The sequence below is a fragment of the Streptomyces sp. NPDC028635 genome (assembly GCF_040637635.1).
Lineage (GTDB): Bacteria > Actinomycetota > Actinomycetes > Streptomycetales > Streptomycetaceae > Streptomyces.
In genome coordinates, this window is sequence record NZ_JBEZWX010000034.1 from 1 (window position 1) to 54,743 (window position 54,743).

Annotated in this window: 56 protein-coding genes (1 of these 56 running past the window's edge); 25 read left to right on the forward strand and 31 right to left on the reverse strand. The window is 72.7% G+C overall.

Going from position 1 to position 54,743, the window contains the following annotated elements:
• Positions 1–142 precede the first annotated feature (142 nt).
• From AB0E88_RS27900 to AB0E88_RS27910, 3 genes are all read left to right on the forward strand, one after another.
• A complete protein-coding gene (locus tag AB0E88_RS27900; RefSeq protein WP_361635973.1) occupies positions 143–955 on the forward strand; it encodes a class I SAM-dependent methyltransferase in 813 nt (270 codons plus the stop codon).
• Between the two features lie 249 nt (positions 956–1,204).
• On the forward strand, positions 1,205–2,278 hold the full coding sequence (locus AB0E88_RS27905; RefSeq protein WP_361635976.1) for an NlpC/P60 family protein: 1,074 nt from the start codon (positions 1,205–1,207) through the stop codon (positions 2,276–2,278).
• 947 nt (positions 2,279–3,225) lie between these two features.
• Positions 3,226–4,548 carry a SpoIIE family protein phosphatase gene (locus AB0E88_RS27910; protein WP_361635978.1) on the forward strand — a complete coding sequence of 441 codons (1,323 nt, stop codon included), beginning with the start codon at positions 3,226–3,228 and terminating at the stop codon, positions 4,546–4,548.
• 45 nt (positions 4,549–4,593) lie between these two features.
• On the opposite strand, the gene AB0E88_RS27915 is transcribed toward AB0E88_RS27910, so the two are convergent.
• The 4 genes from AB0E88_RS27915 to AB0E88_RS27930 all read right to left on the reverse strand — a co-directional run bounded on the left by AB0E88_RS27915 (position 4,594) and on the right by AB0E88_RS27930 (position 6,690).
• Positions 4,594–4,926, reverse strand: a complete 333-nt coding sequence (locus AB0E88_RS27915; protein ID WP_361636171.1) for a DUF2516 family protein — start codon at positions 4,924–4,926, stop codon at positions 4,594–4,596.
• Between the two features lie 108 nt (positions 4,927–5,034).
• The gene (locus AB0E88_RS27920; protein WP_361635981.1) at positions 5,035–5,631 is read right to left on the reverse strand and encodes a hypothetical protein; all 597 of its coding nucleotides are present in this window, start codon (positions 5,629–5,631) and stop codon (positions 5,035–5,037) included.
• 78 nt (positions 5,632–5,709) lie between these two features.
• A complete protein-coding gene (locus AB0E88_RS27925; RefSeq protein ID WP_361635984.1) occupies positions 5,710–6,162 on the reverse strand; it encodes a helix-turn-helix transcriptional regulator in 453 nt (150 codons plus the stop codon).
• A 183-nt stretch (positions 6,163–6,345) separates the two neighbouring features.
• Positions 6,346–6,690 (reverse strand): helix-turn-helix domain-containing protein, encoded by a 345-nt coding sequence (locus AB0E88_RS27930; RefSeq protein ID WP_361635987.1) that lies wholly within the window; start codon positions 6,688–6,690, stop codon positions 6,346–6,348.
• 48 nt (positions 6,691–6,738) lie between these two features.
• Here AB0E88_RS27930 and AB0E88_RS27935 point away from each other — a divergent pair, with 48 nt between their 5' ends.
• Entirely contained in the window at positions 6,739–7,635 is an 897-nt protein-coding gene (locus tag AB0E88_RS27935; protein WP_361635989.1) for an NAD(P)-binding domain-containing protein, read from the forward strand.
• A gap of 112 nt (positions 7,636–7,747) precedes the next feature.
• Here the strand turns inward: AB0E88_RS27935 and AB0E88_RS27940 are convergent, their stop codons facing one another.
• The 3 genes from AB0E88_RS27940 to AB0E88_RS27950 form a co-directional block, all read right to left on the reverse strand.
• Positions 7,748–8,839 (reverse strand): aminoglycoside phosphotransferase family protein, encoded by a 1,092-nt coding sequence (locus AB0E88_RS27940; protein WP_361635991.1) that lies wholly within the window; start codon positions 8,837–8,839, stop codon positions 7,748–7,750.
• Positions 8,840–8,906: 67 nt separating this feature from the next.
• Complete coding sequence (locus AB0E88_RS27945) at positions 8,907–9,656, reverse strand: HAD family hydrolase (protein ID WP_361635994.1); 750 nt, start codon at positions 9,654–9,656, stop codon at positions 8,907–8,909.
• Positions 9,653–10,528, reverse strand: coding sequence for a GntR family transcriptional regulator (locus tag AB0E88_RS27950; RefSeq protein WP_361635997.1), 876 nt, complete (start codon positions 10,526–10,528; stop codon positions 9,653–9,655). Before AB0E88_RS27950 ends, AB0E88_RS27945 begins: the two co-directional genes overlap by 4 nt.
• Before the next feature lie 154 nt (positions 10,529–10,682).
• On the opposite strand from AB0E88_RS27950, the gene AB0E88_RS27955 reads away from it, so the two are divergent.
• Positions 10,683–10,877 carry a hypothetical protein gene (locus AB0E88_RS27955; protein ID WP_361636000.1) on the forward strand — a complete coding sequence of 65 codons (195 nt, stop codon included), beginning with the start codon at positions 10,683–10,685 and terminating at the stop codon, positions 10,875–10,877.
• A gap of 356 nt (positions 10,878–11,233) precedes the next feature.
• Here AB0E88_RS27955 and AB0E88_RS27960 read toward each other — a convergent pair whose 3' ends face one another.
• Positions 11,234–12,490, reverse strand: coding sequence for a GNAT family N-acetyltransferase (locus AB0E88_RS27960; RefSeq protein WP_361636003.1), 1,257 nt, complete (start codon positions 12,488–12,490; stop codon positions 11,234–11,236).
• Positions 12,491–12,733: 243 nt separating this feature from the next.
• Positions 12,734–13,387: an aerial mycelium formation protein gene (locus AB0E88_RS27965; protein ID WP_361636006.1), complete on the reverse strand. Its 654-nt coding sequence runs from the start codon at positions 13,385–13,387 to the stop codon at positions 12,734–12,736.
• Positions 13,388–13,565: 178 nt separating this feature from the next.
• Here AB0E88_RS27965 and dtd point away from each other — a divergent pair, with 178 nt between their 5' ends.
• On the forward strand, positions 13,566–13,991 hold the full coding sequence (gene dtd, locus AB0E88_RS27970) for a D-aminoacyl-tRNA deacylase (RefSeq protein ID WP_361636009.1): 426 nt from the start codon (positions 13,566–13,568) through the stop codon (positions 13,989–13,991).
• 7 nt (positions 13,992–13,998) lie between these two features.
• Here dtd and AB0E88_RS27975 read toward each other — a convergent pair whose 3' ends face one another.
• The 6 genes from AB0E88_RS27975 to AB0E88_RS28000 all read right to left on the reverse strand — a co-directional run bounded on the left by AB0E88_RS27975 (position 13,999) and on the right by AB0E88_RS28000 (position 18,770).
• Positions 13,999–14,964: a folate-binding protein gene (locus tag AB0E88_RS27975; RefSeq protein WP_361636013.1), complete on the reverse strand. Its 966-nt coding sequence runs from the start codon at positions 14,962–14,964 to the stop codon at positions 13,999–14,001.
• Positions 14,965–14,980: 16 nt separating this feature from the next.
• Complete coding sequence (locus AB0E88_RS27980) at positions 14,981–15,424, reverse strand: Fur family transcriptional regulator (protein WP_361636016.1); 444 nt, start codon at positions 15,422–15,424, stop codon at positions 14,981–14,983.
• A gap of 43 nt (positions 15,425–15,467) precedes the next feature.
• A complete protein-coding gene (locus AB0E88_RS27985) occupies positions 15,468–16,043 on the reverse strand; it encodes an FABP family protein (RefSeq protein WP_361636019.1) in 576 nt (191 codons plus the stop codon).
• A 305-nt stretch (positions 16,044–16,348) separates the two neighbouring features.
• A complete protein-coding gene (locus tag AB0E88_RS27990) occupies positions 16,349–17,227 on the reverse strand; it encodes a hypothetical protein (protein WP_361636022.1) in 879 nt (292 codons plus the stop codon).
• Positions 17,224–18,036 (reverse strand): hypothetical protein, encoded by an 813-nt coding sequence (locus AB0E88_RS27995; protein ID WP_361636025.1) that lies wholly within the window; start codon positions 18,034–18,036, stop codon positions 17,224–17,226. The genes AB0E88_RS27990 and AB0E88_RS27995 overlap by 4 nt, the downstream gene beginning before the upstream one ends.
• Complete coding sequence (locus tag AB0E88_RS28000; protein ID WP_361636028.1) at positions 18,033–18,770, reverse strand: hypothetical protein; 738 nt, start codon at positions 18,768–18,770, stop codon at positions 18,033–18,035. The genes AB0E88_RS27995 and AB0E88_RS28000 overlap by 4 nt, the downstream gene beginning before the upstream one ends.
• A 103-nt stretch (positions 18,771–18,873) precedes the next feature.
• On the opposite strand from AB0E88_RS28000, the gene AB0E88_RS28005 reads away from it, so the two are divergent.
• A complete protein-coding gene (locus tag AB0E88_RS28005; RefSeq protein ID WP_361636030.1) occupies positions 18,874–19,236 on the forward strand; it encodes a DsrE family protein in 363 nt (120 codons plus the stop codon).
• Between the two features lie 28 nt (positions 19,237–19,264).
• Here AB0E88_RS28005 and AB0E88_RS28010 read toward each other — a convergent pair whose 3' ends face one another.
• From AB0E88_RS28010 to AB0E88_RS28040, 7 genes are all read right to left on the reverse strand, one after another.
• The gene (locus tag AB0E88_RS28010) at positions 19,265–19,537 is read right to left on the reverse strand and encodes a DUF3099 domain-containing protein (protein WP_361636034.1); all 273 of its coding nucleotides are present in this window, start codon (positions 19,535–19,537) and stop codon (positions 19,265–19,267) included.
• Between the two features lie 156 nt (positions 19,538–19,693).
• Positions 19,694–19,981 (reverse strand): DUF1416 domain-containing protein, encoded by a 288-nt coding sequence (locus AB0E88_RS28015; protein WP_361636037.1) that lies wholly within the window; start codon positions 19,979–19,981, stop codon positions 19,694–19,696.
• A gap of 47 nt (positions 19,982–20,028) precedes the next feature.
• Positions 20,029–20,874, reverse strand: coding sequence for a sulfurtransferase (locus AB0E88_RS28020; RefSeq protein WP_361636040.1), 846 nt, complete (start codon positions 20,872–20,874; stop codon positions 20,029–20,031).
• A 417-nt stretch (positions 20,875–21,291) separates the two neighbouring features.
• The gene (locus AB0E88_RS28025; protein WP_361636043.1) at positions 21,292–22,032 is read right to left on the reverse strand and encodes a DUF2993 domain-containing protein; all 741 of its coding nucleotides are present in this window, start codon (positions 22,030–22,032) and stop codon (positions 21,292–21,294) included.
• 459 nt (positions 22,033–22,491) lie between these two features.
• On the reverse strand, positions 22,492–23,931 hold the full coding sequence (locus tag AB0E88_RS28030; protein ID WP_361636046.1) for a hypothetical protein: 1,440 nt from the start codon (positions 23,929–23,931) through the stop codon (positions 22,492–22,494).
• An 8-nt stretch (positions 23,932–23,939) separates the two neighbouring features.
• On the reverse strand, positions 23,940–24,194 hold the full coding sequence (locus AB0E88_RS28035; RefSeq protein WP_361636049.1) for a MoaD/ThiS family protein: 255 nt from the start codon (positions 24,192–24,194) through the stop codon (positions 23,940–23,942).
• A gap of 51 nt (positions 24,195–24,245) precedes the next feature.
• Positions 24,246–25,082, reverse strand: coding sequence for an alpha/beta fold hydrolase (locus tag AB0E88_RS28040; protein WP_361636052.1), 837 nt, complete (start codon positions 25,080–25,082; stop codon positions 24,246–24,248).
• 289 nt (positions 25,083–25,371) lie between these two features.
• Between AB0E88_RS28040 and AB0E88_RS28045 the strand changes: the two genes are divergently transcribed.
• From AB0E88_RS28045 to AB0E88_RS28070, 6 genes are all read left to right on the forward strand, one after another.
• Positions 25,372–26,151 carry a response regulator transcription factor gene (locus AB0E88_RS28045; RefSeq protein ID WP_361636055.1) on the forward strand — a complete coding sequence of 260 codons (780 nt, stop codon included), beginning with the start codon at positions 25,372–25,374 and terminating at the stop codon, positions 26,149–26,151.
• A gap of 107 nt (positions 26,152–26,258) precedes the next feature.
• A complete protein-coding gene (locus AB0E88_RS28050) occupies positions 26,259–27,281 on the forward strand; it encodes a LacI family DNA-binding transcriptional regulator (protein WP_361636058.1) in 1,023 nt (340 codons plus the stop codon).
• A 122-nt stretch (positions 27,282–27,403) separates the two neighbouring features.
• Positions 27,404–28,666, forward strand: a complete 1,263-nt coding sequence (locus AB0E88_RS28055; RefSeq protein WP_361636061.1) for a trypsin-like peptidase domain-containing protein — start codon at positions 27,404–27,406, stop codon at positions 28,664–28,666.
• Positions 28,667–28,703: 37 nt separating this feature from the next.
• Positions 28,704–28,934, forward strand: a complete 231-nt coding sequence (locus tag AB0E88_RS28060) for a hypothetical protein (protein WP_361636064.1) — start codon at positions 28,704–28,706, stop codon at positions 28,932–28,934.
• An 87-nt stretch (positions 28,935–29,021) separates the two neighbouring features.
• A complete protein-coding gene (locus tag AB0E88_RS28065; protein ID WP_361636066.1) occupies positions 29,022–29,759 on the forward strand; it encodes a response regulator transcription factor in 738 nt (245 codons plus the stop codon).
• Entirely contained in the window at positions 29,756–31,189 is a 1,434-nt protein-coding gene (locus AB0E88_RS28070) for a HAMP domain-containing sensor histidine kinase (protein WP_361636068.1), read from the forward strand. The genes AB0E88_RS28065 and AB0E88_RS28070 overlap by 4 nt, the downstream gene beginning before the upstream one ends.
• Before the next feature lie 139 nt (positions 31,190–31,328).
• Here AB0E88_RS28070 and AB0E88_RS28075 read toward each other — a convergent pair whose 3' ends face one another.
• Positions 31,329–32,258, reverse strand: coding sequence for a hypothetical protein (locus tag AB0E88_RS28075; RefSeq protein ID WP_361636071.1), 930 nt, complete (start codon positions 32,256–32,258; stop codon positions 31,329–31,331).
• A gap of 394 nt (positions 32,259–32,652) precedes the next feature.
• Entirely contained in the window at positions 32,653–34,476 is a 1,824-nt protein-coding gene (locus AB0E88_RS28080; RefSeq protein WP_361636074.1) for a bifunctional metallophosphatase/5'-nucleotidase, read from the reverse strand.
• A 183-nt stretch (positions 34,477–34,659) separates the two neighbouring features.
• On the opposite strand from AB0E88_RS28080, the gene mshD reads away from it, so the two are divergent.
• Positions 34,660–35,619 carry a mycothiol synthase gene (mshD, locus tag AB0E88_RS28085; protein WP_361636077.1) on the forward strand — a complete coding sequence of 320 codons (960 nt, stop codon included), beginning with the start codon at positions 34,660–34,662 and terminating at the stop codon, positions 35,617–35,619.
• A 164-nt stretch (positions 35,620–35,783) separates the two neighbouring features.
• Here the strand turns inward: mshD and AB0E88_RS28090 are convergent, their stop codons facing one another.
• Genes AB0E88_RS28090 through AB0E88_RS28110 form a run of 5 tightly spaced genes read right to left on the reverse strand, consistent with a single transcriptional unit; the run spans position 35,784 to position 40,269 of the window.
• Complete coding sequence (locus tag AB0E88_RS28090; RefSeq protein WP_361636080.1) at positions 35,784–36,497, reverse strand: ABC transporter; 714 nt, start codon at positions 36,495–36,497, stop codon at positions 35,784–35,786.
• The gene (locus tag AB0E88_RS28095) at positions 36,478–38,034 is read right to left on the reverse strand and encodes an ABC transporter permease (protein ID WP_361636083.1); all 1,557 of its coding nucleotides are present in this window, start codon (positions 38,032–38,034) and stop codon (positions 36,478–36,480) included. Before AB0E88_RS28095 ends, AB0E88_RS28090 begins: the two co-directional genes overlap by 20 nt.
• The gene (locus AB0E88_RS28100; RefSeq protein WP_361636086.1) at positions 38,031–38,891 is read right to left on the reverse strand and encodes an ABC transporter ATP-binding protein; all 861 of its coding nucleotides are present in this window, start codon (positions 38,889–38,891) and stop codon (positions 38,031–38,033) included. Before AB0E88_RS28100 ends, AB0E88_RS28095 begins: the two co-directional genes overlap by 4 nt.
• A complete protein-coding gene (locus AB0E88_RS28105) occupies positions 38,888–39,730 on the reverse strand; it encodes a zf-HC2 domain-containing protein (protein WP_361636089.1) in 843 nt (280 codons plus the stop codon). Before AB0E88_RS28105 ends, AB0E88_RS28100 begins: the two co-directional genes overlap by 4 nt.
• Positions 39,727–40,269 carry an RNA polymerase sigma factor gene (locus tag AB0E88_RS28110; protein ID WP_361636092.1) on the reverse strand — a complete coding sequence of 181 codons (543 nt, stop codon included), beginning with the start codon at positions 40,267–40,269 and terminating at the stop codon, positions 39,727–39,729. The genes AB0E88_RS28105 and AB0E88_RS28110 overlap by 4 nt, the downstream gene beginning before the upstream one ends.
• A gap of 308 nt (positions 40,270–40,577) precedes the next feature.
• Between AB0E88_RS28110 and AB0E88_RS28115 the strand changes: the two genes are divergently transcribed.
• The 11 genes from AB0E88_RS28115 to pstB all read left to right on the forward strand — a co-directional run bounded on the left by AB0E88_RS28115 (position 40,578) and on the right by pstB (position 53,123).
• Positions 40,578–40,973, forward strand: coding sequence for a GntR family transcriptional regulator (locus AB0E88_RS28115; protein ID WP_361636174.1), 396 nt, complete (start codon positions 40,578–40,580; stop codon positions 40,971–40,973).
• Positions 40,970–41,857 carry an ABC transporter ATP-binding protein gene (locus tag AB0E88_RS28120; RefSeq protein ID WP_361636095.1) on the forward strand — a complete coding sequence of 296 codons (888 nt, stop codon included), beginning with the start codon at positions 40,970–40,972 and terminating at the stop codon, positions 41,855–41,857. Before AB0E88_RS28115 ends, AB0E88_RS28120 begins: the two co-directional genes overlap by 4 nt.
• Positions 41,854–42,858 (forward strand): ABC transporter permease, encoded by a 1,005-nt coding sequence (locus AB0E88_RS28125; protein ID WP_361636098.1) that lies wholly within the window; start codon positions 41,854–41,856, stop codon positions 42,856–42,858. The genes AB0E88_RS28120 and AB0E88_RS28125 overlap by 4 nt, the downstream gene beginning before the upstream one ends.
• Positions 42,855–43,679, forward strand: coding sequence for a hypothetical protein (locus AB0E88_RS28130; RefSeq protein ID WP_361636101.1), 825 nt, complete (start codon positions 42,855–42,857; stop codon positions 43,677–43,679). Before AB0E88_RS28125 ends, AB0E88_RS28130 begins: the two co-directional genes overlap by 4 nt.
• A 692-nt stretch (positions 43,680–44,371) precedes the next feature.
• Entirely contained in the window at positions 44,372–46,708 is a 2,337-nt protein-coding gene (locus AB0E88_RS28135) for an RNA degradosome polyphosphate kinase (RefSeq protein WP_361636103.1), read from the forward strand.
• Positions 46,689–47,870: a CHAD domain-containing protein gene (locus AB0E88_RS28140; protein WP_361636105.1), complete on the forward strand. Its 1,182-nt coding sequence runs from the start codon at positions 46,689–46,691 to the stop codon at positions 47,868–47,870. Before AB0E88_RS28135 ends, AB0E88_RS28140 begins: the two co-directional genes overlap by 20 nt.
• A 14-nt stretch (positions 47,871–47,884) precedes the next feature.
• On the forward strand, positions 47,885–48,352 hold the full coding sequence (locus AB0E88_RS28145; RefSeq protein ID WP_361636108.1) for an NUDIX hydrolase: 468 nt from the start codon (positions 47,885–47,887) through the stop codon (positions 48,350–48,352).
• A gap of 624 nt (positions 48,353–48,976) precedes the next feature.
• Positions 48,977–50,107 (forward strand): phosphate ABC transporter substrate-binding protein PstS, encoded by a 1,131-nt coding sequence (gene pstS / locus AB0E88_RS28150; RefSeq protein WP_361636111.1) that lies wholly within the window; start codon positions 48,977–48,979, stop codon positions 50,105–50,107.
• Between the two features lie 130 nt (positions 50,108–50,237).
• On the forward strand, positions 50,238–51,245 hold the full coding sequence (gene pstC / locus AB0E88_RS28155) for a phosphate ABC transporter permease subunit PstC (RefSeq protein ID WP_361636113.1): 1,008 nt from the start codon (positions 50,238–50,240) through the stop codon (positions 51,243–51,245).
• Positions 51,242–52,306 (forward strand): phosphate ABC transporter permease PstA, encoded by a 1,065-nt coding sequence (gene pstA, locus AB0E88_RS28160; RefSeq protein WP_361636115.1) that lies wholly within the window; start codon positions 51,242–51,244, stop codon positions 52,304–52,306. Before pstC ends, pstA begins: the two co-directional genes overlap by 4 nt.
• A gap of 40 nt (positions 52,307–52,346) precedes the next feature.
• Positions 52,347–53,123: a phosphate ABC transporter ATP-binding protein PstB gene (pstB, locus tag AB0E88_RS28165; RefSeq protein WP_361636118.1), complete on the forward strand. Its 777-nt coding sequence runs from the start codon at positions 52,347–52,349 to the stop codon at positions 53,121–53,123.
• Between the two features lie 281 nt (positions 53,124–53,404).
• Here the strand turns inward: pstB and AB0E88_RS28170 are convergent, their stop codons facing one another.
• Positions 53,405–54,403 (reverse strand): inorganic phosphate transporter, encoded by a 999-nt coding sequence (locus AB0E88_RS28170; RefSeq protein WP_361636121.1) that lies wholly within the window; start codon positions 54,401–54,403, stop codon positions 53,405–53,407.
• 7 nt (positions 54,404–54,410) lie between these two features.
• A protein-coding gene (locus AB0E88_RS28175) for a DUF47 family protein (RefSeq protein ID WP_103782764.1) crosses the window boundary here: on the reverse strand, positions 54,411–54,743 show its 3' portion. 288 nt of this gene lie beyond the right edge of the window; 333 of the gene's 621 nt are visible here — the last part of the coding sequence; the start codon falls outside the window, past its right edge — the gene reads right to left on this strand; its stop codon occupies positions 54,411–54,413.

The window sequence follows — 54,743 nt, forward strand, 5'->3', positions numbered from 1 at the left end:
CCGTCCTCGGTCCGGCCGGCCGTTCCCCGGTACGGCGCCCTGTGCCGGTGCCGGACGCTGCGGGCGGACACCCCCCACCCCGGCCCCTTGCCGCCGTACGCGCGTGCGGCTGCGCCGTGGTGCTCCGCATACCCTCGTGCGTATGAGTTCCCGTGCGTCGACCCGTCCCGTGGGATCCGTCACGCGGGGGACCACCAATCCGAATCGGTTGCGGCGGATGGATCGGTGGATCGCGGCCGTGCAGGGGGCCGAGCTGCGGCGGGCCGCGGAGCCCGTGGCGGTCGACCTGGGGTACGGGGCCGCGCCCTGGACGGCCGTGGAGCTGCTGACACGGCTGCGGACGGTCGCGCCACGCGTGCGTGTCGTCGGTGTGGAGATCGAGCCCGCCCGGGTCGCGGCGGCGCTGCCGTACGAGCGGGAGGGGCTGGTCTTCCGGCACGGCGGCTTCGAGGTGCCGGTGCCGGGGCGTCCCGCGCTGATCCGTGCCGCCAACGTGCTGCGGCAGTACGACGAGGGTGAGGTCGCCGGCGTGTGGCAGCGGCTGTGCGCGCGGCTCGCGCCGGCCGAGGGCGGCTTCGGCGGCGGGCTGCTGGTGGAGGGGACCTGCGACGAGATCGGACGCCGCCACGTGTGGGTCGCGCTCGGGCCGGAGGGGCCGCGCACGGTCACCTTCGCGACCCGGCTGGGCTCCCTGGAGCGTCCGTCGGATCTCGCGGAACGGCTGCCGAAGGCGCTCATCCACCGCAACGTTCCCGGTGAGCCGGTGCACGCCTTCCTGCGGGACTTCGACAGGGCCTGGGCGGCCGCCGCGCCCTACGCCTCCTACGGCGCCCGGCAGCGCTGGATCCGTGCGGTGCGCGACCTCACGGCCGACTGGCCGGTCGTGGACGGGCCGGTGCGGTGGCGGCAGGGCGAAGTCACCGTGACCTGGGCGGCCTTGGCCCCTCGCCACTGATGCAGCGTCTTCGACCAGCGGTTTCCTTGGGACGTGTCACTTGATCGGGTGAGTGTGGCGGTGGGTGGAACGATCTCCGGGGGCCGTACGTCGAACGGGCAGAGAGATCGTCTCGGACGGCTGGGGGGCCGGGCCGGGCGGGAGCGGGGGGCCGGGAAGCACTGCCTCTGTCGCTTTTCGCACGGGCATGGCACGATCCCTCCGGCACCGATAAGTTACTGACGGTAAATCAGGTATGGGGGATGAGGTATGGCAGCGGGCAAGCGCAGCCTGATCGCGGCGGCAGTGACCGTGGTCTGCGCCGTCACCGTGCTGGCGGCACCGGGCATGGCCTTCGCGGCCCCCTCCCCCACCCCGACACCCTCCACGTCGCCGGTCGTTCCCGCGAACAAGGACCTGGAGGCCGTCCGCCAGCGGCTCGAGAAGCTCTACCACGACGCGGCCGTCGCCACCGACGCCTACAACGCCGCGGAGGAGAAGTCGCAGCAGCAGTCCGCGCAGATCGTCGAGCTCACCAAGCAGATCGCCCAAGGGCAGCAGCGCCTCGACCGGTTGAAGGACCGCGCCGGCGCAGCCGCCCGCGCCCAGTACCGCACGGGCGGGCTGCCGACCGAGGCCCAGCTGGTGCTCAGCGACGACCCGCAGCAGTTCCTCGACGGCACCGGGCTGCTTCTCCAGGGCCAGCGGGCCACCAAGGGCCTGCTCGGAGAACTGGCCCGTACGCAGGAGGACTTGAAGCAGTACACCGCAGACGCCTCCGAACGCTGGCGCCAGCTGGAGGCGAACCGGAAGGCCAAGGAGACGGCCAAGCAGAAGATCACCCAGCAGATCGCCGAGGCCGAGAAGCTCGAGTCCCAGCTGGAGGCGAAGGAGAAGGCGCGCCTGGCCGAGCTGGAGCGGCAGGCCGCGGCCAAGGCGCAGACCGCCTGGCTGGACACCGGGATACTCAAGGACGTCAAGGCCGACGCGAGTGAGCGGGGCCGGCAGGCCGTGGCCTTCGCGACGGCCCAGATCGGCAAGCCTTACGAATGGGGCGCCGAGGGCCCGCGGACCTTCGACTGCTCCGGGCTGACGTCGCAGGCCTGGGCACACGCCGGGCAGCCCATCCCGCGGACCTCGCAGGAGCAGTGGGCCCAGCTGAAGCATGTCGACATCAAGGACATGCGGCCCGGCGACCTCATCATCTACTTCGACGACGCCAGCCATGTCGGGATGTACGTCGGCGACGGCACGATCGTGCACGCCCCGCGCCCGGGGCGCACGGTGACCCTCACCGGCGCGGGGACGATGCCCATCCTGGGCGTCGTGCGGCCAGACATGTAGGCGTCTCGTGGGGCACGCCGCCGTGGACACGGGGAACGCCGCCCGTGCGGCCGCCTCGCGCTCGAGCGCGCGAGCGTCGGGCCGGGCCCGTCGGGCGGTTGACGCCCGGGCGGGCGAGCGTGGCGGGAGGTCCGTGGGTGGTTGACGCCGGGCGGGCGAGCGTGGGGGAAGGGCCGTGGGGCGGCTGACGCCCGGCCCGGCGCGCGTGGCGCAAGGGTCGTGGGTGGTTGACTCCCCGGCGGCGCGCGTGGCGCAAGAGTCGTGGGGCGGCTGACGCCCGGGCCGGCGCGCGTGGCGCAAGGGTCGTGGGGCGGCTGACGCCCGGGCCGGCGCGCGCGTGCGCAGGGCCACCGGGAGGCCGAGGCGTGCGGGTGTGGCGGCGCAGGACCCCCTCAGTGGCTGACGCCCGGGGCCGCGAGCGTGCGCAGGGCTGCCCGGGCGTCGAGGCCCGCGGGCGTGGCGGCGCAGCCCCGGGGCCGCGACACCGGGGCGCCCGAGCGGGACGCCGCCCCCGGGCGATGGGCTCGCAGGCTCCTGCGCAGGAACCCCCGAGCCCCTGCGCAGCGGGCCGGGGGCAGGGCCCCCGGACAGCCGGCTTCCGGTCGCGGCGGCGCGTTCCGCGTCTCGTCGGGTGGGCTCGGTCAACGCCCCTCGCTCGTCTGCGTGACCCACCGCACGGGCGCCCAACACCCCTGTAAGGCACGTCACGTGAGCCACGGCACGTGGATCAAGGGGCCTGGGCGCCGCCGACGTGACGTTCGTCATCCCCTTTGCGCGTCCCGCCTGTCCAACTGCGGTACGGAACGCGGCATATGACGGTGGTCTTCGGCCGAGCGACGTGCCTCACACCATTCCTTTACCGCGCTCCCACCCGCTATGGTCCCCGTCGGTGGATCGAGGACCCTCGCCCCACCATGCCCTCGGGGGGAGGGAAGGAACCCAAGACAATGCCCGTACCCGTACCGCGGCCCAGGGCGATCCCGGCCGTGGAGAGTGGTCAGGCGCCGGCCGTCCGTCGAGGCGGCCCCTCCAAGGAAGAGACCCCGCGCAAGGAAGCCACGGTCGTCGACAACGCCGCCACCACCCACCACAACCTCACACTGCTGCTGATCGAGGACGATCCCGGCGGTTCGCCGATCGTGCCCGATCTGATCGACTCGGCCGGCAAGCCGATCCGCGTGCGCACCGCCCGCAACCTCACCGAGGCCGAGCGGCTGCTCACCGACGACGTCCACTGCATCCTGCTGGACCTCGCCCTGCCGGCGCCCGGCAGGACCGCCGACGCCGGCGGTGACCACGACGAGCTCGCCGTGCTCAAGCACGTGCTGGAGCTCGCGCCCCGGCACGCCGTGCTCGCGCTGACCTCCTCCAGCGACGCCGAGCGCGGCGCCGAGGCCGTGCGCGTCGGCGCGCAGGACTACCTGTTCCGCGACGAGCTGGACGGGCGGCTGCTGAGCCGCGCGATCCGCTACGCCGTCGAGCGCAAGCGGTCCGACACGGCCGAGCGCAAGCTCGCCGAGGGAAGGCTGCGCGCCCAGGAGAACCGCCGGCTGGAGCGGGGCCTGCTGCCCACGCCGCTGCTGGACGGCTCCTCGCTGCGCTTCGCCGCCCGCTACCGCCCCGGCCGCTCGCGCGCGCTGCTCGGCGGGGACTTCTACGACACCGTCCGCACCCCGGACGGCACCGTGCACGCGATGATCGGCGACGTCTGCGGGCACGGCCCGGACGAGGCGGCGCTCGGCGTGGAGCTGCGCATCGCCTGGCGGGCGCTGACCCTGGCCGGGCTGTGCGGTGACGAGCTGCTCGGCACGCTGCAGGAGGTGCTGGAGCACGAGCGCGGCGACGACGAGATCTTCGCCACGCTGTGCACGGTGGACATCACCCCGGACGGCCGCCGCGCCGGCCTCTGCCTGGCCGGCCACCCGTCCCCGCTGCTGCTGCGCCCCGGCGCCCGGCCGCGGCTCCTGCCGTACGACAACAACGGGCCCGCGCTCGGTCTGCTGCCGGGTGCGCGCTGGCCCCGGATGCATGTGGACCTGGGCGCCGAGTGGAGCCTGATGCTCTACACCGACGGCCTGATCGAGGGCCGTATCGGCGAGGGCCGGGAGCGGCTCGGCCAGGACGGCATGGTCGACATGGTCGCCCGCCGCTACGCCGAGGGCCTGCGTGGTGAGGACCTGATCCAGAGGGCGGTCACGGAGGCCCGGGAACTGAACGGCGGCGAGCTGACCGACGACGTGGCGGTGGTCCTGCTGGACCGCCTCTCCTGAGGCAGCCCCGCCCGCGCTCCCGGGCCACCGCCCCCGGCGCGGGGGCTACCGCCCGCCGTTCCACGGGCCGTACGGGCCGTCGCTGCTGGAGCCGCGGCCCCGGCGGCGGGGGCTGACCTGCGCGAGGGCGGGGCGCACGTCGACGAAGAAGACGATGGACGCGACGAGCCCGGCGAGCTGGAGGAACAGCATCGGGACCAGCAGGTTCACCGCGACGGCCACGCCGAGGATGATCAGCCAGAAGCCCTTGTTCTGCTTGTCGGCGGCGCGGTAGGCGTCCTCACGGAACAGCGCGGCCATCACGAAGGCCACGACAGCCATCGCCAGCATCGCGAGGTACAGCAACCACATGAACCCCGCGAAACCCTGCATCAGCACAACGTCCACCACCCGACTCGGCTCGTCGATACGCGGTCACCGTACCCGTAGAACGGGCCGGACACCCCCAGGGTGCCCGGCCCGCGGAACTGCCGCCCGTGACGCCGCTTACTCGGCGGCGGGGGTCGTCTTCTTCGTGGTGGTGGTCTTCTTGGCGGGCGGGGCCTTGCGGACCGCCGCCTTCTTCGCGCCCGGCTCCTCGGCCGGCGAGGCGACCGGCGTCTCGGCCGGCTTGACCTCGACCGGCTCGGGGTTCGGCTCGACGGCCACGGCGAGGTCCACGACCTCGTCGGCGGCCTGGCCGCGCCAGGTCCGCACGGCCTGCTCGCCGTGCTCGGCGACCTTCTCGTAGGCCTCGCGGGCCTTCACGGCGTACTCGGCGGCCACGCCGACGCCGCGCAGGGCGAAGTCCTGGGCGCTCTCGCCGATCTTCTTCAGGTCGCCGTCGAGGGAGCCGATGAACTCGGTGACCTTGGTCTGGAGGGTCTCCTGCGTCTCCTTGACCCGGGCGGTGGCCCGCTCCTGGACGACCTTGGGGTCGGTGTTGCGGACGGCCTCGAAGCGGGCCGGCGCCTGCTCGCGCAGCTGCTCGACCAGGGCCGGCACCTTCTTGGCCTGCTGCAGCGCCAGGTCGGCGGTGCCGGCGGCGAAGTAGAGCGGGGTCGGGTCGCTGAGGGTCTTGCGCAGGTCGTCGGTGATGGCCATGGTGAGGGTCCTCCCGGAATTCTTTCGGATGAGGGTCTGTGGGGTCCGCAGCCGGCGGCCGGGTGTTCCCTGGTCCGGTCAACCGGCCGTCTGCTGCGGTCCCGCGTCGTGTCCGCCGACCGTGCGGGGGTCGTGTACGGCGGCGTCGCCCTGGTCGGCCTGCTCGGCGCCGTCGGGGCCGCCGAACCCGTTCTCCTTGCGGAACGACTCGTAGATCTGCAGCAGCACCTGCTTCTGCTTCTCGTTGAGCGAGGGGTCGGCGAGGAGGACCGCGCGGGTCTCGACCTCGTCCCGGTCCCGTTCCGCGTCGAGGATGCCGGCGCGCACGTACAGCGTCTCGGCGGAGATCCGCAGGGCCTTGGCGACCTGCTGGAGCACCTCCGCGCTGGGCTTGCGCAGCCCGCGCTCGATCTGGCTCAGGTACGGATTGGACACCCCGGCGGCCTCCGCGAGCTGCCTGAGCGACAGCTGCGCGGTGCGCCGCTGTTCGCGCAGGTACTCACCGAGATTGCCGACGTTGAGCGATGCCATGCCTCCACCATGCCGCACCGCGCTAACTATTGCAAGCAACTGCTTGCAAGCGTGTAACGCGCGTCGGGGCCGCGGAGCCGTGCCGCGCGGGTACCCACGGGAGGGCGCGGCGTGGAGCGCGACACCCACTTTTTTGTGGGGACTTGGCAGCACGGCCCGCTCCCCCGAGGCTGAACGACGTGATCAGCGGGCCTCCGCGAGCCGGTCCAGGCGGCGGTGGCCCCAGGTGGAGAGGGGGGTCAGCGCCTCGGCGAGCTCACGGCCGGCGGCGGTCAGGACGTACTCGGTCTTCGGCGGCAGGACGTCGTGGACCTCGCGGTGGACAAGACCGTCCTCCGTCATCTCGCGCAGCGCCTGGGTCAGCACCTTCTCGGTCAGGCCCGGCAGCCGGCGCCGCAGCTCTCCGGGACGCCGCGGGCCGGACTCCAGCAACCACAGCAGCGACGACTTCCACTTGCCGTCGATCACGGCGAGCGCGGCGTTCACTCCGCAGGACTGCTGCTGCGGCACCGTCCGTTTGCTGGTCATCTTCCCCCCTTGTCATGAAGTACCCATTGTCGATCAGGGAGTTGAGCCATGTCCACGCACGCCCGGCACCACCAGCCGGCCACCGTCACCGTCCTCGGCCTGGGACCGATGGGGCAGGCGCTCGCCGGCGCCTTCCTCGACGCCGGCATCGCCACCACCGTGTGGAACCGCACCCCCGGCCGCGAGGCCGGACTGCCCGGCCGGGGAGCGCGGGTCGCCGGCAGCGCACGGGAAGCGGTCGCCGCGAGCACGCTGACCGTCGTCTGCGTGGTGAACTACGACGCCTCCGACGCGGTCCTGCGCGACGAGGAGGTCACGGCCGCCCTCAAGGGCCGTACCGTCGTGAACCTCTCCGCGGACACCCCGGCGCGGGCCCGGGACACCGCCGCCTGGGCCGAGCGGCACGGCATCCGCTATCTGGACGGCGCGATCATGACCCCGGCACCGAGCATCGGCACCCCGGACGCGGTGTTCCTGCACAGCGGGCCGCGCGAGGTGTACAACGCGTGCCGGCCGGTGCTGGCGGCGCTCGGCGGCACGCACACCCACCTCGGGGAGGAGCCGAGCCGGGCCGCCGCCTACGACATCGCGCTGCTGGACGTCTTCTGGACCGCGATGGCGGGGTACGCGCACGCGCTGGCCGTGGCCCGGGCGGAGGGCGTCAGCGGGCGGGAGCTGGCGCCGTTCGCGCAGGGCATCGCGACGATCCTGCCGCCGCTGTTCGAGGAGTTCGCCGAAGACGCGGACGACGGCACCTACTCGGGCGGGATCAACCCGATCACCTCGGCCGCCTCCACGATGGCCCACGTCGTGCACGCCTCCGAGGACCACGGCATCGACGCGAGCCTGATGCGGGTGATCGAGGGCCAGGCCCGGCGCGTCATCGCCCGGGGCCACGGCGGCGACGGCTTCATCCGCGTGACGGATCTGCTCTCGCGGGGCTGACGCGGGCCACACCCAGGGGTGGCGGCCCAGCCCTGCCGGGGCGCAGCCCGCGCCCCCACGGGTGGCGGACGCAGTCCTGCGGGGCGCAGACCGCGCCCCACGGGTGGCGGCCTCAGTCCCGCCCGTGTCCCCGGTGCCAGTCCCGGAGCGCTTCGGTGATCCCCGGTTCGCCGGGTACGTCCATCAGGCGCAGGGGTTCGCGGGCGCGGCCCAGGGCGCGGCCGATGCGGTGGGCGGCGGTGCGCAGGTCGTCCGCGGTGGCGTCGGGGGGCAGGGCGAGGGCGGCGCGCAGGACGTCGGGGTAGACCGACTGCGCGTACTCGAAGGCCAGATAGATGCCCAGGTCGTCGTGGAGCCCGGCGGTCAGGTCCGGCCGGTCGGCCGCGGTCATCGCTTCGGCCCACAGCGCCGTCATCCGGGCCTGCTCCTCCTTGTCGTAGCCCATGCGGACGACGTGGGTCGCCAGGTCGTGCAGGGGGTCGCCGAACGACGCGAGTTCCCAGTCGATGACGGTGATCCGGTTGCGGCGGACCACGACGTTGGCCCGGTGGACGTCGGTGTGCAGCAGCACGAAGGGGCGCCGGGCGAGCCGGTGCCGCCCGTGCGCGAAGCGGGTCATGGCGTCCTCGGGGATGCCGAGGGCGTCGAAGAGGGCGCCGAAGCGGTCGCGGTGGGGCCGGTGGACGCGCTCCTCGGTGAACGCGGCGAGCCGGCGCAGGAAGCCGTCCCCGTCGCCGTCGGCCGGCCAGTTCGCGGGCAGCGGGAGCAGCCGCCCGGCCGGGATCCGGGTGAGGCGGGCGAAGAACCGGGCGAACTGCCGCATCAGGTCCTCGCCGACACGGCCGCGCGGGTTGCGTTCGCTGAGCACGGTGCCGCGGCGGTAGGCGTGCAGGGAGTGGTCGCCGTCCAGGACGGCCAGGCAGCGCGGCACCTCCGGCAGATACCGGCAGACCACGCGCAGCACGTCACCCTCGCGCGGCCACAGACGCGGCACCACCTCGACGGTCTCGCGCGGCACCCGGTACTTCAGCGGTGCGAACGGCACCGTGCCGAGCAGGAGCGCGGGCACGACGCCGCACCGCAGGACGTGGTTGGTGTTGTGGTGGCCGCTGAGCGTCTCGCCCCGGCCGCGCACGGCCCGCTCGATGTGGCGTTGCAGCAGGGCCGTGCGTGTTTCCCGGGCCGGCCGGGACAGAGGGGGCATGGCGGCAGAGGGTAGTGGCCGGCGGCCGCCCCGGCGGGGACGACCGCCCCGGCAGCGCCCGTTCGGGTCAGCCGCCGGCGCGGGCGGACGCCCGGACCGCGGTCAGCAGCGGTTGCAGCGAGCCGATCATCCGGCTGACGCCCGCCTCGGTCAGCAGGTGCGCCTTGCAGGCGTTGCGGGCGTAGCCGAGGAAGGGCACGCCGGCGGCGGTGGCGGCGTCGTGGTCGGAGGGGGAGTCGCCGATCATCAGGGCGTCGCCGGGGGCGGCGCCCAGGGCGTCCAGGGCGCGGTCGAGGCTGTGCGGGTGCGGCTTGAGCAGGCGCAGGTCCCGGGTGCGGCCGTAGACGTGGGGGGCGAAGCAGGGCAGCAGGCCGCGGCCGGCGAGGTAGGAGGTGACCGCCCGGGGCGAGTTGTTGCTGGTGACGGCCATGCGTGAGCCCACGGCCGTCCAGGTGCGGACGAGCGGGTCGGCCCAGGGGGTCGGCATCGCCGACGCGGCGGCCGTCAGCTCCTCCTGGGTGAGGCACTCCTCGAGGTCCGCGACCAGGTCGCCGCCGGGGTGGCGGCGGTCCACCGCGCGGAGCACGACATGCGGGTCGGACGAGGCGCGTTCGGCGTCGTCGAGCAGGCCGCCGATGCCCTGCCGCGCCAGCCGGCCGACCAGTTCGTCCGCCACCTCCCGGGCGGGGTGGGAGGCGAAGAGCCGGCACAGCGGCCCGTCGAAGTCCCACAGCACCACCTGCGCCCGGGCGACCGTGTCACGCAGCCATCCGGTCTCTTCCGGCTTCGCTTCCGTCTGCGTCGTGTCAGAAGTCACGAGGAGAGTGTCAGGTCCCGGGTGATGGTTTCCCAGAGGGCGTCGAACCACTTCTGGGATTCCTCCACGAACGCCGCGTCGCGCCGGCCGCTGCCGCGGTGGAAGGAGAACAGCAGGGACTTCGAGCCCAGCGCGTCGTACATGTCGAGCATCTGGCCCACGTACTCCTCCTCGCGGCGGGTCAGGACGTAGTAGCCCATCAGCGCTTCCTCCGCGTTGAGCAGGTACAGCTTCACCGGCGGGGTGAAGGTCAGGGCGCGGAAGGTGACGTGGACGTCGATGCCGTGCGTGGCGCGCAGGGCGTGCAGGTTGTGCCGGAGCACCTGGCCCTGGGCGTTGCGCATGGCCAGCCAGCGCTGGTGCACGGAGTCGTCGTCGCCCTCGACGGCGACGGGGAAGGCGAGGGTGATGTCCCGGGAGGGCAGCAGGACGCGGACGTCGATCGACTGCGGATGGATGCGGCCCTCGTGGATCAGGCGCAGCGGCTCGGCGAGGGCGAGCATGAACGTCTCGGCGGTGTGGGAGAGCACGTCGATGCGGACGTGGGGTGCGGCGAACGCCTCGACCAGCCGGGGCGCCAGGCCCACCATGGTCGGCTGCGGCTCCTCCGAGGCCACGGGAGGTTCGGCGATCCGTGGCGGGCTGCCCTTGCTGACGTTGGTCAGCAGGCCGTCCTCCTGCAGCGCGCGCAGGGCCTGGCGTACGGTGCCGCGCTCGACCCCGAACTCCTCCGCCAGCTCGGCCTGGGTGGGCAGGCGGTCGCCCGCCTTGAGGTCGCCGCTGCGGATGCGTTCACGCAGCGTGTCGGCGATCTCCTGGGGCGTGGACCGTCGGCTGCCGTTCACTGCCACGTTCTCCTGGGTCACGACCAAACGCTACAACTCCAATCCATCTGACGGGAGTTGTCGGAAACCTGTTTATGAGTAGCTGCCAAGTGGGGACAACTCTATCAAAGTTGGTTGCCAACTTCCCCAAGTTGGCGGAGGGTTTGCCTCCGCCGGCCGGCCGTCCGAAGGGGGAACCACCATGCCCGTCCTCACCCTCCTGTGCGCCGTCTTCGCGGTCGGCGTCGAACAGACCATCCAGTGGCGCTACGGCACCGCGGGAGCCGTCGGCCTGGTCCTGCTCAGCGTCGGCATCAAGGCCCGCAGGCCGGCCCTCAGCTCGGCCGGCGCCGTGGTGCTCGCGCTGCTGGTCGCCGGCCCCGCGCTCACCTCGTGAGCACCGGTTCGTGCCGCCCCGCGCGGATCAGCCGCAGCGGCTTGCCGAGGGCCCACAACTTCCCGCCATCTTGCGACAGTTACCGGGCCGATGGTTATGAACCCCTCCCAAGTGGAGATGAGTACAGTGAAGTTGGCGGCCAACTTGGCCCACATGGTCAGAACATTCAGGGGTTGGCCGCACCCGTTCCGTCCAGTCGACCGAGCGGGCTCCCCTCCGGAGGGGAGCCGGGAGCCCGACCGGTCAGCACCGCCGCACCACTCACCATCACCACCACAGTCACAGTCACAGTCACAACTGAACAGCTCGCTACGGATGCAGCGCGCGGTCACGTCGCCGGCAGGAAGGAGCAGACCTCAGAACACGTCCGGGCACCACGGCCGCCGGGACGTACGCAGCAGGGCGTCGGCCACCTGGGCGGCGCCCGCTCGTTCTTCCCGGACCCGGCCCAGCGCCGCCAGCCGCACCGCCGACGCGTCCCCCAGCCACAGCGAGCCCAACTCGCCCACGCCCAGTGTGAGATCGGCCGCCAGCGAGGTCGGCTCCACCGACACGCCCTGCGGGGAGGCGTCCAGCAGATACCGGCCGCCCGCCAACCCCTGCCGGTCGACGACATCGAGCACCAGCGCGCCGGTGCCCTCGTAGGTGCGCGCCCGAAGCGCCTGCGCGACGTCCAGCAGCCGCACCCACATCCAGTCCGCCTGCGTGGTGATCGCGGCCGCGCGCGGGTCGGGCAGCAGATCCGGCAGCAGGTCGTCGGGGGCCCGGCTGCCGCTCTTGACCTTCACGATCCAGTCGATGGAGCACAGATAGCGCCACAGCGCGCGTTCGGCGGCCGGGGTCGTCGCGATCAGCCGCCGCACCGTCGCCGTGTTCAGCGGCTGCTTGGCGTCCCCCCAGGTCTCGTCGCACTCGTACGTCACCAGGCCCTCGACCTCTCCGCCCGAGGAGCGGTAGACGGCGTAGAAGGGCTCCTTCCACGTGGCGTGGAAGCGCACCGCGCCCGTGTGCAGCTGCCACCACAGCTCGCCCCGGCTGACGACACCCGGCCGGATGCGGCGCAGCCGCTCGTGCAGCTCGGGGCCGAGCTTGCGGACGTCCTCGCCGTCCACGAGGTCGATACGGCCGCCGTCGTCCGGGCCCGCCCAGCGCGGGTCCAGCCCGGCGCGCGGCACGTCGATCGTCCACTCGGCGGTCGTGGTGGCCGCGCCGAAGCCGTACCGGCCGTAGATCGGGTACTCGGCGGCGATCAGCGTCGCCACGACGTCACCGCGCTCCTTCGCGGCCGCCAGGTCCCGGTTCATCATCCGGGTGAGCAGGCCGCGCCGGCGGTGGGTGGGGCTGACGGTGACGTTGGAGATCGCGTCGGCCCGCACCGGCGCACCGCCGACGGCCGTGACCTCCTGCTCGAAGGACCGGAAGGTGGCCACGCAGCGGCCGGCGTCGAACGCCCCCAGCAGCCGCCCCGGCACGAACTGCCGCCGCCGCGCCTCGAGGATCTCCGATGTGATGTCCGGCGCGGTCAGGAACCCGGTGTCCAGGGCCCGTTGCCAGTCGGCGAACTCGTCGTCGGTGATCGCCCGTACGTCGATGTCGGAGCTGCGGTGGGTCATGAGGCCCACGGTAGGTGTGCGGCGCTCGAGGTGTCGCGCGGTTTTCCCGGCCCCCCGGCAGCCGACCACCCAGCACTCCGGCACCCCGGCCCCGGCAGCCCGGCAGCCGGCACTCCGGCACACCGCCAGTCGGCGCCCCGGCACCCCGGGAGCCCGCCCGGCACCGGTCCCCCGCCGGCCGCGTGCCGTGTCCCGGGCGGACCGGCCGGGCTCCCGCCCCGGCGGGCCCGTACCGGCGGAACGTCACATCAGCAGATCGTCGACCTGCGCTTCCCCGTCACGGTAGCGGCGGGCGATCTCCGCGCTGCAGTCGTCCGCCGTGCGCTGGAGGCGGTGCCGGCGGCGCGAGACCTGCTGCTCGTAGCGCACCAGGCGGGCCATGGCCTCGTTCAGTTCCTCGTCGGTGCGGGCCCCCAGGTCCGACAGCTCGACCTCGGCGAGCATCTCGGCCGCCAGCAGCCCGTACTCCTCGTTGTGCGGGGTGCCCACCGTGACGTGACGGGCGGAGGAGCGGTGCCGGGCCGGGGCGTCGGTGAGGATCTCCGGGAGCCGCTCGACGACGGACGGCTCGCCGACGGCGACCACTGTCGCGGGGGCGCGCCGCAGCAGCTCCGCGCGCAGGATGTCGATCCGCCCCTGCAGCAGCCGCCGTACATAGCTGAGGTCCGCCTCGTCGCGCTGGGCGTCACGGCGCAGGGTGCGCAGCTCCGGCAGGCTCAGCGGGGTCAGGTCCCCTTCGGGGGGCCCGGCCGGCAGCCGCGGTCCCTCGGTCTCGCCCTCGGCGCACGGCGCGTCCGGGTCGCCGGTGCGTTGTGCGGGCGGGCGCGGGGCCGTGGTCCTCGCCCCGCGCGCGGGTGCGACAGCCCCGGGCGGCTGCCCGGTACTCGGTGTGCTCATGTGCCTCAACCGTCCCCTCGACCGGCGTGTGCCAGCATCGTGCCACCCCGCGTGGCCGCTGTGTGACCGAGTGCCCCCGAACGGCCCCACATGGCGGGACACGGACCAAAAACAAGCCCCGTAAGGCCCCGCGGAGGCCCCCGCGGGGCGCGGCCGGGCGGCCCGGCATGATGGTCGTATGCGAGCAGTGGTGCAGAGGGTGGACGGTGCGAGCGTCGTCGTGGACGGCGAGACGGTGGGCGAGATCAAGGGCGAGGGGCTGTGCGTCCTCGTCGGCGTCACCCACGACGACACCGAGGAGAAGGCGGCCCAGCTGGCCCGCAAGCTGTGGAGCGTGCGGATGCTGCACGACGAGAAGTCGTGCAGCGACATCGACGCCCCGCTGCTCGTCATCAGCCAGTTCACGCTGTACGGCGACGCCCGCAAGGGCCGCCGCCCCACCTGGAACGCGGCGGCCCCCGGCGACGTCGCCGAACCGCTGGTGGACGAGGTGGTCGCCCGGCTGCGCTCGCTCGGCGCGACGGTGGCGACGGGCCGCTTCGGCGCGCAGATGCGGGTGTCGCTGACGAACGACGGCCCGTTCACCGTGCTCGTCGAGGTGTAGGCCCGGCCTACGGCTCGACGACGACCTCCTGGGCCGCCGCGGTCGCACCGGCGACGAGCGGGGCGTCCACCGGGACGTTCCGCTTGACCAGCGCCAGCGCGATGGGGCCCAGCTCGTGGTGGCGCACCGACGTCGTCACGAAGCCGATCCTGCGCCCGTCGGGGCCGTCCGCGGCGAGCCGGATCTCCGTGCCGGGGGTGGGCAGATGGACCTCGCTGCCGTCCAGGTGCAGGAAGACCAGCCGGCGCGGCGGCTTGCCGAGGTTCTGCACCCGGGCGACGGTCTCCTGACCGCGGTAGCAGCCCTTCTGGAGGTGCACGGCCGTGCCGAGCCAGCCCAGCTCGTGCGGGATCGTGCGGTGGTCGGTCTCGAACCCGAGGCGGGGCCGGTGGTGCTCGACGCGCAGCGCCTCGTACGCGAGGATCCCGGCCGGCGGACCGGCCTGCCCGGCGAAGGACTCCAGCCGCTCCCGGGGCAGGAACAGATCACGGCCGTACGCCGTCTCGCGCACGACGACGCCCTCGGGGACCTCGGCGATGGACCCGGCGGGCAGGTGCACGACGGCGAAGTCGTCGGTGCGGTTCGCGACCTCCACCCGGTAGAAGAACTTCATCGACTCCAGGTACGCGATCAGCGCGTCCTCGGTGCCGGGCTCGACGTGGGCCCAGACGGTGGTGCCGTCGTCCACCAGGTACAGGGCGTGCTCGATGTGGCCGTGCGCGGACAGGATCAGGGCCTCGGTGGCCTCGCCCACGGGCAGCTCGCTGACGTGCTGGGTGAGCAGCAGGTGCAGCCAGCCGAGGCGGTCGTCACCGGTGACGGTGACGACACCGCGGTGCGAGAGGTCGACGAAACCGGTGCCGTCGGCGAGGGCGCGCTGCTCGCGGAACAGGTCGCCGTAGTGGGCGGCGACGCCTTCGTCCAGCCCCTCGGCGGGGACGGCGCCGGGCAGGGACAGCAGGGGGCTCTTCATGGCGTCAAGCCTACGACTAGGTACTTGAACCCTTGAGCTGCTGGTCCCCGGAGCAGTCCTTGCAGCGGCCGAAGATCGCGAAGTGCTTCATGTCGGTGTCGAAGCCGAACTGCTCGCGCAGCTTGGCGGTGAACTCGGCGGCCACCGACAGATCGGCCTCGATGACGTTGGTGCAGTCCCGGCAGACCAGGTGGATGTGGTGGTGCCGGTCGGCCAGGTGGTACGTGGGCGCCCCGTGCCCCAGGTGGGCGTGGCTGACCAGGCCCAGCTCCTCCAGCAGCTCCAGCGTGCGGTAGACGGTGGAAATGTTGACCCCCGACGCCGTCTTCCTCACTTCCGCGAGGATGTCGTCGGGGGTCGCGTGCTCGAGGGTGTCCACGGCTTCGAGGACAAGCTGCCGCTGCGGCGTCAGCCGGTAGCCGCGCTGCCGCAGGTCCGTCTTCCAGTCGGTGCTCACCACACCCACGAGTCTAGGACCACGGACGGCGGGACACCGGGGGCGGCTACTTGAAGAAGGCGATCCCGTCGTCCGGGAGGTCCTCCGGCAGGGCCTTCGCCCAGCGCTCGACCTCCTCGGGGGTGACGACCTTCTTCAGCTGGGCCGACATGTAGGGGCGCAGCTCGACCTCGGGGGTCTGCTTCTCGCCGACCCACATCAGGTCGCTCTTGACGTAGCCGTACAGGCGCTTGCCGCCGGTGTAGGGGCGGGAGGCGGCCGTACGCGCCACGGCGTCGGTGACCAGGTCGATCTGCGGCTTCTTGTCGGCCATCTCGCCGTACCAGACCTCGATGACGCCGTCGTCGCGGGTCATCGTGACCTCGACCTTGCGTTCGGCGTCGATCCGCCAGAAGCCGGACTCGGTCTCCAGCGGCCGCACCTTGTTGCCCTCCTTGTCGAGGACCCAGGTGCGGGAGTGGTACTCGAGGAAGTCCCGGCCGTCGTGGCTGAAGCTGACTTCCTGCCCGAAGTTGCACTTTTCCGAGCCGGGGAAGTCGTGCACGCCCGCGCCGGCCCAGTTGCCGAGCAGAAAGGCGAGCGGGACGAGGTCCTTGTGCAGGTCGGACGGGATCTCGATCATGAGCGACGGCTTTCCTGGTTCAGAGGGTCAGCGCTGGCCCTGGTACAGCTTCTTCACGGTCAGGTAGGCGAAGGCGAGGACGCCGACGCAGACCAGGACCAGCAGGGTTTCGAAGAAGATCTCCACGGGGTGCTCCTTGTGAGCGCAAGTGGGTGGTACGGGGCCGGGCCCCAGCTTACGCGGCCGGGGCCGGGCCCTCCTTGTGAGGTACCTCCTGACGGGCACCGGGCCGGGCCGCACACGGGTTCCGGGGGGCCGGCGCCCGCCTCGGCGGACGGCTCCGCCGGCCCGGCGACCCGGCTCCGTCAGCTCAGCAGCTGCCCCTGCAGGACGACCGTCTGCTGGAACGGCACGGCGGCCGCGCCGCCCTTGCGGGACTGGATCACGACGGCGAGGACGTCACCGGCGGCCAGATAGGCCTGGCGCACCTGCTCGGCACCGTAGGGCTGGGTCTCGGTGTACGCCTGCCGCGAGACCCCCTTCACCTCCGACTCCACCGGGAAGTCTTCGTCGTACACGGAGGCGGACGGCCCACGCAGCGCGTACGTCGGGCCACTGGACGTGGCGAGGCCGGGGAAGGCCTGGGCGGCCACGACCTCGGCGGTGTTGAACTGCAGCAGGTAGACGCGGGTACGCGTGCCGTCGGGAGTGGTCCAGCCACGTGCCGCGATGTGCCGCAGTCCCTGGTCGGCGAGCTTGGCGCCGATGTCCTTGTTCTTGGGCGCCTCGAATTCCCCGAGGAACGCCGGCGTCGGCAGCCAGCCGTCCGTGCCGCGCAGTGCTCTGTCCTCGGTGGCGCCTGCCGGCGCGGGCAGCAGCAGGGCGCGCAGGTCGGCGAAGTGGGAGCCGGCCTTGTTCCCCCCGGCGAGCGGACCGGGCTTCCCGGCAGGGAGCGGCGGCCTGATCAGCTCGGGGTAGTCCCAGCGACCGTCGGACGCGGTTGCCAGGCCGGGCAGCTCGGTGCGCTCCATCCGGGTGATGCCCGCTGCCGTGGCCGTCCCGACGGCTGCGCACACGACGACGGCGGCGGTCCAGCACAGAACCGCCCGCAGGACGCGCCGGTCACGGGGCGGGACAACGGAGGAAGCGGCGGAGGCGTCCACCTGTGCCGTCTCTTCACCGGCCACCTCCGCCATCTCTTCACCGGCCTGAGGCTGTTCCGTCAGCTCGCACTGCTCGGTCATACGGCCTCTCCCTGCCCGGCGATGCGGTCGAGCTGGTCGCCCAGCAGCGCCGCGACCTTCTTGCCTTCCAGCGGTTTCGCGCCCTCCGCCACGACGGTGACCAGCACGTCACCGGCGTAGGCCGAGCAGAACATGCCCTCGAGTTCCTCGTCGGTGTCCTTCGGGGTGAGGAAGCACTTGGCGTTCTTGTGTCCCTTGACGGCCGGTCCCGCCCGGTAGACGTCGAGGGCCTCCAAAAAGGCGCCCTGGAACCTGGCGATGTTCCGTACGTCGGCCGCGTTGCCCATCCGGGCCAGTTGGATCTGCACCGACGCGACACCCTCCATGTCGGCCTCCGCCGTGCCCACATCGACGTAGCTGCGCATCACCATGCCCTGGAGGCGCTGCTTGTCGATCTGCTCCTCCAGCCTTCGGCGCTGGGAACGGGGCAGCCCCCGCAGGGACTCCTTGCGCAGCGCCGTCGCCTGGGCGCCGCTGAGCTGTGCGTCGGCGCCGTACTGGCCGATGTCGGGGCCGCGGGACCAGGTGCCGCTCCCATAGGGGACGAGGAGGCCCGCGAGGCCCTGCTGCGCCGGGGCGGCGACCTTCGCCTCGGGTGTCTTCTCGGGGAACTCCCATACGGCCGCACCCGCCTGCCGGTTGGCGCCGCGCACGGTCATGACGGTCCAGCACACGCCGGACACGAGCGCGCCGGCCAGAACCAGCGAGCCGGCGACGACGGCGAGACGGCCGCGGCGCCTCTTCTCCCCTGGGTCTGAGGTGGGGGTGGGGGCAGGAATCGCCTGCGCCCCGGGTATTTCCTCAGTCACAGCCGCTCCAGCTGCCGCTTGGCCAGTTCCATGATCTTCGACTTGGAAACGGGCTTGGTGCCGTGCACCCAGATCTCCACGGCGATGTCGCCACGCCAGGCGCGCGCCTCCGCGGCGTATGCACCGCCGTCGGGGTGGTGGTAGACGTACGCCCTGCCCAGGTCGGTGCCCGGCAGCGGCCAGCCCTCGCTGTCGGCCTTCTGCTCCGCCCAGTAGAGCGCGCCGTCGGTGGAGCGTTCGGCGCCCACCGACTCCTCCTGGCGGAACTGGACGAGCCGGATGTCGACGACGTAGCCGGAACCGTCCCGCCAGCTGGTCACGGCGGCCCGCCGGAACTCGTCGGTGGCCATGCGGCCGAACGCGTCGCCCGGCTCGTCGAAGAACTCGGCGTACTGTCCGAGGCCCTGCCAGCCGTCCTGGGACTGCGACCAATCGTGCTGCTCGGCCCCGGCCGGCTTCTCCAGCAGCAGCTTGCGCAGGTCGCCGTCGGTCTTCACCTTGCGGTCCTGCGCGGCGGACAGCGGCGCGGGTGCCGGGCCGGTCGCCTGGCGCAGCACCGGCTGGGACAGCGACGGCAGCGCCGTCGGCTCGCGGTCGGCCTGGATGACGTAACCGACGCAGGTGCCGGCGACCAGGCCGAGCACCACGGCACCGGCGACGAGGAGCGCGGTGCGCCCGCGTCGGCGCCGCGCGACCGGTCTCTCCGCTGGATCTGGAACTTCCGTTTCTTCCACTACGTCCCCCCAAAGAACGTGAAGCGCGGCTTCCGCATCCGCGCCTCCCAGGAGACTCATGGTCATGCCAAGCAGTTGTAGGGCCGTTGATTACGATTCGGGCATGGCGAAGAAGCTCGTGATCAAGGTGACGGCGGGGGCCGACGCCCCGGAGCGCTGCTCACAGGCGTTCACCGTCGCGGCGGTGGCCGTGGCCAGCGGGGTGGAGGTGTCGGTGTGGCTGACCGGTGAGTCGGCCTGGTTCGCGCTGCCGGGGCGGGCCGCCGAGTTCGAGCTGCCGCACGCGGCTCCGCTGCCGGACCTGATCGACTCGATCCTGGCGGCCGGCAAGCTGACCCTGTGCACGCAGTGCGCGGCCCGGCGGGACATCACGGAGAAGGACGTCATCGAGGGCGTACGGATCGCGGGCGCGCAGGTGTTCGTGCAGGAGGCGCTGGGCGAGGAGACGCAGGCGCTCGTCTACTGACGACCGCCGGCGCCGCCCGGAGCCCGGCCTAGGGCCTGTCCTGGCGCGGGCGTTTCTTGCCGTCCAGCTCGTCCCACCACTCGTCGGACCTGGGGTCGCCGGAGGGGTCGTCCCACCAGCGGTCCTCGGGGCCGCGGCGGTTGGCGACCATCGCGGCGACCGGTGGGATGACCATGGCGAACACGCACATGCCCACCGCCGCCGGCACCGACCACAGGCGCACGAAGCCCCAGGCCATGACGAAAAGGAACAGGCAGGTTCCCATCATGGCGAAGTACACGTGACGTCGCCGTGCGTACATGCCTCCAGCGTAGATCCGGGACCCGTGGATCCGGACACGCCGATCAGGGCGCGCGAACCGGGCAGGTGAATCCGGACGACATCCGGGCACGCAGAAGGGCCGCACCCCAGGCGTCCAACCCGGGGGGTGCGGCCCTTCAGCCACTGACGGGGTACGTCAGACGGCGATGGCGACCTCGGCCAGCCCGCCCTGCTGGGCGACGACCGTGCGGTCGGCGCTGCCACCGGGCACGAGAGCGCGGAGGGTCCAGGTGCCTTCGGCCGCGTAGAAACGGAACTGTCCGGTGGCGGAGGTCGGGACCTCCGCGGTGAACTCACCGGTCGAGTCGAGCAGGCGCACGTAGCCCACCACCGGCTCGCCGTCGCGGGTCACCTGGCCCTGGATCGTGGTCTCGCCGGGCTTGATCGTCGAGGCGTCCGGGCCGCCGGCCTTCGCTCCGCACATGTCTGTCTCCTGAGGGGTCTGACCGGAAGGCCGGTCGGGTTGAGGGGTTACTTGCCGGCGCCGAGCTCGATCGGCACGCCCACGAGGGAGCCGTACTCGGTCCAGGAACCGTCGTAGTTCTTGACGTTCTCCTGGCCCAGCAGCTCGTGCAGGACGAACCAGGTGTGCGCGGAGCGCTCACCGATACGGCAGTAGGCGATGGTGTCCTTGGCGAGGTCCACGCCCTCGGCCTCGTACAGCTCCTTCAGCTCCGCGTCGGACTTGAAGGTGCCGTCGTCGTTGGCCGACTTCGACCACGGGATGTTCTTCGCGGACGGGACGTGGCCCGGACGCTGCGACTGCTCCTGCGGCAGGTGCGCGGGGGCGAGCAGCTTGCCGGAGAACTCGTCGGGCGAGCGGACGTCGACCAGGTTCTGGGTGCCGATGGCGGCGACGACCTCGTCACGGAAGGCGCGGATCGAGGCGTCCTGGGCCTTGGCCTTGTACTCGGTCTTGGCGCGCTCGGGGATCTCGTCGCCGGCGACCAGCTCGCGGGCGTCCAGCTCCCACTTCTTGCGGCCGCCGTCCAGGAGCTTGACGTCCTGGTGGCCGTAGAGCTTGAAGTACCAGTAGGCGTACGACGCGAACCAGTTGTTGTTGCCGCCGTAGAGGACGACGGTGTCGTCGTTGGCGATACCGCGCTCGGACAGCAGCTGCTCGAACTGCTCCTGGTTGACGAAGTCGCGGCGGACCGGGTCCTGCAGGTCCTGCTTCCAGTCGATGCGGATGGCGTTCTTGATGTGGTTCTTCTCGTACGCCGTGGTGTCCTCGTCGACCTCGACGATGACGACCTTGGGGTCGTCCAGGTGCTGCTCGACCCAGTCGGCGTCTACCAGGACGTCGCTGCGGCTCATGCTTCTCTCCTCCGGGGCAGGTACGGCGGGGGGTGCGACAGATCAGGGGGTGCGCAGGCCGAGGTGGCGGCGCACGGGTGCCCAGGGCTGGGCGGTGAGGGATGCGGAGGCCGCGCGGGCCGTCCGCTCAGAAGGTGCGACAGAGCATGGCGGCAACGCGGCACAGGTCCACTGCCCGCCGCTTCGTGAGATCCGCCTGTCGCTTCATGCGTCGATCGTAGGGACGGACAGGCGGGCATGTCACCGTCGTGTCGTATTCTGAGACGCGATCGTCCGCATTGCGGGATTTGAAGGGGGACGAGGCAGTCGCCGCACCGCCTCCGGCACGGCACGCGCCATGTGGACCCTGCCGGGTGGACAGGCATGTCTCACGCTTCGGACGCGCGTCCGGGTGAGCGGGCCGGCGACGGGGGTCTCCTACCCGGCCAGCTTGACGTCGGAACCCTTCACGCCGATCTCCACACCGTTCGACGCGGCGCGCACCGAGTCGACGGCGATGTCGCCCGGCAACTGGTCGATGACCTGCTGGAAGTCGGTGATCGCGCGCAGGCGGTTCTCGGCGACCGCGGCGGCGGCCAGCTTGGGCAGGGAGTCCGCGCGGACCTCGATCCGGCCGTTCACCACGGCCACGGAGCTGAGCACGGACACGGTCCGCTTGATCCCGAAGGCGGGGACACGGCCCTCCACGGCGACCTTGATCTTCCCGTTGCCGCCGTCGGAGAGGCCGACGACCCGGGCGGTGATGCCGGGGGCCACCTCGGTCGGCTCGGACTTGACGGTCTTCATCAGCTCGGCGTAGGGGATCGTCGCGGTGCCGGTCGCGTGGGCGGCGGTGGCGGAGCTGAAGTCGCCGGAGAACGAGACGCCCTTCATGTGCGCCTTCAGATCCTCGATCCGGATCGTCCGGCCGGCCTTGCCGGTGGCGGCCTGGTAGCTGTCGATCCCCACCTCGACGTCGTCCAGCTCACCGCCGGCGACCTGGGTGAGGAACGGAAAACCGTTGATGGACACGTCGGGCGTCTTCGCCAGTCCCTCGGCGTTGCGCACCCGGTCCGCCGCCTCGCTCTCCGCGAAGTGCACGGCGACCCGGTCCGCGACCACGAACAGCGCACCGAGCACCACGACGACGATCAGCAGTATGCGCACCCCGCGCGACATCCGAAGACTCCCCCACCTCGACGACCGACCGAACCCAACGGTAACTCCGGCCGCCCATAGGGCCGGAGGATTGTCGACCAGCTGTGACAGGGGGCGGTGGGGGGTGGGGCCGGGGACGGGGGCCCGGGCCCGGGCTCGGGGGTGGGCTTGGGGCGTGGGCCGGGGCGTGAAGGCCGGGAGCGAAGGTCGGAGCCGGGTCGGGGCTTGGGCCACCCCGGGCGCGGGGGCGGAAGTCAAAGCGGGGGCCGGGGCGTTGGGCCAGGGCTTGAGCCGGGGGGCGGGTGCGGGACCACGGCCCGGGCGGCCGGGGCGGGGGCACGGGCCAGGGCTTGGGCCCGCGCGCGGGGGCGGGGGCCCGAAGGCCGGGGCGCGGGAGGAGGGACCGGTCCGGCCCCGGACCGGTTTCTGGCACGCCCCCGGCCCAGCCCAGCCCGCAGCCGGGCCGGGGCCAGGGCCCGGTCAGCTCAGGGCGCGGCCCAGGATGTATACCGCCGGGGCCGCTGCCGTCAGGGGGAGGGCCACGCCCGCTGTGAAGTGGACGAAGCGGGAGGGGTAGTCGTAGGCGGCGACGCGGTGGCCGATCAGGGCGCAGGCCGCCGCCGACGCGCCGAGCAGGGCGCCGCTCGCGCCCATGCCGGTCATCCCGCCCACCGCGATCCCCGCACCGGCCGCGCCCAGCAGCGCGACGCCCACCGACACCGGCGTGGGCAGCGGCAGCGCGCGGGCCAGGACGGCCACCGCGACGGACACGGCGCCCACCGACACCGCGTCGGCGTCGGCCGCCAGGTGTCCCCCGGCCATGATCGCGAGCGCGGCCGAGGCGACGGTCGCCATCAGGCCGTACATCCGCTCGTCCGGGTCCGCGTGCGAGCGCAGTTGCAGGACCAGGGAGAGCAGGACCCACACGCCGAGCGTGCCCAGGATCGCGGCGGGCCCGTGCTCACGTCCGGCCGCGAGGACGGCGGCGTCGGCGGCCAGCGCGCCCAGGAAGGCGAGCGCGATGCCCTGCCGTGCGGGCCACATGCCGTTCAGCCGGAACCAGCCCGCCGCCGTGACCGCCTGGAGGGCGATGAGCGGCACGAGCAGGGCGTACGACCCGATCGGCGCCGCCACCGCGAGCAGCAGCCCGAGCAGGGCGGTGAGCGCCGCCGGCTGCATGCCGGGGTCGATGATCGGCGACCGTCCCTCGAGACGGGCCCGCTGGGCGTCGGTGATGCGCGCGTTCCCGGCCAGGGTGGCCGGTCCGTAGGCCGGCCCACCGGAAGCGGAAGCGGAAGCGGACACCGGCTCCTCGGAGACGGTGGCGACCGGCTGGGCCTGCGGCTGCGGCTGCGGCTGCGGCTGCGGCTGCGGCTGAGCGTGGGGCTGCGGCTGCGGCTGAGCGTGGGGCTGCGGCTGCGGCTGGGCCTGCGGCGCCGCGTACGGCTCGGCCGCCGGCTGCGCGTATCCGGCGTACGCCTGCCCGGCGTCGTGACCCTGTCCCTGTCCGGTGCCGTACTCCGGTCCGGCTCCGGAACCCTGCCCGGCGTCGTACGGCTGCGCGGTGCCGTACGTCTGCCCCGCGTCGTACGTCTGCCCCGCGTCGTACGTCTGTCCCGCGTCGTACCTCTGCCCGGCGTCGTACGCCTGCCCGCCGGCCCCGGCGTCGTACGCGCCGCCGGGGCCGCCGTAGTGCTGCTGCTGTCCCTGCTGCGGCAGGTACGCCGTCTGGTCCGGCGCCGGGGCGACCGGGGGCTGGAGCTGGGTCTCCCAGGTCTGGCCCTGCCACTGCTGGGTGTACTGCTGGGAGTCGTCGTAGGGCTGCTGGTACTGCTCCGGCCCCGGCCAGCCCTGCTGCTGCGGCTGCTGCGGTGCCTGCCGGTACCGGTCGTCGTATCCCTCGTACGGCTGATTGCTCATCGGCGTGCTCATCCTCCTGCGAACGGCGGGAGCACCTCGACCGTGCCGCCCTCGGTCAGCCGTACCGTCTCGTGCGCGCGCGTGCCGACGGGGTCGCCGTCGATGAGGAACGAACAGCGCTGGAGCACGCGCGTGAGTTCGCCCGGGTGCCGCTCGCGCACCGCGTCGAGCGCCTCGGCCAGCGTGGTCGCGTCGTACGGCTCCTCGGCGACCTCGGCCGCGGCCTTGGCGGCGGCCCAGTAGCGCACCGTGACCTTTGCCATCTCGTCCCTCAAGTCCTCTGCGGATCCTCTACGGCGGTGAACCCCGCCAGGCTAGCCCGCCCGGGCGAGCGCCCAGCGCGCGATGCGCTCCAGCAGCTCGTCGGCGGCCGCGTTCTCGGCGTGGCCCATCCCGGACTCCAGCCAGAGTTCGCTGTGCTCACCGGCGGCCGCCGCGAGCATCCGGGGATGGTCGACCGGGAAGTAGCCGTCCCGGTCGCCGTGCACGATCAGCAGCGGTGTCGGCGCGATCCGCGGCACCGCTTCGACCGGGGAGAGCGGCACCGGGTCCCAGTCCCGGTGGTGGATGCGGGTGCGCAGCCCGTAGCGGCCCACCAGCCGCCCCGCCGGCCGCGTCACCAGCCAGTGCAGCCGCCGCATCGGCGCGGTGCCCCGGTAGTACCAGCGGGCCGGCGCGCTGACGGAGACGACGGCGTCCGTGCCACCGTGCAGCGCCGCGTGCCGCAGCACCACCGAGCCGCCCATGGAGAAGCCGACGGTGACCACGCGCGTGTGCCCGAGCTCCCGCGCCCAGCGGACCGCGGCCTCGAGGTCCAGCACCTCCCGGTCGCCGACGGTCGAACGGCCGCCCGAGCGCCCGTGCCCCCGGAAGGAGAAGGTGACGACGGCCCCGCGGTGCGCGAGGGCGCGCGCCACCCGGCGCACGTGCGGCCGGTCCACCTCCCCCGTGAAGCCGTGCGCCACGACGAACACCGGGCGTCCCGAGGGCGGCGCCGAGGTGTCGGACACGCCGGTCCCGGGCTCGTACAGCGCGTCGATCGTCACCCCGTCGGACGTACGCAGCAGCGTGCGCGTGGGCGCCCGCGAGCCCGTCTCACATTCCGGACGTACGGTGGAACGCGCCACATCACCTGCCGGACCGATGCTCATGTGGGCTATTCTGCTGCGCAGAGGATCCGGGCAGCGCAGCCCCCGGGTCCTTTTGTGCTTTCGGAAGCGTTGTATACGAAGTGGCGAACCGCAGGTGAATGCGGGAAACCGCAGGTGTACGGGCCGTCGATCGCATGGGTGGCCCCTCGGGGCCGCCGGCGGACCTCCCGAGGGCGCGGGGAGCCGCACCGTACGAGCACGTAAACGTCCTCGCAGGGACCGAGGAGGAACCAGACGTTATGGGCGAGCGAACCGTGCACGACGAGATGACGACCCGGGCAGGTGAGGCATGAGCGCTCTGCTGCTGCTGACGAACGCCCTCCAGCCGTCGACGGAGGTGCTGCCCGCGCTCGGCCTGCTGCTGCACAACGTGCGGGTGGCTCCGGCGGAGGGACCGGCCCTGGTGGACACCCCGGGCGCCGACGTGATCCTGGTGGACGGGCGGCGCGATCTGCCGCAGGTGCGCAGCCTGTGCCAGCTGCTGCGCTCCACCGGCCCCGGCTGTCCGCTGATCCTGGTGGTGACCGAGGGCGGCCTCGCGGCGGTGACCGCGGACTGGGGCGTCGACGACGTCCTGCTCGACACCGCGGGCCCGGCCGAGGTGGAGGCGCGGCTGCGGCTGGCCATGGGCCGGCAGCAGATCGCGGGCGACGACTCCCCGATGGAGATCCGCAACGGTGATCTCTCGGTGGACGAGGCGACGTACAGCGCCAAGCTCAAGGGCCGGGTCCTGGACCTGACCTTCAAGGAGTTCGAGCTGCTCAAATATCTCGCGCAGCACCCGGGCCGGGTCTTCACCCGCGCCCAGCTGCTGCAGGAGGTCTGGGGCTACGACTACTTCGGCGGCACCCGCACGGTCGACGTCCACGTACGGCGGCTGCGCGCCAAGCTCGGCCCCGAGCACGAGTCGCTGATCGGCACCGTCCGGAACGTGGGTTATCGATTCGTTACGCCCGAGAAGGTCGAGCGCGCCGCAGAGGAGGCCAAGGCGAAAGCCGGGCAGGCAAACGCGGGCAAGCCGGACAGCGGGGCCTCCGTGCGGGCCGCAGAGGTCTCCGCGGACGCCTGACAGAACTCCCCGGGGCGGCACGGTCCCGGCCGGCAGGGCGTTGCGGTCGCACATCCACGCCTCGATACGCCCTGCCCAGAGCGGGTCTCTCCGCGTAGACTCCGCGCGTGGCCAAGGTGACTCGGGACGACGTCGCACGACTGGCAGGCACTTCCACTGCCGTCGTCAGCTACGTCATCAACAACGGACCCCGGCCGGTCGCCCCGGCCACGCGCGAGCGTGTCCTCGCCGCGATCAAGGAACTGGGGTACCGGCCCGACCGGGTCGCCCAGGCCATGGCGTCCCGCCGTACGGACCTCATAGGCCTGATCATCCCCGACGCCCGCCAGCCCTTCTTCGGCGAGATGGCGCACGCGGTCGAGTGGGCCGCCGCCGAGCGCGGGAAGATGGTCCTGGTCGGCAACACCGACTACGTCGGGGAACGCGAGGTGCACTATCTGCGCGCGTTCCTCGGTATGCGGGTCTCCGGGCTGATCCTCGTCAGCCACGCGCTGAACGACCTGGCCGCCGCGGAGATCGAGGCCTGGGACGCGCGCGTGGTGCTGATGCACGAACGCCCCGAGGCCATCGACGACGTCGCCGTCACCACCGACGACCTCGGCGGCGCCCAGCTCGCCGTCCGCCACCTGCTGGAGCACGGCTACGAGTACGTCGCCTGTATGGGCGGCACCGCCGACACCCCGGCCGTCGGCGACCCGGTCTCCGACCACGTCGAGGGCTGGCGCCGGGCCATGGCCGACGCCGGTCTGCCGACCGAGGGGCGCCTGTTCGAGGCGCCGTACAACCGCTACGACGCCTACCGCGTCGCCCTGGAGATCCTCTCCGGACCCGACCGTCCGCCGGCGATCTTCTGCTCCACCGACGACCAGGCGATCGGTCTGCTGCGGGCGGCGCGCGAGCTGCGCATCGACGTGCCCGGCGAGCTGGCCGTGGCCGGCTTCGACGACATCAAGGAGGCGGCGCTGGCGGACCCGCCGCTGACCACGATCGCCTCGGACCGCTCGGCGATGGCCCGCGCGGCCGTCGACCTGGTCCTGGACGACGGGCTGCGGGTGGCCGGCTCACGCCGGGAACGGCTGAAGGTGTTCCCGTCCCGCCTGGTGGTGCGCACGTCGTGCGGCTGCGCATGAGACGCGTCTGAGAGCCCCTCGCACACCGCATGGGGCGGCTTTATATCGGGCATACGAGGTTCTGCCGGGCTTCTCAGACAGCCCTCAGAAAGCTCTCATGATCCCGCGGAACTCTGTATGACATGACCGAGAGCATCCGCCGCGACGGCGAGTACGAGAACCCCTACGGGGGCGCTCACCAGGGCCCCCAGCAGGGCGCTCACCCGAGCCCCTACGAGGACGCTCACCGCCCCCACGAGGGCGCTCACCAGCAGACTGAGCCCCATGCCCAGCCGCATGCTCCCTCCGCCGTGAACCCGGAGTGGCCGCCTCCGCCGCCCTACCGGCCGACGGTGACGCCGGGCACGGAGGGTACGGCGGGTGCCGCGGGTACGGCGGGTGCCGCGGGTACGGCCGGCGCCGCGGGTACGACCGGTACGGCGGCCGCGCCGGGTGCCCCGGGCGCCCCGGGTGGCGTGGGCGGCACGGTCCCCCCGATGCCTCCCTACGGTCACGCCGCGGCGGGGCCCGCCCCGGCCCCCCGGCGGCGCCGTCGGGGACCGGTCGCGCTGCTCGCCGCCGTCGCGATCGTCGCGGCGGCCGTCGGCGGCGCCACGGCGTACGGCGTCCAGGAGCTGACCGGCAAGGACACCACCGCGAGCTCCACCGCCACGAACGTGGTGCCGTCGAGCAAGCGGGGCGACATCGCGGCCATCGCCTCGGCCGTCAGCCCGAGCATCGTCGAGATCAACGCGACCTCGAACGCCGGGCGGTCCACCGGTTCCGGTGTGATCATCACGTCGAACGGCGAGATCGTCACCAACAACCACGTCATCTCCGGCGCCTCCTCGATCAAGGTGCGCACCAGCGACGGCAAGCAGTACGCCGCGCAGGTCGTCGGCACCGACAGCAAGAAGGACCTCGCGCTGATCAAGCTGCAGGGCGCGGCCGGGCTGAAGGCCGCCTCCCTCGGCGACTCCTCCCGGGTCCAGGTCGGTGACACCGTCGTGGCGATCGGCTCGCCCGAGGGCCTGACCGGCACGGTGACCAGCGGCATCGTCTCCGCCCTCAACCGTGACGTGACGGTGCCCACCGAGGAGGGGCAGCAGCAGCCCGACGGCGGCTGGCCGTTCGAGTTCGGCGGCCGGCAGTTCAACGGCGACACCGGCTCCTCCACGACGACGTACAAGGCGATCCAGACGGACGCCTCCCTCAACCCCGGCAACTCCGGGGGCGCCCTGATCGACATGAACGGGAACATCGTGGGCATCAACTCCGCGATGTTCTCCGCGGCCGGCTCGTCCTCCTCGTCCTCGGACGCGGGCAGCGTCGGCCTGGGCTTCGCCATCCCCGTCAACACCGTCAAGGCCGACCTGGCCAAGCTGCGGGCGGGCGCGAACGACTGAACCACCGCGCCCGTTCCCTGAGCACAGGGAGTACGACATGATCCAGCACGCCTCCCCCACCGCCTCCCTCGTCGGCCCGGCCGACCCCGCCCTGGCCGTACGCCTGAGCGACGCGCTCACACCCCCGGCGGCTCCCGCCGCACCGGCCGCCCCGAAGGCGCCCGCGCCCGAGATCGCCGTCCCCCATCTGATGGGCCTGCGCACCGGCGCCGACCGGCCGCACCGCCACAAGGTTCCGCTGCGCCGGCTGACGGCGGTGACCTGCTGAGCGGTGTCGTGTCCCGGCACGCCGCCGGCATGCGAGGCTGATACCGCCGGGAAACCCGACCCACCGCACCCGAGGACACCGCGACCGATGAGCCCCGCCGACGGCGACCGTGACCCCCAGCGCATCCTGATCGTCGACGACGAACCGGCGGTGCGCGAAGCACTCCAGCGCAGCCTCGCCTTCGAGGGATACGGCACCGAGGTCGCCGTCGACGGCGCGGACGCCCTGCAGAAGGCCACCGCCTACCGGCCCGACCTGATCGTCCTGGACATTCAGATGCCCCGCATGGACGGCCTGACCGCCGCCCGCCGTATCCGCGGCACCGGCGACACCACGCCGATCCTGATGCTGACGGCCCGCGACACGGTCGGCGACCGGGTCACCGGGCTCGACGCGGGCGCCGACGACTACCTGGTCAAGCCCTTCGAGCTGGACGAGCTGTTCGCCCGCATCCGCGCCCTGCTGCGCCGCAGCTCCTACGCGGCGGCCGTGGGCGCGGGTGACCCGGCCGACGAGGACGCGCTCACCTTCGCCGACCTGCGCATGGACCTCGCCACGCGCGAGGTCACGCGGGGCGGGCGGGCCGTGGAGCTGACCCGCACGGAGTTCACCCTGCTGGAAATGTTCATGGCACACCCGCGCCAGGTGCTCACCCGTGAGCAGATCCTGAAAGCGGTGTGGGGCTTCGACTTCGAGCCGTCGTCGAACTCCCTCGACGTGTACGTCATGTACCTGCGCCGCAAGACGGAGGCCGGCGGCGAGCCCCGGCTCGTCCACACCGTGCGCGGCGTCGGCTACGTCCTGCGGCAGGGCGGCGCGGAGTGAGCGGCCCACTGCGCCGTTTCCGCACGCTGCCGATCAGGACGCGGCTGTCCCTGCTGGTGGCGGCGGCGGTGGCGTTCGCGGTGGCGGCGGTGTCGTTGTCGTGCTGGTTCCTGGTGCGCGGTCAGCTCTACGACCAGCTGGACCAGGAGCTGCGCAGCGAGCAGGTGCAGAGCGGGCTGCTGCAGAGCATGCTGCGCAACTGCCAGCTGGCCGAGCCGCAGAAGATCCCGCAGCCCCCCAACTCCCCCATCGTCACGATCCTCTACTCGGACGGCTCGACCTGCCTCAACCCGGCCAACGACACCGTGCGTGTCGAATCCTCCGACGTGGCCGTGGCGGACGGCCTGCGGCGCAACTCGCTGCACACCTCAGGGACCACGGATGGCACGCCGATGCGCGTGTACACCCTCCCGGTCGTCGAACGCGCCACCGGCCAGGTGCAGACCGGTATCGCCGTGTCCATCGCCAAGCCCCTCTCGGAGGTCACCCGGCCCCTGTCCTCGCTGGCCTGGATCCTTCTCCTCGTCTCCGGCGTCGGCGTGCTCGGCGCGGGCGCGGCCGGCCTCGCCGTCGCCCGGACCGGTCTGCGGCCCGTGGACAAGCTCACCGAGGCCGTCGAACACGTCGCGCGCACCGAGGACCTCACCGTCCGCATCCCCGTGGAGGACGACAGCGACGACGAGATCGCCCGGCTGTCCCGCTCCTTCAACTCCATGACCTCCGCCCTGGCCAGCTCCCACGACCTCCAGCAGCAGCTGATCGCCGACGCCGGCCACGAACTGCGCACGCCCCTGACGTCGTTGCGCACGAACATCGAGCTGCTCTCCCGCAGCGAGGAGACCGGCCGCCCGCTGCCCGAGGCGGACCGCAAGGCGCTGCTCGCGTCGGTGAAGGCGCAGATGACGGAGCTGGCCTCGCTCATCGGCGACCTCCAGGAACTCTCCCGCGCCGACAACCAGCGCGGCGAGCGCATCCAGGTCGTCTCCCTGGAGGACACCGTCGAGTCGGCGCTGCGCCGCGCCCGCCTGCGCGGACCGGAGCTGACGATCACCGCGGATCTCGAGCCCTGGTACGTCCGTGCCGAACCGGCCGCGCTGGAGCGGGCGGTGGTCAACATCCTGGACAACGCGGTGAAGTTCAGCCCCGGCTCCGGCACGGTCGAGGTGCGCCTGACCGACGGCGTGCTGACCGTGCGCGACCACGGCCCCGGCATCGCGGAGGACGAACTCCCGCACGTCTTCGACCGCTTCTGGCGCTCCCCGTCGGCCCGCGCACTGCCGGGCTCGGGCCTGGGCCTGTCCATCGTGGCGCGCACGGTGCGCCAGGCGGGCGGCCAGGTGACGCTGGGACGCGCGCAGGGCGGCGGCACGGTGGCGACGGTACGGCTGCCGGGCGCACCGACACCACCGCCGGACACACCGATGCCGTAGGCCCCCGTCCCGGAGATCACGTCCTCACGTCCCCGCACACGCCGCACGGCGCTCGCGGCCGGCCCCCCAACCGGCCCCGACGACGACCGCGCCGCTGCCGTACCCGAGCGCCCCAGCTCCGGACACCGGCGGCCGCCCCTCACTCGTCGAGCAGCGTGCCCGGCAGATCGATCTCCGTCGTGCGTCCCGTGGCGAGATCGACCCGGGTGGCCTTCTTCTCGTCGTAGAGCAGCCAGCCCGCGTCGGTGCGGGTGAGGGCGAGCGAGGCCGGGTGGTCCGGGACGCGGACCCGGTGCATCTCCTCGCCCGTACCGGCGTCGATCTCCACGACCTGGGTGTCCTTCCCGTCGGCCACGGCGAGCACGACCGAGGTCGCGGTGGCGGCGACGGCGTCGACCCGGCCGCGCCGGACGGTGACGGTGGTGGCCGTCACCGTCCGCCGCAAGCCGAGGGCGACACCGCCGGCGTCGCCCGCCCGGCCGGTCACCACGACCACCGGCCGCCCACCGGGGCACGCCAGCCCTGCGACGTCACCCGCGGCCGCCGCCTTCTCGACATCCCCGCTGTTCAGACGGGCGACGAAGACGGTCCGGTCGGTGGCCAGGCAGACGGCGTCCGAGGCCGGGTCGGACGCCAGGAACCGCACCGTCCCGGGCACGGCGATCTGCCGCTTCGTCGCCCAGTCGCCCGGTGCCTTGACCAGCACCCTCGTGTCGCCCGTCCGGGCATCGGGCAGCCCCGCGACCTCGCCGACCAGCGTCTTCCCCGGCAGCACACGACTCGGCCCGACCCCGATGCCCATGCCGTCCAGCGACCGGGCCCGCGGGTCGAGCAGATAACGCCGGTCACTGCCGCCGCCCCTGCGGGGCACGGTGACCAGCCGCCGCCCGTCGGCGAGCGCGACGATCTGCGGACTCACCGTCCGCGTCCCGTCATCGGCCTGCTGCGGCACCACGGCGAGACTCTCCGCCCGCCCCTTCACCGCGTCCACCCCGACCACCGTGGTCAGCCCGTCCACATCGGCCAGCACGAAGGCCGAGACCCCCTCCCAGTCGTCCCCCAGAGTCACCCCTCCGGGCCCGGAACAAGCAGCCAGCAGGAGGCAGGCGGCTGCGGCCAGGAGCATGCGGTGACGCGTCGCCAATGGGGGGTTCCTCCCGCGCGAGTCGGCTGGTGCGGCCCCTTTTCTACAGACAGAGGGCCGGTCGGCGCATGCCGTGGTCATCACAACGAGTGACCAGGGGTGGCATATGCACTCTGGGGGGCGAGTGGTCCGTCGGGGCTGACGGCTGGCCGTTCGGGCCGGTGTGGCGGGTGTCGTGTCGGTCGGCCGTCTGGCGGTGCAGCGGGGTGAGCAGCGCGCGGGGCGAGGCCGGGAAAACGGGCGGGGCCCGTTCGCTCCGTGCGGTGGGTGCGTACGGAGTGGACGGGCCCCGGGGGACTCGTGTTTTCGGGCGGTGCTGTTACTGCGTGATCGTGATCCGGTTCGCCGCCGGAGGTGTGAGCGGGCTCGTTGCCGAGGAGTTGGCCGTCAGGTACTGCACCAGGGCCGCCAGGTCGTCCGTGCCGACCACGTCGTTCGTGCCCTGGCCCAGCGTCGGGAAGCCGTCGCCGCCGCCCGCGAGGAAGCTGTTCGTCGCGACGCGGTAGGTGGCCGCCGGGTCGAGGGGCTTGCCGTTCAGCCGGATGGAGTCCGTGACCACGCGGTCCGCGCCGGTCTTCGTCATGTCCAGCGTGTACGTCAGACCCGCCGACGGCTGGAGGATCTTCGGCGCGGCCTGGTTCGGGCCGGAGACCTGCTCCTTGAGCACCTGGACCAGCTGAGCGCCGGTGAAGTCCTGCAGGTTGACGGTGTTGGCGAACGGCTGGACCGTGAAGCCCTCCGCATACGTCACCACGCCGTCGCCCTCGGCCGCCTTGGCCGCGTACGTCAGGCCCGCGCGGACCCCGCCGGGGTTCATCAGCGCCAGGGACGTGTTCGGGTCCAGCTGCTTGCCGTAGGCCAGTTGGGCGTCGGCGATCAGGTCGCCCATCGGGGACTCGGTGCCGGTGTTCGGCACGTCGGCGGAGATGTAGCCGATGGGGCGGTTGCCGATGGGCGCGGCCAGCGCGTTCCACTTGCCGATCAGCTCGGTCATGTCCGCCGCCTTGGGGACGTCCCGGCTGACCACGTGGTTCGCCGACTTCACCGCCGTACGCGCGATGTCGCCCGTCCGCCGGTCGTACGTCAGCGTCGTGTCCGTGTAGAGGCGGCCGAAGGAGGACGCCGAGGTGACCATGCGCGGCTTGCCGGCCGGGTCGGGGATGGTGCACACGTACGCGTTGTGGGTGTGACCCGTGACCAGGGCGTCGACGGCCGGGGTGACGTTCTTGGCGATGTCGACGATCGGGCCGGAGATACCCCCGCCGGCGGCCGGTGAGTCGCAGTCGTAGTTGTACGACCCCGACGCCGGGTAGCCGCCCTCGTGGATCAGCGCGACGATCGACTGCACGCCCTGGCGCTGCAGCACCTTCGCGTACTTGTTGATCGTCTCGACCTCGTCCTTGAAGGCCAGGCCCTTGACGCCGTCGGCGGAGACGATGCCCGGGGTGCCCTCCAGGGTGACGCCGATGAAGCCGATCTTCACGCCCCGCTTCTGCCAGACCCAGTACGGCTTCAGGATCGGCTTGCCGGTCTTCTCGTCGAGGACGTTCGCGGCCAGGTAGGGGAAGTCGGCGCCGCTGAAGCCCTCGTCGGTGTAACAGCCGTCCTTGGGGTGGCAGCCGCCGTTCTGCAGGCGGGCCAGTTCCCGGGCGCCCTCGTCGAACTCGTGGTTGCCGACGCTGGTCACGTCCAGCTTCAGCTTGTTCAGCGCCTCGATGGTCGGCTCGTCGTGGAACAGGCCGGAGATCAGCGGCGAGGCGCCCACCATGTCGCCGCCCGCAGCGGTGATGGAGTACGGGTGGCCCTTGCGCGCGTCGCGCAGATGCGTGGCCAGGTACTCCACGCCGCCCGCGTCGATCGTCTTCGTCGTGCCGTCGGGCTGCAGCTCGGTGACGCGGCCGGAGGAACCGGACGGCGGTTCGAGGTTGCCGTGCAGGTCGTTGAAGGACAGCAGCTGCACGTCCTGGTAGCGGCCGGGGACCGGCTTGTGGTGGCCCCCCGGCCGGTGGTGGTGGCCGCCCGTGCTCGCCGACGCGGGCAGTGCGGCGGCCAGCGCGCCGGCCGTGGCGAGCGCGGCGGCGGCCGCCAGCAGGCGGCGGGTGCGGCGTCTCGCGGGGTGGTTCGGCTGGTCGGTGGTTGGCATACGCCCCCCTGTGGTGTGCGGTGACGACGTGACCTGGCGGGTCCGGTGCGGCGGTGGCCACGCCCGGGCGCAGCCTAGGGTCAACGCGCGTAGCGCGACAGGGGGTTCGGGGTTACATCCTGGTTTCCCTTTGCCCTCGCCTTTGTCCCCACTTTGCGGGCCGCTCCCCTTACCCTCGTACGCATGACCAGCGACGACATCGCACGGCTTCCCGGCGCCCGATCCATCGAGACCCACGCCGCGCTCTCCGAGGAGCAGACCGAGGCGGTCCTCGGCCTGCTCGCGGAGGCCGCCCGCTCGGACGGCCAGCAGGCGGTGTCCGAGCAGGGCCGGCTCCAGCTGCGCGACGGCGAGCGCGAGGGCGTCTCGCATCTGCTGCTGACCGTGGACGGCGAACTCGTCGGCTACGCCCAGCTGGAGGACACCGACCCCGTGGAGGCGCCGGCGGCCGAACTGGTCGTGCATCCCGCCCACCGCGGCCACGGCCACGGACGGGCGCTCGGCTCCGCCCTGCTCGCCGCCTCCGGCAAGCGGCTGCGCGTGTGGGCGCACGGCGGGCACTCCGCCGCCCGGCACCTCGCTCAGGTCCTCGGGCTGACCCTGTTCCGCGAGCTGCGCCAGATGCGGCGCCCGCTGACCGGACTGGACCTGCCCGATCCGGTGCTGCCCGAGGGCGTCACCGTGCGCACCTTCGTGCCCGGCCAGGACGACGCCGCCTGGCTCGCGGTCAACGCCGCCGCCTTCGCCCACCACCCCGAGCAGGGCTCCCTCACCCAGCGGGACCTCGACGCCCGCAAGGCGGAAGCCTGGTTCGACCCGGCCGGCTTCTTCCTGGCCGAGCGGGAGCCGGCGGGAGCGGCCGGAACCACGGGGGGTGCCGGTGATCTCGTCGGCTTCCACTGGACGAAGGTCCACGCCGAGGAGCAGCTCGGCGAGATCTACGTCCTCGGCGTCGCCCCCGGCAACCAGGGCGGCGGCCTCGGCAAGGCGCTCACGGTCATCGGTCTGCGGCACCTGGCGGCCCAGGGCCTGCCGACGGCCATGCTGTACGTCGACGCCGACAACAAGGCTGCCGTGTCCGTCTACGAGCGGATGGGCTTCACCACGTACGAGACGGACCTGATGTACCGCACGGAGACCTGACGGCGGTTCGCGCCACGAGGTCGTCGAAGGGGCTGGGTCCCGGCCGGTTCCTGGCTGCCGGTGCTGCCGGGTGAGGCTTCCGCGGTCCGGACGGGGCTGGGACCCGGCCGGCTCCCGGCGGCCGGTGCTGCCGGGTGAGGCTTCCGCGGTCCGGACGCGGGATCTCAGGCGCCCGACGGGCGGGACCGCAGCCGGCCCCGGCGCAAGGGCTCCGGCAGGGACAGCCCCCAGACCGCCACCGTCACCGCGAGCAGCGTCGCCCAGCGGTCGTGAGCGGCGGCCCAGTGCGGGCTGCCCTGGGCGACGAACAGCCCCCAGCGGTCCGGCAGCAGCGCGGCGAGCACCGTCAGCGACAGCACTCCCACCGCCGCCGCCCGCCCGGGCTCCGGCTCGGGGCTGCGGCGTACGGCGACCGCCGCGAGGGCGAGGGCCAGCATGGCCAGGGTGACGGCTTCCAGGGTGGTCTCCGCCAGCGGGGGCCGCGCCGCGGACGGGGTGAGCAGCAGGGCTGCCGCCCACCATCCTGCCGTGAGCGGGGCGATCAGCGTCAGCCGCAGGCAGGCCCGCAGCGCCCGCCCGGTCGGCACGGTCTCCGTAGTACGCCGCGCCGGGTCGTCCAGCAGGAACGCCAGGCCGAGTCCGAGGCATACGGCGGCCACGCGCAGCACTGTCAGGCTCAGCCAGGGGTCGGCGGGGCCGCCGGCCAGCGGGCGGGAGCAGGCGACCGTGAGCAGCCCGAGCGCGGCGCCCGCGAGGAGCGGGGCCCGGGGCAGGGTCCGGGCGGTGGCCGCCAGGAGCGCGCCGAGGGCGGCGGCGCGCCCGCCGGCCCGGGGCCCGGCGCTCTCGGGGGAGGCGGTCTCATGCGTCACAGGAGTCATCGCTCTCCCCCTTCGCCTGAGCCGGAGCCGGGACGCCGAGCAGTGCGGCGACCCGCCGCAGCGGCGTCTTCGGCGAGGTCAGCTCCGCCCAGTGGGCCTTGACCGAGGCCGTCACCTGGGAGCGGGGCTTCTCCAGCAGTTCCCGGACGACGTCGGTCTGTGCGGCGCCCATGGACACCGGGTCGGTGGGGCTGAGGGCGATGGCGGGGCCGGTCACAGTGTCGTCGAGCCGGACGTCGCGCAGCGCGGTCATCGGGTCCGGCTGGGCGGCCAGCGCCAGCCACATCACGGTCACCGTGCGGGCGTCGCACATGCCGCTCGCGGCCTTCTCGTCCCCGGCCACCAGCACCGAGGCGACACCCACGGCGAACTCGGGGACGCGGTTGCCGCCCCACCGCGTGCCGACGGTCACCTGGCCGGGCCCGGTCAGCGGGGCGAGAGCGGAGTCCGACGTCAGCCCGTAGCGCGCCTCGATGCGCTGGCGGACCGTCAGTCTGCGGTGGAGGGCGGCGCCCCCGGCGAGCTGCTGGACCCGGTCGGCCTCGCCGGCCCAGTCGGCGGTGCGGCCGGTCCACTCCGGGAAGGCGCAGTACACGTTCGTGCCGTGGGGGATGCATCGCTGCACCTGCTCGGGGTGGACCGAGGCCGTCTCGCGGGCCGCGAGAACCTCGTGCCCGGTGCCGGTGGACTGGCCGGCGACGCCCGCGCCGGTGGCGGCGACGGCGAGGGCGGTGAGCGCGCCCAGCGACCGGCTGCGCAGCCCGCTGCGCAGCAGCGCGGCGCACAGCAGCAGTACCGCCAGAGCGAGCAGATACAGCGCGTGCCAGCCGGCCGGGCGGCCCAGCAGATCCGAGGGGACCGGCTTGCCGCCGCTCTCGTCGACGACCGGGGACAGCCAGTTGACCCAGTCGGGGTCGGAGCCGTCCGCCGCGACGGCGACGAGGGTCACCAGGACGTACAGGCCGATGACGAACAGCGGGGCGGGGAAGGAGGAACGCACCAGCCGGGCGAGCAGCACGCCGAGCACCCCGGCCAGCAGCACCGACAGCGGGCCGACCGCCAGCTCGGCGACCGAGCCGTGTCCGACCGCGCCCGGCCGCAGGGCCGCCACCGTGAACTCGGTGGTGACGACGAGGGCGACGACGGCCGCGACCGGTACGACGGACAGGGCGTGCGCCAGGGTGCGCTGCCAGGGCGGAACGGGCAGCACGGCGAAGTGCCGGTCGGTTCCGTGCCGGCGGGAGCGCAGCGCGGCGCGGTTGACGCACAGGAACACGGCGATGGCGACCAGCAGCGGGCCGGTCTGGGTGGCGCGGTCGACGTCCTGGAGCACCGGGTAGTCGTCCATGGCGTCGCCGTTGGCGAACAACTGCCAGAGCGTGTAGCCGGTGTACAGCAGCAGGAAGACGAACACCGGGATGTACAGCAGCAGTTCGCGTGCTTCGAAGCGGGCCAGGGCGAGCGCGGTCCGCCAGGGGCGGGCGGTGTGCTCGGGTCCGGTGACGGCGGGCGCCGGCGGGGTGATCGTCGCGCTCATGCCGCCACCTCCGTGGCCCGGTCGTCGAGGGTGAGCAGGTAGCCGTCCTCCAGGGTGGGTTCGAGGAGGTCGGCGCCTTCGGGCGGGTCGCCGATGTTGCGGTAGGTGCCGGTGCCGGTGCGCCAGCCGGCGCGGGCGCCGGGATCGCGGTCGGCGCTGCTCCACACGCGGCCGGCCGCCCGTGCGGTCAGCTCGGCGGGGCTGCCCTCGAAGCGGACGCGTCCGCCGGCCAGGACGACGACCCGGTGGCACAGCATCGCCACGTCCTCGGTCTGGTGGGTGGACAGCAGCACCGTGCGCCCCTCGCCGGCCTGGGCGATCAGCTCGCGGAACCGCATGCGCTGCTCCGGGTCGAGGCCGACGGTCGGTTCGTCCAGGACCAGGAAGCCGGGGTCTTTGACGAGGGCGGCGGCGAGGGCGACCCGTTGCCGCATCCCTCCGGACAGCCGCTTCATGCGCCGGCCGCGCACATCGGACAGGTCGACGGCGTCGAGGACCCGGCGCACCTCGCGGTGGCGGGCGGTGTGATCGGTGAGCTCCTTGAGGATCGCCACGTAGTCGACGAACTCGAAGGCCGTGAAGTCCGGGTGGAATCCCGGGTTCTGCGGCAGGTAGCCCAGCTCGCGGCGCAGTCTTTGCCGGCCGGCGGCCGTGGCCGGGTCGTGGCCGAGGGCGGTGAAGGAGCCCCGGTCGGCGGGGACCGCCGTGGCCAGCACCCGCAGCAGGGTGGTCTTCCCGGCCCCGTTGGGTCCGAGCAGCCCGGTGACGCCGGGGGCGAGGCTGAGCGAGACGTCGTCGAGGGCGCGCGTGCCGCCGTAGCGGAGGGTCAGCCCCGAGGCGGAGACGGTGGTGGTCATGCGGCACTCCCGTAGGTGGTGAACGGCGCGTGCGCCGAGGTGGTGTCGAAGCGGTCGCGCAGCCGCACCAGCAGCCAGCCGGCCGCGGCGGCGACCACGGCGGCGGCGAGCTGCCCGAGGAGGGTGAAGGGGGCGAGCGTCCCGTGGTTCAGCGCTCTGGCCACGGCGAGCACCGCGACCCAGCCGCCGCCGACCAGCGCGGGTGCGAGCACCGGACCGAGGCGCGGGGTCAGGGCGAGCCCGGTGGTGGTCAGGGCGAGGGCGGGCAGCAGCCAGGTCAGGGCGCGCAGCCCGTACTCCGGCAGGGCGAGCGTGGCCACGCCGTTGAGCACGAGGCTGCCGGACAGCACGGCGACCGTGCGGAGCATCAGCAGCCGGAAGCCGTGCATCGGGGCGACGACGGCCATCTCGTACGTGGGGTCGAGGACGGGGCCGTAGGACAGGGCGACCGCGGCCAGCGGCAGCAGCGGTGCCAGGGCGAGGAACAGGGCGAGCGACCCGGCGGCGTGCACCATCAGCACGGTCGCCGCCAGCACGAACACCAGCGCCAGCAGCCAGGAGCGGCGCAGCACCGGGGTGGCGGCCAGCAGCCGCGCGGTGTGATCGGCCACCCCGCACCGCACGAGCAGCCGCTCGCTCGGCCCGGGCCGCGGCGCGTCCAGCTCCGCGTCCAGTCGCGCCCAGCCCTCGTCCAGGGCGACGGGCTCGGTGACGTCCGCGAGCCGGGCGCGGCACTCGGCACACGCCGTGAGGTGCGTGTCCGCCGACCACAGCAGCGGCGGCTCCAGCTCGCCGCGCCCATAGGCGCGCAGGTCGTCCTCGGCCACATGCCACGTCATGCCAGCGCCTCCCGCAGTTGCTTGCGGGCGCGCATCGCCCGCGTCTTGACCGTGCCGGGCGGAATGCCGAGCACGACGGCCGCCTCCCGGGTGCTGAGCCCGTCGATGACCGTGGCCTGCAGCACGGCGCGCAACTCGGGTGACAGCCTTATGAGCGCGCCGGCGAGATCCCCGTGCTCCACGCCCGCGAGCACACGCTCCTCCGCGGACACCTCGTCCCGGTGCCGCAGCCGGGCGAGCGCCTGCCGCAGCCGGCCACGCGCGCCGTCCCCGCGCAGCGCGTCCACCAGGCGCCGCGCGCCGATGCGCCACAGCCACCCGGCGACGTCGCCCTCTTCGCGATAGCGGGCGCTGCCCCGCCACACCGCGAGGAACGTCTCCTGCACGACGTCGTCGACTATCGCGGCGTCGGCGCAGCGGCTGCGCATGCGCGCGGTCAGCCACGGCGCGTACCGCCGGTACAGCTCCTCGAAGGCGTGACGGTCCCCGTCTGCCGCGATGGCCCGCAGCAGCTCCCCGTCGCTTCTCGTTTCGCTCACGTCTCCTCATCGGACGACCCCCGCCGATCGGTTCACAAAAACCGCCGACGACTTTCCCGGCCGCCGACGACCGTCCGGCCCGCCGGCCCCGTTCCCGGCCACCGCCGGCTGCCCAGCCCGCCGGCCCCGTCCTCGGCCGCCGACGACTGCCCAGCCCGCCGGCCCCTTTCCCGGCCGCCGGCCCCGTTCCCGGCCGCCGACGACTGACCCGGCCGCCGGGGCGTGCTCCGGCGACCACCGGAGTTGACTTTGCCCCACCCCTTCCACCACCCTTTCACTACTCAATTAGTGAAAGGGTGGTTGGCGGAGTGGTCGAGTACCGCATCGACCGGCACAGCGGCGTGGCCACCTACGTCCAGATCGTGCAGCAGACGAAACAGGCCCTGCGCCTGGGCCTGCTGCGCCCCGGCGACAAGCTGCCCACGGCCCGCGAGGTCGTGGAGGCCACCGCGATCAATCCCAACACGGTCCTGAAGGCCTACCGCGAGCTGGAGCGCGAGGGCCTGGTCGAGGCACGCCGCGGCCTCGGCACCTTCGTACGGCGCTCGCTGGGCACGGCCCCGGCCGACTCCCCGCTCCGCGCGGAACTGGAGGAGTGGGCCGAGCGGGCCCGTACCGCCGGACTGGAACGGGACGACGTGGCGGCCCTCCTCACCGCCGTCCTCGACAAGCACTTCCCGGGAGAACAGGGAGAACGTCCATGACCGACCCGGCCATCGAGGCCACCGGCCTCGGCAAGCGCTTCGGCCGCCGTCCCGGCCGCGCCCGCTGGGCGCTGCGCGACTGCGCGCTGCGCCTGCCCGCCGGACGCGTCTGCGCCGTCGTCGGCCCCAACGGCGCCGGCAAGTCCACCCTCCTCGCCCTGGCCGCCGGCCTCACCACCCCGGCCGAGGGCCGCATCACCGTCCTCGGCACCGACCCCGCCTCGGCACGCGCGCGTGTGGGGTACGTCGCCCAGGACAAGCCCCTGTACCCGCAGCTCACCGTCGCGGAGACACTGCGCATGGGCGCCGACCTGAACCCGGCCCGCTGGGACGCGGCCACCGCCGAACGCGTCACAGCGGCGGGCGACCTCGACCCCCGGTCCAAGGTCCGCTCGCTCTCCGGCGGCCAGCGCACCCGCGTCGCCCTCGCCCTGGCCCTCGGCAAGCGCCCCGAGCTGCTCCTGCTGGACGAGCCGATGGCCGACCTCGACCCGCTCGCCCGGCACGAACTGATGGGCACGCTCATGGCGCAGGCCGCGCAGCACGGCACGACGATCGTGATGTCCTCGCACGTCGTCGCCGAACTGGAGGACTCCTGCGACCACCTCCTGCTGCTCGGCGGCGGCGCGGTCCGCCTGTCCGGCGAGATAGACGCCCTACTGGAGGCCCACGCGCGCGTGAGCGCCCCCGCCGACACCGCCGACCTGACCCCGCACACCGTCGTCGAGTCCCGCACCACCGGCCGCCAGCTCACCGCCCTCCTGCGCCCCGGGGCCCCGCTCCCCGCCGACTGGCGCACCTCGGCACCGACGCTGGAGGAGCTGGTCCTGGCCCACCTGCGCAACCCCGGGGCACCGGCGCTCCCCCAGGAGGCCGCCGCGTGAGCGCCCTGTCCGCCCCCGCACCGATCCGGAAGGCGCACGCGCCCCGCCACCTGCACTGGCTGCTGCGTCTGCACCGCCCGGCCCTGCTCACCTGGGCCGCCCTGGTCCTGGTGATCTGCGGGGCCCTCCTGTGGCTGTACGGCCCGACGACCGACGCGGCAGCGGCGGCCTGGCGTCAGTGGAACACGTGCCACACCGAGTCGTGCGCCTACGACCAGCCGGCCATCCTGCGCTACAAGGCGCTGTACCTGTACACGACCATCGCGGTCACCGTGGTCCCCTTCGTGGTGGCCGCCTGGTCGGGCGCCGCACTCGTCGGCCGCGAGCTGGAATCCGGCACCGCCCGTCTGACCTGGACACAGGGCGTCACCCCGACCCGCTGGCTGACCGGCCGCCTCGCCCTGCCGGCCGTCCTGGTCACCGCCGGCACCGCCCTCCTCGTCACCCTGCACCGCCTGGCCTGGACGGCGGCCCAGGGCCGTATCGACACCGCCGAGGCCTGGTACGACGACGCCACCCTGCACGCCAACGGCCCCACCACGATCGCCTTCGCCCTGGCCGGCCTGGCCGCCGGCGCGCTCGCGGGCCTCCTGTGGCAGCGCACCCTGCCGGCCCTGATGTCCGGCGCGGTTCTCGCCCTCGTCGTCCGTACGATCGCCGACCAGGCCATGCCCCACCTGTGGCCCACGGTCACCCACACCACCGACCTGCGCAACGCGGACCTCCTCGGGGACGTCCTGTACGTCGACGAGGGCCTGGTCACCTCCACCGGCCGCCACCTCGCCGACCCCGGCTGCGGCAGCAGCACCTACCCCGACTGCCGGGCCCTGTACGACAAACTCGACGCCGTCGGCTACTTCCACACCTACCACCCCGCATCCCACTACTGGCCGCTGCAGCTGACCACGACGGCGCTCACCCTCGCCCTGACCGCGCTGCTCACGGCAGCCGCGTATCTGGCGCTGCGCCGCATCACGGGCCGCAAGGCAGCCGCCGTATGACCACCACACTCCTGCGCGTGCACCGCGCGGCGGCGGCCGTGTGGATCGCCCTGGTCCTCGCCCTGACCGTCTGGACGCTCTGGCTGAACCAGCTCACGGCGGACTCCACCCGCGCCGCGCAGACCCACTGTGCCCAGGACTACTGCGACACCTTCCCCTCCCCCTACGCCTCAGGCGCGGGCGTGATCGCCCTGCTGACCGGCTACGGCTTCCTCCTCGTCGCCGCCTACGCGGGAGGTGCGCTCATCGGCCGCGAGCTGGAATCCGGCACCGCGCACCTGGCCTGGACCCAGGGCATCACCCCGACCCGCTGGCTGACGGCCAAGCTGGCCCTGCCCGCGGCCACCCTCACCGCCGGACTCACCCTGCTCGTGACGGTGTTCCACCAGGGCTGGGCAGCCAACCGGGACCTGGCCTTCGACGACTGGTACACCCCGGCCCTCTTCCTGGCCCGCGGCCCCGCGGCGGTGGCGTACGCCCTGTGCGCCCTGGCCGTGGGCACCCTGGCCGCGCTCCTCCTGCGCCGCGCCCTGCCGGCCCTCGGCGCCTCGGTCGCCGTGATGTGGCTGCTCGCGCTCACCCTGGAGACGTACCGGGCCGACCTGTGGCCCACGAAGACCCGCACCACCGCGCACCCCGCCGATCTCCCCGCCCACGCCTGGGAACTGGCCGGCGGAAGGAACGCACACGGCTACTACGTCGTCTTCCACCCGGAGTCTCACTACTGGCCGCTTCAGCTCGTGGAGTGCGGCATCGTCCTGGCCCTGGCCGCGACGGCGACCGCGGCATCCTTCACGCTGCTGCGCCGCCGAACGGCCTGAGCCTCCACGTGTACGTCCCTTCTTTCGGGGGGAGGGACGTGCACGTTTCTTTTTCACGGGTCCCTTCCAGGGCGGGTGCGGGGTCCCTTCCAGGGGGGTGCGGGGTCCCTTCCAGGGGGGTGCGGGTTCCCTTCCAGGGCGGGTGCGGGTGCGTCGTGGCTGGTCGCGCAGTTCCCCGCGCCCCTAGGTGTCTACGGTGACCGACCGCCTGAACGGACCGCCCCGCCCCGCGCCCTGTGCCGGACCCGGAAGAGTCGACCGCCCGCACCGGACCCGAGACGGATGACGGCCCGCACCGGAGCCGGAAGGGGCGACGGGCCGCAGGCGCCGGCGGTGGGGAGGGGACGGGGTGGGGGGTGTCCGCCCGCAGCGGCCGGCACCGGGCAACGGCGCACTCGTCGGGGACGGGCGGCCGGACCGAGGACGGACACCCCCCACCCCGGCCCCGACTCACCCACCGGCCGCAGGCGCGACCGCAACCGACCACGCACCGCAACGGGCCGCCGCAGGCACCAAAGGGGCGCGGGGAACGGCGCGACCAGCCACAACGCAACCCGCACAGGCCGCCGCAGGCAACGGCGACCAGCCAAAACGCACCCGCAGACGACAACGCACCCAGCGCCGCAGGCACCGGCACCCACACGTCATTCCCCCGTAACCATCGATTCAGACGAGCTTGCGACGCTCGGCCAATGAAGCCCGCCGTGCCAGAGCCCCAGCACCCCCCGGAGGGCCCCGCACTTTCCGACGCGCCCGTCACCCTCCTGGCGCGGAAGAATGGGTCCATGAGCCAGTCAGAGACGCAGGACAAGGTCCAGCACGCGCAGCCCTCCGTGGGCTCCATCGCCGCGCACCGCCCCCACACGGTGTCCGCCCCTGTCTCCGACCTCGATCCCGACCTCGACGCCGACCTGGACGGCTACGAGGAGTCCCCGGACGGCGGTGACGGCAAGGGCAGCACGCTCCCCCAGGGCCGCTTCCTGGACCGGGAACGCAGCTGGCTGGCCTTCAACGAACGGGTCCTGGAACTCGCCGAGGACCCGAACACCCCCCTCCTGGAGCGCGCCAACTTCCTGGCGATCTTCGCGAGCAACCTCGACGAGTTCTTCATGGTCCGCGTCGCCGGCCTGAAGCGCCGTATCGCCACCGGCGTCGCCACCCGCTCCGCCTCGGGCCTGCAGCCCCGCGAGGTGCTGGAGATGATCTGGGCCCGCTCCCGCGAGCTGATGGCCCGGCACGCGGCGTGCTTCCACGAGGACGTGGCGCCGGCGCTCGCCGACGAGGGCATCCACCTGGTCCGCTGGAGCGAACTCGCCGAGAAGGAACAGGCCCGCCTGTTCACCCTCTTCCGGCACCAGATCTTCCCCGTCCTGACCCCCCTCGCGGTCGACCCGGCGCACCCGTTCCCCTACATCTCGGGCCTGAGCCTCAACCTCGCCGTCGTCGTCCGCAACCCGGTCAGCGGCCACCGCCACTTCGCCCGCGTCAAGGTCCCGCCGCTGCTCTCCCGCTTCCTGGAGGCCTCCCCGGGCCGCTACGTCCCCATCGAGGACGTCATCGCGGCGCACCTGGAGGAGCTGTTCCCGGGCATGGAGGTGCTGGAGCACCACGCCTTCCGCCTCACCCGCAACGAGGACCTCGAAGTGGAGGAGGACGACGCCGAGAACCTCCTCCAGGCCCTCGAGAAGGAGCTCATGCGGCGCCGCTTCGGACCGCCCGTGCGCCTGGAGGTGGAGGAGTCCATCGACCGCGAGGTCCTCGACCTCCTGGTCCGTGAGCTGAAGATCTCCGAGGCGGAGGTCTACCCGCTCCCCGGCCCGCTGGACCTCACCGGCCTGTTCCGCATCCACAGCCTGGACCGCCCGGAGCTGAAGTACCCGAAGTTCATCGCGGGCACCCACCGGGACCTGGCCGAGGTGGAATCGGCGTCGGCCCCCGACATCTTCGCCGCGCTGCGCCAGCGCGACGTCCTCCTGCACCACCCCTACGACAGCTTCTCCACGTCCGTGCAGGCGTTCCTGGAGCAGGCGGCGCAGGACCCCGACGTACTGGCGATCAAGCAGACGCTGTACCGCACCTCGGGCGACTCCCCGATAGTGGACGCGCTGATCGACGCGGCCGAGTCCGGCAAGCAGGTCCTCGTCCTGGTCGAGATCAAGGCCCGTTTCGACGAGCACGCCAACATCAAGTGGGCGCGCAAGCTGGAGGAGGCGGGCTGCCACGTCGTCTACGGCCTGGTCGGCCTCAAGACGCACTGCAAGCTGTCCCTCGTGGTCCGTCAGGAGGGCGAGACGCTGCGCCGTTACAGCCACGTCGGCACGGGCAACTACCACCCCAAGACCGCCCGCCTCTATGAGGACCTGGGTCTGCTCACCGCGGACCCGCAGGTCGGCGCGGACCTGTCGGACTTGTTCAACCGTCTCTCCGGATACTCCCGCCGGGAGACGTACCGCCGTCTGCTGGTCGCGCCGAAGTCCCTGCGCGACGGCCTGATCTCGCGCATCGACAAGGAGATCCAGCACCACCGCGCGGGCCGCCCGGCGTTCGTGCGCATCAAGGTCAACTCGATGGTCGACGAGGCGATCATCGACGCCCTGTACCGCGCCTCGCAGGCCGGCGTCCCGGTCGACATCTGGGTGCGCGGCATCTGCGCGATCCGCCCGGGCGTCGCGGGCCTGTCGGAGAACGTCCGGGTCCGTTCGATACTCGGCCGCTTCCTGGAGCACTCCCGCGTCTTCGCCTTCGGCAACGGGGGTGAGCCGGAGGTGTGGATCGGCAGCGCCGACATGATGCACCGCAACCTCGACCGTCGTATCGAGGCGCTCGTCCGGGTCGTCGACCCCGGTCACCGGGCCGCGCTGAACCGCCTGCTGGAGACCGGCATGTCCGGCACCACCGCGTCCTGGCACCTGGGCGCGGACGGGGAGTGGACCCGGCACGCGACCGATGCCGACGGTCAGCCCCTGCGCAACGTCCAGGAGATGCTCATAGACGCCCGGAGGCGCCGGCGTGGCACAGCAACACCATGACCTGACGGATCCGGCCGCCGGGCCATCCCCCGAGCTCACGGCTGCGCTCGAGCGGGGAGGTGGCCCCACGGGTGACGCGCTCGCAGGCTATCTCCGCGCGCAGGCGACGGAGTTCCTGAGGGCGCTGCGCCTGCACCGGGAGACGGGCGGGACCACGAACGGAGGCAGGGCGGCCGGAACCGCGCACGGCGGCAGGGCCGGCACAACCGCCCATGGGGGGAGGACGAGCGGGACCGCCCACGGGGGGCGGGCGAACGGGGAACGGACGGCCGACGCACCGCACACGGCGGTCGACGCGGCCCGCTCCTTGCGGCGCGCGGCCCGCCGTATCAGCGGCAGCCTGCACACCTTCCGCCCGGTCCTGGACCCGGAGTGGTCGGAGGAGATGCGTCCCGAACTGGCCTGGGTCTCCGGCACCCTGGCCCTGGAGCATGCCCACGAGGCCCGCCTGGAACGGCTGCTGACGGCGCTGCACCGGCTGTCGGGTGCGACGGCGCTCCCCGCGCAGTCCGTCGGCATCCACTCGACGGCGAGCGAGCGCGGCCAGCTCACCGTCGGCGCGGCCAAGGCGGGGGCGCTGCTGGACCGGCAGCTGACGCTGGCCCGGACCCGGGCGCACTCGACCGCGCTGCAGGCCCTCGGCTCCGCCCGGTTCCACGCGGTCGCCGACAAGGTCGCCTTACTCGCCAGCGAGGTCCCGCTCATCTCCCCGGCGGCCGATCTGCGCCCGCTGGCCGGGGCGGCCCAGGAGCGGCTGACCGACGCGGTGGCCGCGCTGCCGCTGGTCACCGCGGGCAGCCCGTACAACGCCCAGGCGCTGGTGCACGGCCTGTCGCCCGATCCGCCCTCCCCGCATCCCCAGGACGCGCCCTGGCACCAGGTCCGGCTGCTGCTTCGTCTGCACCGCTACGCCCAGGAGGCCCTGCTCGGCGGCGACCCCGCGCCGAACGTACGGCTGCTGCAGGCCGGGCAGTCCCTGGACCGGCACCGGGACGCCGCGGAGGCGGCGGCCGCGGCGGCGCAGGCGGCCCGCACCCCGCGGATCGCCCCGGCGACGGCGTACGCCCTCGGCGTGCTGCACGCCGACCAGCGGCACGAGGTGGAAGCGGCCCGGTACGCGTTCCAGCGGATCTGGGCGAAGGAAGCCGTAGGACTCCTTTGAGGAGGCACCGGTCCATGCACCCCACGCATCCCACGGACCCCGGGGACTCCACCGGCCCCGGGGATCCCATCGGCGGCCCCGTCGTCCTGGCCGCGGGCTGTGTCCTGTGGCGCCGCTCCCCGCTCGACGGCACGCTGGAGCTGTGCCTTGTGCACCGCCCGAAGTACGACGACTGGTCCTTCCCGAAGGGCAAGCTCAAGCGCGCCGAGGTCGATCTGACCGGCGCGCTGCGCGAGACCCTGGAGGAGACCGGCCACACGGCCGCGCCCGGCGCCGAGCTGCCCACCCAGCGCTACCTGGCGAACGGCCGCCCCAAGCGGGTCCGCTACTGGGCCGCGGAGGCCACGGGGGGCGGGTTCACCCCGACCGACGAGGTGGACCGGGTCCTGTGGCTGGCGCCGACGGCGGCCCGCGCCCGCCTCACCCAGCCGAGGGACCGCACCCTCGTCGATGCCCTGCTCCAGGCACTGCGCCTGGCATAGTCGGGCCCGGTCGGCACGAGCCGAAGCGGTCCGCGACACGGGCCGGAACGGCCCGCGGCACGAGCCGGAACGGCCCATGACCCAAGCCGGAACGGCCCATGACCCAAGCCGGAACGGCCCACGACCCAAGCCGGAACGGCCCACGACCCAAGCCGGAACAGTCCACGACACGAGCCGGCACGGCCCACGCCGATACGGCCCACGGCCCAAGCCGAAACGCCCCCGGCCCAAGCCGCAACGGCCCCCGGCCCGAGCCGCGCCCAGCCCGCAGGCGCGCCGCCCAGGCCGCACCACCCGCCCGTCGGCCCGCGCCGCACCACCCGCCCGCCCCCACCGAATCCCCTCCGCCACCCCCCTCACAGTTGCCCCACCGCCACCTTCCGTACCGCTTGGGCCGGGATCCGGCCGTGTCCTCGGCGTAAGCGTTCCGTGACCTAACCACACCGTCCCTAGGGGTTCACCCCGCGTTCATTTACGCCCTTCGGCGGCTTCACCTGATCTGCCTAATTTCGGCCTTACCCGATGGGGACGCGCTCTGGGGGACGCGTCCGCTCGACCCCGACTTCGCAGCAATCACGCACGCCGCCGGATTCAGGACGGCGGCTCCTGGAAGGAATTTCCTCAGTGAAGCTTCAGCGCATGAACCGGCGGGCCCTCGCCCTCGGCGCACTCGCCGTCTCCGGCGCCCTGGCCCTCACGGCGTGCGGCTCCGACGACACGGGCAGCAAGTCCAGTGGGGGTGGCGCCTCGACGTCCGCGGCCGCCGGAAACATCAAGTGCGACGACGCCAAGGGCCAGCTGCAGGCATCCGGCTCCACGGCGCAGAAGAACGCGATCGACGCCTGGGTGAAGCAGTTCACACAGGCCTGCTCCGGCGTGCAGGTCAACTACAACCCCACCGGGTCGGGCGCGGGCATCACCGCGTTCCTGCAGGGCCAGACCGCGTTCGCCGGTTCGGACTCCGCGCTGAAGCCCGAGCAGGTCACCGAGTCCAAGAAGGTCTGCTCCGGCGGCCAGGCCATCGACCTGCCCATGGTCGGCGGCCCGATCGCCCTCGGCTTCAACGTGCCGGGCGTGGACAGCCTCGTCCTGGACGCCTCGACGATCGCCAAGATCTTCGACGGCAAGATCAGCAACTGGAACGACAAGGCGATCGCGGCGCTCAACCCGAACGCCAAGCTGCCCGACCTCAAGATCCAGGCGTTCCACCGCTCGGACGAGTCCGGCACCACCGACAACTTCACCAAGTACCTGATCAGCCAGGCCAAGACCGACTGGCCCTACTCGGGCGGCAAGGCGTGGCAGGCCAAGGGCGGCCAGGCCGCGCAGGGCTCCTCCGGCCTCGCCGCGCAGGTCAAGCAGACCGCCGGTGCGATCTCGTACTTCGAGCTGTCCTACGCCGCCGACGGCATCAAGACCGTCGACCTGAAGACCGCCGCCTCCGAGCCGGCCAAGGCCACCGCGGACAACGCCTCCAAGGCGATCGCCTCCGCCAAGGTCGCCGGCACCGGCCAGGACCTGGCGCTGAAGCTGAACTACAACCCGACCGAGGCCGGCGCCTACCCGCTGACCCTGGTCACCTACGAGATCGTCTGCGACAAGGGCAACAAGTCCGACACCCTCGCCGGCACCAAGGCGTTCCTGCGCTACGTCGCCTCCGAGGACGGCCAGAAGGTTCTGTCGCAGAACTCCTACGCCCCCATCCCCGCCGAGATCATCTCCAAGGTCCGTACCACCATCGAGGGCCTGAGCTAAGCGAGTGTGCGGCCCGGCTCCCCCAGGGATCCGGGCCGCACCGTCCGGTGCACCGCCGCCCGGGGCCGTACGCGACGTACGACCCCACCGAGCCGCCCCACCCGCGCGGCTCCGCAGACCGGAGAACCCGATGAACATATCGACGCAGACCACAGACGCACCTCCCCCCACGCCCGAGCGCCCCGCTGCCGAGACCAAGCGCGCAGCCCGCGGCGCCACCCGCCCCGGCGACCGGATCTTCCTCGGCCTCTCCCGTGGATCCGGCATCTTCCTGCTGGTGGTCATGGCCGCCATCGCGGTCTTCCTGACCTACCGCGCGTCCATCGCGATCAGCAAGGACGACGGGAACTTCCTCACCACGTTCGACTGGAACACCAATGTCGACCCGCCGGTCTTCGGCATCGCGGTACTGGCCTTCGGCACGGTGGTCTCCTCGATCATCGCCATGGCCCTCGCGGTCCCGGTCGCGGTGGGCATCGCGCTGTTCCTCACCCACTACGCGCCGCGCCGCCTGAGCGGCCCCATCGCGTACGTGATCGACCTGCTCGCCGCAGTGCCGTCCATCGTGTACGGCCTGTGGGGCGCCCTGATCCTGGTCCCGCACCTCGGCGGCCTGTACAGCTGGCTCGACGACTACCTGGGCTGGACCGGCATCTTCTCCTGGCAGGGCGGCGCCGCCCGCTCGCTGCTCACCGTGGGCATCCTGCTCGCGATCATGATCCTGCCGATCATCACCAACGTCAGCCGTGAGGTCTTCCGGCAGACCCCGCGCATGCACGAGGAGGCGGCGCTCGCCCTCGGTGCCACGCGCTGGGAGGTCATCCGGATGTCGGTGCTGCCCTTCGGCCGCTCCGGCGTGATCTCCGCGTCGATGCTCGGCCTCGGCCGCGCCCTCGGTGAGACGATGGCCGTGGCGACGGTGCTGTCCCCGACCTTCGAGATCAAGGCCAGCCTGCTCGACCCGGGCGGCGGCACGTTCGCCCAGAACATCGCCAGCAAGTTCAGCGAGGCCACCGAGCTGGGCCAGGACGCGCTGATCGCGTCCGGTCTGGTCCTGTTCGTGATCACCCTGCTGGTCAACGGCGCGGCGCGCATGATCATCAACCGCCGCAAGGAGTACTCGGGGGCCAACGCATGAGCACCGCAGCCGTCACCGACACGCGCAGCGACTCCCTGCAGGGAGCCCGGCTGCCGAAGTGGTCGCCGTGGGCGTTCGCGGCGGGCTCGCTGGCCGTCGCCGTGGGCATCGGCCTGGCCGCCGGCCTGGACAGCAAGGTCCAGTGGGGTCTGATCGCCGCGATCCTGTTCGTGCTGAGCACCTTCACCGTCGCCGCTCGCGTCGAGGGCCGCCGCCAGGCCAAGGACCGCATCGCGACCGCCCTGGTCTGGGTGTGCTTCCTGCTGGCCGTGATCCCGCTGGCGTCCCTGATCTGGGCGACCGTGCAGCGCGGTGTGAAGGTCTTCGACGTCTACTTCCTGACCCACTCGATGGGCGTGGTCGGCGACTCCGAGCCCGGCGGTGGCATCTACCACGCCATTCTCGGCACGCTGGAGCAGGTCGGCCTGGCCTCCCTGATCTCCGTGCCGGTCGGTGTCCTCACCGCGATCTACCTGGTCGAGTACGGCCGCGGCAAGCTCGCCACGGCCGTCACCTTCTTCGTCGACGTGATGACGGGCATCCCGTCGATCGTCGCCGGCCTGTTCGTCCTCAGCTTCTGGATCCTCATCCTGGACATGGGCTACTCCGGTTTCGCCGGGTCGCTCGCGCTGTCCATCCTGATGATGCCCGTGGTCGTGCGCTCCACGGAGGAGATGCTCAAGCTCGTCCCGAACGAGCTGCGCGAGGCGTCCCTCGCCCTGGGCGTGCCCAAGTGGCGCACCATCATCAAGGTGGTCCTGCCGACGTCGATCGGCGGCATCACCACCGGTGTGATGCTCGCGGTGGCGCGCATCACCGGTGAGACCGCCCCGGTGCTGCTGCTGGTGTGGAAGACCAGCTTCATTAACAGCAACCCGTTCCAGGACCCGCAGGCCTCGCTGCCGCTGTACATCTACCAGCAGTACGCGAACAGCTCCGGTGCCAACGCGGCCTACGACCGTGCCTGGGCGGCGGCGCTCACCCTGATCGCCTTCGTGATGATCCTCAACCTGGTGGCCCGCGGCATCGCCCGCTGGAAGGCCCCGCAGACCGGTCGCTGACGCGGCCACACAGCGACCGAAGAAGAGAAGTGACGTAATCATGGCCAAGCGAATCGACGTCAGCGGACTGTCCGCCTACTACGGCTCCCACCGCGCGATCGAGGACATCTCGATGACCATCGAGCCCCGCTCGGTGACGGCGTTCATCGGCCCGTCGGGCTGCGGCAAGTCGACGTTCCTGCGCACCCTGAACCGTATGCACGAGGTCACCCCCGGCGGCCGCGTCGAGGGCAAGGTGATGCTGGACGACGAGGACCTGTACGGCACCGGGGTCGACCCGGTCGCGGTGCGCCGCGAGGTCGGCATGGTCTTCCAGCGCCCGAACCCCTTCCCCACCATGTCGATCTTCGACAACGTGGCGGCGGGTCTGCGTCTGAACGGCAACTACAAGAAGAGCGAGCTGAACGACGTCGTCGAGAAGTCGCTCAAGGGCGCGAACCTCTGGAACGAGGTCAAGGACCGGCTGAACAAGCCCGGCTCCGGCCTGTCCGGCGGTCAGCAGCAGCGTCTGTGCATCGCCCGGGCGATCGCGGTGGAGCCGAAGGTGCTGCTGATGGACGAGCCCTGCTCGGCCCTGGACCCGATCTCCACCCTCGCCATCGAGGACCTGATCGGTGAGCTGAAGGAGCGCTTCACGATCGTCATCGTGACGCACAACATGCAGCAGGCCGCGCGTGTCTCGGACCGCACCGCCTTCTTCAACCTGGCGGCCGTCGGCCAGCCCGGCCGGCTGATCGAGATCGACGACACGGAGCGCATCTTCTCCAACCCGTCGGTCCAGGCGACGGAGGACTACATCTCCGGCCGCTTCGGCTGAGCCGCCCGCGGCGCAACGGCCCCCGGGGCCGAGCCGCCCCGGCGGCTGAGCGGCCACCCGGCCGGAATGCCCCCGCGGCGCAACGGTCCCAGCGGCCGGAACGCCCCCGCGGCTGAGCGGCCACTTCGGCCGAGCAGCCGCACCCAAGGCCCCTCGCGGTGCTGCATGGCGGTGCCACCGCGAGGCACCAAAAGGGCCCGCCCCCTGGCTCCCGGGGGGCGGGCCCGTTTGTCGTTCCGTCCGGCGCCTGCAGAAACGCGGGTTCTACGCACTCGCGGCTTCTACAGGAACGCGAGCTTCTCGATCCCGAACACCGCGGCGGCGACGAGGCCCGCCGCCGGCATGGTGATGAACCAGCCGAGCACGATGTTCTTGGCGACGCCCCAGCGCACCGCGTTCACCCGCTTCGTCGCGCCCACACCCATGATCGCCGAGGTGATGACATGGGTCGTGGAGATCGGCGCCTTGAAGATGAAGGCGGTGGTGAACATGATCGACGCGCCCGTGGCCTCCGCCGCGAACCCCTGCGGCGGGTCCAGCTCGATGATCTTGCGACCGAGGGTCCGCATGATCCGCCAGCCGCCGGCGTAGGTGCCCAGGGACAGCATCACGGCGCAGACGAGCTTCACCCAGACCGGGATCGGGTCGCCGAAGGTCTCGTGGCCGGAAATGACCAGTGCCAGGACCACGACACCCATCGTCTTCTGGGCGTCCTGGAGGCCGTGGCCGAGGGCCATGCCGGCCGCCGAGACGGTCTGGGCGATACGGAAGCCCCGCTTGGCCTTGTGCGGGTTGGACCGGCGGAACAGCCACATGATCGCCGTCATGACCAGGTAGCCGACGATCAGGCCGACGACCGGGGACAGGAACATCGGGATGACGATCTTGTCGAGGACGCCGTTCCACAGTACGTCGGTACCGCCGGCGAGCGCCGCGCCCACCATGCCGCCGAACAGCGCGTGCGAGGAGGAGGACGGCAGGCCGTAGTACCAGGTGACCAGGTTCCACACGATCGCGCCGACCAGGGCCGCGAAGAGGATGGCCATCCCCGTGGAGCCGCTCGGCGTCTCGATCAGGCCCTCGCTGACGGTCTTGGCGACGCCCGACCCCAGGAAGGCACCGGCGAGGTTCATCACCGCGGCCATCGCCAGGGCCGCCCGCGGGGTGAGCGCGCGGGTGGAGACCGAGGTGGCGATCGCGTTCGCGGAGTCGTGGAAGCCGTTGGTGTACGTGAAGAAGAGCGCGACCGCGATGGTCACGACCAGAGCGAAGGTGTCCATGGAGGGGTCAGGACTCCTTGACGGCGATGGTCTCCACCGTGTTCGCCACGTGCTCGAACGCGTCCGCCGCCTCTTCCAGGACATCCACGATCTGCTTGAGCTTGAGCACCTCGATGGCGTCGTACTTGCCGTTGAAGAGGTGGGCGAGCAGCTTGCGGTGGATCTGGTCGGCCTGGTTCTCGAGGCGGTTGACCTCGATCCAGTACTCGGTCAGGTTCTGCATCGTCCGCAGATTCGGCATGGCCTCGGCGGTGAGCTCGGCCGCCCGCGCCAGCACCTCGATCTGCTGTTCGACACCCTTGGGGAGCTCCTCGACGTTGTAGAGGACGACCAGGTCGAC

Coding starts and splice junctions, on each gene's coding strand:
- AB0E88_RS27900 (WP_361635973.1), top strand. CDS start 143: ATGAGTTCCCGTGCGTCGACCCGTCCCGTGGGATCCGTCACGCGGGGG.
- AB0E88_RS27905 (WP_361635976.1), top strand. CDS start 1,205: ATGGCAGCGGGCAAGCGCAGCCTGATCGCGGCGGCAGTGACCGTGGTC.
- AB0E88_RS27910 (WP_361635978.1), top strand. CDS start 3,226: ATGCCCGTACCCGTACCGCGGCCCAGGGCGATCCCGGCCGTGGAGAGT.
- AB0E88_RS27920 (WP_361635981.1), bottom strand. CDS start 5,631: ATGGCCATCACCGACGACCTGCGCAAGACCCTCAGCGACCCGACCCCG.
- AB0E88_RS27925 (WP_361635984.1), bottom strand. CDS start 6,162: ATGGCATCGCTCAACGTCGGCAATCTCGGTGAGTACCTGCGCGAACAG.
- AB0E88_RS27930 (WP_361635987.1), bottom strand. CDS start 6,690: ATGACCAGCAAACGGACGGTGCCGCAGCAGCAGTCCTGCGGAGTGAAC.
- AB0E88_RS27935 (WP_361635989.1), top strand. CDS start 6,739: ATGTCCACGCACGCCCGGCACCACCAGCCGGCCACCGTCACCGTCCTC.
- AB0E88_RS27940 (WP_361635991.1), bottom strand. CDS start 8,839: ATGCCCCCTCTGTCCCGGCCGGCCCGGGAAACACGCACGGCCCTGCTG.
- AB0E88_RS27955 (WP_361636000.1), top strand. CDS start 10,683: ATGCCCGTCCTCACCCTCCTGTGCGCCGTCTTCGCGGTCGGCGTCGAA.
- AB0E88_RS27960 (WP_361636003.1), bottom strand. CDS start 12,490: ATGACCCACCGCAGCTCCGACATCGACGTACGGGCGATCACCGACGAC.
- AB0E88_RS27965 (WP_361636006.1), bottom strand. CDS start 13,387: ATGAGCACACCGAGTACCGGGCAGCCGCCCGGGGCTGTCGCACCCGCG.
- dtd (WP_361636009.1), top strand. CDS start 13,566: ATGCGAGCAGTGGTGCAGAGGGTGGACGGTGCGAGCGTCGTCGTGGAC.
- AB0E88_RS27975 (WP_361636013.1), bottom strand. CDS start 14,964: ATGAAGAGCCCCCTGCTGTCCCTGCCCGGCGCCGTCCCCGCCGAGGGG.
- AB0E88_RS27985 (WP_361636019.1), bottom strand. CDS start 16,043: ATGATCGAGATCCCGTCCGACCTGCACAAGGACCTCGTCCCGCTCGCC.
- AB0E88_RS27990 (WP_361636022.1), bottom strand. CDS start 17,227: ATGACCGAGCAGTGCGAGCTGACGGAACAGCCTCAGGCCGGTGAAGAG.
- AB0E88_RS28005 (WP_361636030.1), top strand. CDS start 18,874: ATGGCGAAGAAGCTCGTGATCAAGGTGACGGCGGGGGCCGACGCCCCG.
- AB0E88_RS28010 (WP_361636034.1), bottom strand. CDS start 19,537: ATGTACGCACGGCGACGTCACGTGTACTTCGCCATGATGGGAACCTGC.
- AB0E88_RS28015 (WP_361636037.1), bottom strand. CDS start 19,981: ATGTGCGGAGCGAAGGCCGGCGGCCCGGACGCCTCGACGATCAAGCCC.
- AB0E88_RS28020 (WP_361636040.1), bottom strand. CDS start 20,874: ATGAGCCGCAGCGACGTCCTGGTAGACGCCGACTGGGTCGAGCAGCAC.
- AB0E88_RS28025 (WP_361636043.1), bottom strand. CDS start 22,032: ATGTCGCGCGGGGTGCGCATACTGCTGATCGTCGTCGTGGTGCTCGGT.
- AB0E88_RS28030 (WP_361636046.1), bottom strand. CDS start 23,931: ATGAGCAATCAGCCGTACGAGGGATACGACGACCGGTACCGGCAGGCA.
- AB0E88_RS28035 (WP_361636049.1), bottom strand. CDS start 24,194: ATGGCAAAGGTCACGGTGCGCTACTGGGCCGCCGCCAAGGCCGCGGCC.
- AB0E88_RS28040 (WP_361636052.1), bottom strand. CDS start 25,082: ATGAGCATCGGTCCGGCAGGTGATGTGGCGCGTTCCACCGTACGTCCG.
- AB0E88_RS28045 (WP_361636055.1), top strand. CDS start 25,372: ATGAGCGCTCTGCTGCTGCTGACGAACGCCCTCCAGCCGTCGACGGAG.
- AB0E88_RS28055 (WP_361636061.1), top strand. CDS start 27,404: ATGACCGAGAGCATCCGCCGCGACGGCGAGTACGAGAACCCCTACGGG.
- AB0E88_RS28060 (WP_361636064.1), top strand. CDS start 28,704: ATGATCCAGCACGCCTCCCCCACCGCCTCCCTCGTCGGCCCGGCCGAC.
- AB0E88_RS28065 (WP_361636066.1), top strand. CDS start 29,022: ATGAGCCCCGCCGACGGCGACCGTGACCCCCAGCGCATCCTGATCGTC.
- AB0E88_RS28080 (WP_361636074.1), bottom strand. CDS start 34,476: ATGCCAACCACCGACCAGCCGAACCACCCCGCGAGACGCCGCACCCGC.
- mshD (WP_361636077.1), top strand. CDS start 34,660: ATGACCAGCGACGACATCGCACGGCTTCCCGGCGCCCGATCCATCGAG.
- AB0E88_RS28090 (WP_361636080.1), bottom strand. CDS start 36,497: ATGACTCCTGTGACGCATGAGACCGCCTCCCCCGAGAGCGCCGGGCCC.
- AB0E88_RS28095 (WP_361636083.1), bottom strand. CDS start 38,034: ATGAGCGCGACGATCACCCCGCCGGCGCCCGCCGTCACCGGACCCGAG.
- AB0E88_RS28100 (WP_361636086.1), bottom strand. CDS start 38,891: ATGACCACCACCGTCTCCGCCTCGGGGCTGACCCTCCGCTACGGCGGC.
- AB0E88_RS28105 (WP_361636089.1), bottom strand. CDS start 39,730: ATGACGTGGCATGTGGCCGAGGACGACCTGCGCGCCTATGGGCGCGGC.
- AB0E88_RS28120 (WP_361636095.1), top strand. CDS start 40,970: ATGACCGACCCGGCCATCGAGGCCACCGGCCTCGGCAAGCGCTTCGGC.
- AB0E88_RS28130 (WP_361636101.1), top strand. CDS start 42,855: ATGACCACCACACTCCTGCGCGTGCACCGCGCGGCGGCGGCCGTGTGG.
- AB0E88_RS28135 (WP_361636103.1), top strand. CDS start 44,372: ATGAAGCCCGCCGTGCCAGAGCCCCAGCACCCCCCGGAGGGCCCCGCA.
- AB0E88_RS28145 (WP_361636108.1), top strand. CDS start 47,885: ATGCACCCCACGCATCCCACGGACCCCGGGGACTCCACCGGCCCCGGG.
- pstC (WP_361636113.1), top strand. CDS start 50,238: ATGAACATATCGACGCAGACCACAGACGCACCTCCCCCCACGCCCGAG.
- pstA (WP_361636115.1), top strand. CDS start 51,242: ATGAGCACCGCAGCCGTCACCGACACGCGCAGCGACTCCCTGCAGGGA.
- pstB (WP_361636118.1), top strand. CDS start 52,347: ATGGCCAAGCGAATCGACGTCAGCGGACTGTCCGCCTACTACGGCTCC.
- AB0E88_RS28170 (WP_361636121.1), bottom strand. CDS start 54,403: ATGGACACCTTCGCTCTGGTCGTGACCATCGCGGTCGCGCTCTTCTTC.